The sequence below is a fragment of the Rhodococcus sp. MT28 genome (genome assembly GCF_058792695.1).
This window is the reverse complement of the sequence record NZ_JBXAFD010000003.1, coordinates 84526-142196: the sequence shown is the minus strand read 5'-3', so window position 1 is coordinate 142196 and position 57671 is coordinate 84526. Positions and strand designations below refer to the sequence as shown.

Below are 57671 nucleotides of genomic sequence, written 5' to 3'. Positions count from 1 at the left end.
CCCGATTGAGTCGATGACCGCTCGCCTCGAAGCCGAATAATGCGATGGCCGGTTCCCCGCACACGATGACGCTCGCCGTCACGGTGCGACCGGCAACCAGCATCTTGCTCTTCGTCACGCCGGTGAGCAGAGCGTTGACATCAGCGTTGGACAACTGCGTCCCCGCCGGAAGCTCGACGGGTACCGGCGGCGTTCGGCCGACAGCGGCCGCATCGAGGAACCGCGACGCTGCCTTCTTGCCTTTGTCTCCGACGCCGAAGATGCCGCGCGAGAACCCGAGCGCCCCGCCGATCCCCTGGTTCGAGAGCAACTGCGGCGTCAACTTCGCGGCCGCCTTCACCCCCGCCACACCAGCAGTCGCGAGCTGGCTCAACATCGTCGCCAATTCCCAATGCGCATAGAGGGTTCCGATCCGCAAGGAATCGGGCTCCCCCACCAAGTCGTAGCGCAAGTGCATCGGAACGTCGAGAACGACTCCGGTCGACATCTCGGTAGCGAGGCTCAGATCGCGCCACACCGTCCGGCCGCACACGATGTCGCGCTCGACATGGAAGGTGATCGAATTGGGGGCGATGAACGTGTCGTAGAAACTCTCGATCGCCGCCTGACCGTTGTGCGGACGTGAACCTACAGGGTCGTTGACCTGTCCGTCGCCGGCAAACAGGGCCACCCAGGTCGAGCGGTCATGCGCGCCGACGGCTTTCGGGGATCCCTCCACGACGGCCATCAACTGCTCGCGCGTCACCGGCGCGGTCATGCGCGCATCTCGTATGCACCGTCGTACGCCTTGACCTGCTGCCACACCCGGTCGAAGCGTTCACTGTCGACAACAGGCTTCCGCACCGCGGCCAGGGCCCATTTCTGCTGCTCGGGTGTCGACGACGGCTTTCCGTGCAGCGCGATCGCGTATCCCGAGAAGTCACGAATCTGGAAGTCGAAGATCTGATCGACAACGTCGGCGTCGAGCCCGCTGATCTCGGCCTGTTCGAGAATCAGATGACCGTAGACGACGAGAGAGAACAGGTGCCCGACGTTGAGCATGAAATCGAGGTCCTTCTGCTGCTGCGCGTCCGGCGCTGCAGCAGTGAGCAATTCGGTGAGCGCGATCGCCTGCTCGTAAAAACGGGCGACGTTCGGAATCGAAGAGTGCTTCTCGTAGACGGGCTTCCACTCGTGGAACTGAATCTTCGCAGCGCCGCGGGTAGGCCCCTGGTTCCAGAAGAACTCGTCGTCGGCGGCGTCGTCGCGCGTGACGATCTCCGGGAACTGCGCCGAGTTGAACAGATAGTTCGGCAAGAACTTGAGAATCAGGCCGACGTTGACGTGGACGGTGCCCTCGAGCTTGGGCAGCGTGCCGATCATCTGCGCTGCCTCGCGGAAGTACGTTGACTTCTCGTATCCCTTGGCTGCGATCACATCGTGCAGCAACCCGACCACCTTCTCACCTTCGGAGGTGACCTTGGCCTTGGTCATGGGATTGAACAGCAGGTAGCGACGGTCCTCGAGGCTGGCGCTGCGGAAGTAGTCGACCGCCCGCGCACTGAACTGCTTCATCGCGATCAGACGTGAGTACGCGTCGACGAAGGCGGCGCGAACGTGGGCAAAATCCGTGACGGGATTGCCGTACAGAATTCGATTCTGCGCGTGAGTGATTGCCTCGAAGAACGCATGCTCGGTGATGCCGATGGAGCCGGTGCAGAGGTTGAACTTTCCGACGTTGACCGTGTTGAGCGCGGCCTCGAATGCGGCGACGCCGGTGTGCAGAATGTCTTCCTCGCGCACCGGGTAATCGTCGAGGCGGAAATTGCTGACATACATCTGCCCGCGCAGGACGTTGTCCACGAGCTGATAGTTCGGATGCGCACTGTCGGCGACAAAGAACACGTAGCCTTCGGGGCCCTCGACGTCGGTACGACGCCCGAACACAGACACCATTCCGGCTACGTTGCCGTTTCCGATGTAGTACTTCTCGCCGCTCGCGCGGAAGGCGACGTCGCCGTCGGTGGGAGTGAGGAGCATGTCGGTGGAGTACACGTCGGCGCCGTGGTCGCGCTCGGACAGCCCGAACGCCATGACACCACCGTCGGCAAGTTCCTGCGCTGCACGCTTCTTCGCAGCGTCGTTGTCACTCATCCAGATCGGTCCGAGTCCGAGGATCGTGACCTGCCAGGCGTACCAGTAAGCGAGTCCGTAAAAACCGAAGATCTCACTCAAGGCCGCGTTGCGGGCACCGTCCCAACGACGGTTCTCGTCACCGTCGGCGAATGCCGCCGGAGTCTGGAACGTCGCGAACAACTTCTCCTTGCCGACGAATTCGAGAAAGTCGGCCACCCACACGGCGTCGAGGTCGTCCTGAAGCAGTTGCTTCTTACCGCGGCTCTCGAACCATTCGATGGTGGCTCGCAGCAAACGGCGGGTCTCCGGATCGAACTGAGCGGGGTCGTAAGTATGGGGGTTGAAGAGCAATCCATCGGTGCCAGACACGTCATTACCTTTCGTCGATGACGCTAAACTACCAGCGGGTAACTTTCCGCGGTGCGATTCATGGAAGACCTGCGATTCTTCGCGAATGCCACAGGTCCATCGGATTCCACGTGCCGGCCCGAGCGCGCGTGATCGGGTAGCACGCCAACCCGAGCAACAACGCAGACATGTGGCCGATGGCGGTGAAATTGGTGGCGAAAATCAGAGGTACACCATAGAAGAGCAGCAACCCCGCGAGATAGACGTATCGCCACGGATCGACGATTCGATATACCAGAATCCCCATGACGCCGGCCAGACCGTAACTCACACCCACGTCGAGAGTGTTGACCGCCGACTCCGCCACGTATCCGTGCCGAATACCTTCGTACAGAACACCTTCGCTGATGTACGTGGCTCCGACGTGGGCAATGACGACAACACACAACCACCGCCACGTCCCGAGCCAACGCTCAGCCGTTGCATGAAAGATGGTGAAGAGAACCAGGTATCCCAACCAACCGCCACCTTCGAGCCAGAAGGCACTCGAGAACAGGACTCGTAGCGGGTCTTCGGCCAGGTGATGCAGATTGGTCGAGCGCTTGCCGAGAAAACGCTCCTCGACATTGTCAGGCAGATGCCGCAGGAACAGTGTGGTGAACAGCAGGGCCAGCAACCAGACGTAGGTACCGGGAGCACTGCGCACCCATCGCCATGCCGCCTTTGCTGCCCCCAGCATCCTCACCGCTTCGAGTCTGCGCTCACTCGTTCACTACTGCAACGGCAAACCCGTCCCATCCCTTCGAACCCACGGTTTGAATGGCGGTGCCGTCGAGTTTCGGCTCGGCCGCGATCATCTCCAACACCGCTCGACTCGCTTTGACGCGCTCGTCGTCGATATCCGGGTTGGACACATGTCCCCCACGCACCACGTTGTCCACGATGATGACGGTTCCGGGATGCGAAAGGGCCAACGCCCACCGCACGTACTCGGTGTTGTTCTCCTTGTCGGCGTCGATGAAGACCAAGTCGAAAGGTCCCAACTCTTCCTTCGCGATCGACGGGAGGCTGTCGAGCGCGGCCCCGACGCGGATGTCGACACGGTCAGCCAGTTCGGCGCGATCGATATTTGCCCGAGCGACATCCGCATGGGTGGGATCGAATTCCAGCGTGATGACCTGGCCCGAGGGACCGACCGCGCGAGCGAGCCAGATCGTGCTGTATCCGCCGAGCGTTCCGATCTCGAGAACATTGCGCGCCAAGCACATTCGCGCCAGAAGGTTGAGGAGCTTGCCCTGGTTCGGCGCCACGTCGATGGGCGGGAGACCTGCCTCGGAATTGGCGGCGAGTGCCGCGTCGAGAACCGGATCTTCACCTACCAACGTGGAAACGAGATAGCCGTCGACTTCTGCCCAATCCGGTTCGCGTTCCATAGCCACGATTGTGGCAGAAAAGAAGGGCCGCCGCAGACACCTCGGAAGGTGACTGCGGCGGCCCGGACAGCTATTCGAATCAGCCGCGAACTGCGGCGATGATCTCCTCGATCGCTGAATTGGCGTCGATCTCACGGCTCTCGCCGGTGAAGCGGTCGCGAATCTCGACCTTGCCGTCTGCCCAACCACGGCCGACGACAACGACCAGCGGAACACCGATCAGCTCGGAGTCCTTGAACTTCACGCCCGGCGATGCCTTGCGGTCGTCGAGGATCACTTCGAGTCCCGCGCGGTCGAGCTGCGCGGCGAGGCCTTCGGCGCCTTCGCGAGCGGTCTCGTCCTTGTTCGCAATGACGAGGTAAACGTCGGCCGGTGAGACCTCAGCGGGCCAACGCAGACCCTTCTCGTCATGGTGCTGCTCGGCAATGACGGCCACCAGACGCGAGACGCCGACGCCGTACGAACCCATGGTCGGGCGGACGGGCTTGCCGTTCTCGGCGAGGACGTCGACGGTGAAGACGTCGGTGTACTTGCGGCCGAGTTGGAAGACGTGCCCGATCTCGATACCGCGAGCCGAGACCAGCGTGCCGGCTCCATCGGGAGAGGCGTCGCCGTCACGAACCTCGGCGGCTTCGATGGTTCCGTCAGGGGTGAAGTCGCGACCGGCAACGAGGCCGACCACGTGCTTGCCGTCTTCGTCGGCGCCGGTGATCCAGCTGGTGCCGTCGACGACGCGCGGGTCGACAAGGTAGCGAACTCCGTTGGCCTGCAGCGCCTTCGGGCCGATATAACCCTTGGCCAGGAACGGGTTGTTCTTGAAGTCGGTCTCGGTGATCATCACGAACTCGGCCGGCTCCAGCGAAGCCTCGAGGCGCTTTTCGTCGACCTCACGGTCGCCGGGGATGCCGATACCGAGCAGTTCCCACTCGCCACCGGGCAGGCGGGTCTTGACCATGATGTTCTTGAGTGTGTCGGCGGCGGTGACGGTACGGCCGAGATCAGCGCCGTTCGCCCAGTCCACCAGGGTGTCGATGGTGGGTGTGTTCGCGGTGTCGTACACCTTGGCTTCGGGCAGCCCGTCGAACGGAATCGAATCGGGAACAACAGTCTTGACGGCCTCGACGTTGGCGGCGTAGCCGGATTCGAGGCAGCGGACGTAGGTGTCTTCGCCGATCTCGCTCTCGGCAAGGAACTCCTCGGACGCGCTGCCGCCCATCGCACCGGAAGTGGCCGAGACGATGACGTACTTGACGCCCAGACGCGTGAAGATCTTCTCGTAGGCGCCGCGATGCGCCTGGTACGACTCCGTCAGGCCTTCGTCGGTCAGGTCGAAGGAGTAGGAATCCTTCATCAAGAACTCGCGGCCACGCAGAATGCCGGCACGCGGACGCTCTTCGTCGCGGTACTTGGTCTGCACCTGGTACAGGGTGACCGGGAAGTCCTTGTAGGAGTTGTACTCACCCTTGACCGTCAGAGCAAAGAGCTCCTCGTGGGTCGGGCCGAGCATGTAGTCGTTGCCCTTGCGGTCCTTGAGGCGGAACAGGTTGGGGCCGTACTCGGTCCAGCGGTTCGACGCTTCGTAGGGATCGCGCGGGAGCAGCGCAGGCAGCAGGATTTCCTGTCCGCCAATGGCATTCATTTCTTCGCGGACAACACGCTCTACCTCGCGCAGCACCCGCAATCCCAGTGGCAACCACGAGTAGACGCCTGGAGCGATACGACGCACGTAGCCGGCACGAACCAGCAGTTTGTGGCTGGCAACTTCGGCGTCCGAGGGATCGTCACGCAGGGTACGCAGGAACAGGTGGGACAGACGGGTAATCACGAGGTGTAAGGATAGTCGCCGCAGTCGGCCGAGCGGGCCTCGGTACGGTTACAGCGTGCTTGTACTGCTGCCTCCCTCAGAAACCAAGTCCGACGGCGGCAAGGATGCGCCCCTCGATCTGGCCGAACTGTCGATGCCCCAGTTGACCGAAACGCGCGAATTGCTGGTTCAGACGCTGGTCGATCTGGCCGCTGACGTCGAGGCGTCGTGCGAAGCGCTCGGGCTCGGCCCGACGCAAGCAGACGAAGTGGAGCGCAATGCCAAGCTGTGGGTGTCCGCGACGCGGCCCGCACTACAGCGCTACACCGGCGTGCTCTTCGACGCCCTCGACGCAAAGTCGTTCACCCGCACCCAGAAGGCGAAGGCGCTCGATCGGATCGCCATTGGTTCCGCTCTGTTCGGTGCTGTCCGCGCAGGAGATCTGATCCCCGCCTACCGCCTTTCCGGCGGGTCCAAGCTGCCCGGAATGGGCACGCTCCGCTCCCTGTGGAAGCCGGAACTGCCGAAGGCGTTGGCTGCCGAAGCCGACGGGCTGGTCGTCGATCTGCGATCGGGTACGTACCAAGACCTCGGTCCCGTTCCGGAGGCCTTGATTGCAACGGTCCTCACCGAGAAGCCGGACGGCACCCGGACGGTGGTCAGTCACTTCAACAAGCACCACAAGGGTCTGCTCGCCCGTGCGCTGGTGGTCTCGCGCGCCGAACCGACCGACATCAAGGGTGTCGCGCGGGTGGCGTCGAAGGCCGGCCTGCGGGTGGAAATCGCGTCGGAGCGTGAACTGATCATCCTGACGGATTGATGGCTTCGTCTGTCAAGTGCCGCAGAAGGTTTGGAACGTCTCGCTGAAAGACCGCGGAGCCGCCTCGGTGTAGTCAGCCCACTCGTCGCGTCGGTCGAATGGATGCGTGACAACCTCCAGCAGCTTCTCGAATGGAGCGAGGTCGCCGTCGGTCGCGGCGCGCAGGGCAGCGTCGAGCCGATGATTACGCGGAATGTACAGCGGGTTGACGCGATCCATCGCGCTCGCGGTCTCCGCGGCCCCTTGTCCGTTTTCGGTCAGGGCTCCCTGCCACCGCTGCAACCAGGGCGCGATGTGCTCCCGTGGCACGAGTTGGTCGAGAGGCGCCGAATTTCCGCGCAATTCGTCCGCGAGTGCGCGGAAACTGCCTGTCCAATCAGCTCCGTGTTCCGCCAACAACGTCAGCAGATCGTCGACGAGCGCCCGATCGACAAACGGCTGGGCCAGACCGATCTTTGCCGCGAGACCGGCCGCATAGTGTCCCTCGTAGCGCTCGTCGAAGGTCTCGAGAACTGCCGACGCCGCGGAAATCGCATTGTGGGGTGCGGAATCGATCAGCGGCAACAGTGTTTCTGCCAAGCGCGCCAGATTCCACTTCAGTACAGCGGGCTGATTGCCGAACGCGTAGCGGCCGCCGCTGTCGATCGAGCTGAACACTGCCGCCGGATCGAACGCGTCGAGGAAGGCGCACGGACCGTAATCGATGGTCTCCCCCGAAATTGTCGTGTTGTCGGTGTTCATCACTCCATGTACAAAACCGATGAGCATCCACCGCGCCACCAGTGACGCCTGCGCCTCGACCACCGCCTCGAGGAACCTCAGGTACCGATTGTGTGCACCCGCTGCCGGCACTTCGGTCAGCTCCGGATAGTGCCGGGCGATCGCGTAATCGGCGAGCGACTGCAAGACCTCGCCCTGCCTGGCCGCGAACTCGAAGGTCCCAACGCGTAGGTGACTCGACGCGATCCGTGCAAGCACGGCACCGGGTTCTGCGCCGTTGCGGCGAACGTCTCGGCCCGTCGCCACCACCGACAGCGCGCGCGTAGTGGGGACACCGAGGGCATTCATCGCCTCGCTGACGAGATATTCGCGCAGCATCGGCCCTACGACCGCATACCCGTCGCCGCCCCGAGAGAACGGTGTGCGCCCGGAGCCTTTCAGATGCAAGTCCACTCGCTGCCCGGCACTGCTGACGAGTTCGCCGAGTAACAACGCCCGACCGTCTCCGAGAATTGGTGCATACCCACCGAACTGATGACCCGCATACGCCATCGCCACCGGTGTGGCCCCGTCCGGCACCGTCGACCCGGACAGGACGCCGATCCCGTCCACACTTCGCAGCGCTGCTACGTCCAATCTCAACGACGCAGCCAGCTGCTCGTTCACCACGAGCAACTGCGGGTCAGGGGCGGCAGCACCTTGCCACGGCACCGTCAGAGCGCCGAGTTCGTCGGCGAACGTGCTCTCGAGGCCGGCCACGATGGTGACCGTGTCTGCTGTGGATTCCTGGAATGCGGCCATCACAGGAGAGTAGTCACCGTGCGACAACCTATCGATCAGCCCTGATCGATGTACGACTCGAGCTGATCGCGTTCGCTCTTGAGCTCGTCGATGCGGCTCTTCACCACGTCACCGATACTGACGATGCCGAGGAGGTTGCCGTCCTCGATCACCGGCAGATGCCGGATTCGACGCTCGGTCATGATCGCGGCAATGCTGTCCACTGCGTCTGCCGGAACGCACGTGTACATCAGAGCGGTCATGACCTCGGAAACCTGGATCCCGAGAAGGTCCGGGCCACGCTCGTGCAGGCGTCGAACGACATCGCGTTCGGAAATGATGCCGACCACCGCATCGTCGTCGACCACCACCATGGCTCCGATGTTGTGGCGGGCAAGATCGCACAGCAGCCCGTTGACCGTCGTGTGGGCGTCGATCGTGACGATGCTGTTGCCCTTGTTTCGCAATATGTCCGCGATCCGCATCACGGCACCCCGATCCGTCGAGACTCTCGGCACGTCCTGCAACGATCGTATCGGCTAGCGAAGCGGAAAAACAGGACTGATCAGGCGATTCCCTGAGCTGCCTTCTCCGCAGCCTGTGCCTGGGCCACCTGAGCGGGAGTGAATTTGATGAACAGCGCAGAGATCGCGGCCAGCGCCGCGAAAATCGCGCAACCGAAGAGCGCGAAGACATAGCCTTCGCTCAGCGCTGACAGCTGCGCGGGCGTCATATCTGCAGCGACTCCGCTCACGCCGCCGAGCGAGAGGGTCCGGGACGTCGCCATCGCCCCCACGATCGCCAGTCCGACCGGACCGAAAAGTACCTGAGCAACCTGTGCAATCGCGGTCAATGGCCCGATGTCCTGTGGGCCCACGCCAGCAATAGCACACAGCGGGAGGGGAACGACGGCCAAACCCACACCGAAGCCGATTCCCACGACGAGGACAAACAGGTTGCCCATATAGGTGGTCGTCTCGTCCAAGGTCGACCCGTACAGGAGTCCCACGAACGTCAGCAGCGAACCCGTCACGATCAGCCATCGTGCCTGTACGCGAACTGCAAGTTTGGACGCGACGAATGCTGCCGCTCCCAGCCCGAATGCAAAGGGCACGAACGCGAGACCTGCGTGGAGCGGGCTGTATCCGAGGATGTCCTGGACGAAGAGCGCCACGAACGGCGCCAACGAAAACATCACGGCACCTATCAACGCGAGTGAAATGAACGTGAAGACGCGGTTTTTGTTCTTGAAGAGGCTGAACGGCAGCAGTGGATTCTCGGCGCGCCGTTCGACCAGTAGGAAGACGACGAACAGCGCGACTCCGCCGACGAGAGCACCCAACACTGCAGGGCTGGTCCAACCCATCTCGGGACCTTCGGTGAATCCGAAGACGATTCCGGTACAGCCCACAGTGGCAAGAATTGCCCCTGGCACATCCAACTTCAGTCGCTCGGCTCCAGTTTCGACCAGGGCCTTGAATGCAAAACCGATGATCATCAGTCCAATGGGGACGTTGATCAGGAAGATCCACCGCCATGACACCTCGGTAAGTGCACCGCCGATGATCAATCCCGTCACCGAACCGATTCCGGTCATGGCGGCAAAGATCGCGATAGCCTGATTCCTGACGGGGCCGGGCGCAAACGTCGTCGCCACGAGAGCCAACGCCGTAGGCGAGGCGATTGCTGCACCGACGCCTTGAACTGATCTGGCCGCCACCAACATCGCTTCGTTGGTGGCCAAGCCGCATGCGAGGGAAGCAAGCGTGAACAAGATGACTCCGCTGAGGAACACCTTTTTCCGCCCGAAGGTGTCACCCAACCGGCCACCCAAGAGCATCAGTCCGCCGAAGGTCAATGCATACGAAGTGATGACCCAGTTCCGACCGGAGTCGCTGAGATCGAGATCCTCCTGGATCCGGGCCAAGGCCAACGACGCCACCGTGCCGTCGAGCACCATCATCAATTGCATACCGCTCAAGACGATGATCGCCAGTCCGAATGCCCGTGTCGCCACAGGGTACTTCGTCATGGTGTTTTCGGACCCAGCAGCGTTTTCGGATCTCAGGGAATCAGACACAAGACTTCACGTTACCCAGCGTCGACGGAAAAGCCCGCGACCGGCCCGATCACGATGATCGCCGGAGGCTTGATCTCCTCGTCCTTGACGCGCTGAGCAACGGTCGCCAGATCGGCCCGAAGTTCACGCTGGGTGCGCAGAGTGCCCTCTTGGATCACGGTGACCGGCGTGGTTGACGGGCGTCCACCGTCGACGAGTGCCTTCGCGAACTGATCGATGCGCTCGACCGCCATGAGCAGCACGATCGTGCCGCGCAACTTGGCCAGCGCCGACCAGTCGACCAGCGAATCCGGATGATCCGGAGCCACGTGCCCACTGACGACGACGAACTCGTGGGTGACCCCGCGGTGGGTGACCGGGATGCCTGCGGCCGACGGGACCGAGATCGCGCTCGTGATTCCGGGCACTACGGTCACCGGAACGCCGGCAGCGGCACACGCTTCGAGTTCTTCGTATCCCCGTCCGAAGACGTACGGGTCCCCGCCCTTGAGGCGGACCACGAACTTGCCTGCCTTCGCGTTGTCAATCAGCGCGGCGTTGATGGCCTCCTGAGCCATGGCACGGCCGTACGGGATCTTCGCGGCGTCGATCACCTCTACGTCCGGACCCAGTTCGGCGAGCAACTCCGGCGGAGCCAATCGGTCGGCCACGACGACGTCGGCGCGGGCGAGCAAACGGCGTCCGCGCACGGTGATCAGATCGGGATCACCGGGGCCACCACCGACGAGAGCAACACCCGCAGCGGCAGGCTCGGCCGTATCGGCGAGCACGCCCGACTGAAGACCTTCGACGACGGCGGTGCGGACCGCTGCCGAACGACGGTGATCGCCGCCCGCCAGAATTCCGATGCTCATACCGTCGTACTCGGCGCTGGCGGGAGTGACGGCGGTGCCGTGCTTCGCGTTGTCGGCGCGCACGCAGAAGATGTGGCGACGCTCCGCTTCGGCGACGATCGCCGCATTGGTTTCCGGCTCGTCGGTCGAGGCGATGGCGTACCACGCACCTTCGAGGTCGCCGTCGGCGTACGGACGCTCTTCGACCGTGATCTGACCGGCAGTGGCCATACCTTCGACGGCTGGAGTGAACGCGCGACTGATGACGTGAACGCGGGCACCAGAGGCGACCAGCAGTCCGAGTCGGCGCTGAGCCACAGTGCCGCCACCGAACACGACCACGCGTCGATCGGTCAGGTTGAGGCCGACCAGGTAGTTGGTCTCGTCTGCGGTGGACTCGCTCACTCGCACTCCGTTTCGTTGTCAGAATTGGTCAAGCTGGAGGGAACTTTACGGGCCGCGGCCACGGTCACTCCATCCCTGGCAGTCTTGGCCAGCACAAGTCGGCCGCCCCCGGACGCAAGGATCGCAGCCGCTTCCGCGACGCTTGCCGTTCCGACGGCGTTCTCGACGCGAGGCGATGGTGACGGAACTTGAACTCGCGCAAGTACGTCCGGGGCGAAACTCACAATCGGGACGTTCAGTTCATGGGCCGCTGTCAGAAGAGCCGAAGACTCAGCTTTTGCCGCCACAGTGGCGAGTACCACGATCTTCCCTTGCGCCGCGGGCACAGCCTTCACCGCAGCGACGATGTCCTTCGCGGTGACACTCGTCGTGAATCCCACGCCGATACAGAGGTCATCCCCGTGCGGCATCGACGAACTTCGCGATCGATTCGGGCTGCCCCACCGGATGAGTGTGCAGATACGACGCGTGGACGCCACCGCGAACAAACCCTTCGTGGACACTGCCGCCGTCCCAGGGCCGCCACCCCCACGCACTTCCGCAACCGTCCGCGTCTGCCGAGACGAGAGACGTTCGGTGGAACTCGTGACCGGTGACGCGGGAGCCTGCGTCGAAGAGGCTGGAGTCGCTGATCGCGACTGCTTCGCGATACCCGAGGGTCAGGCGTTTCCCGAACGTCGCATCCACTCCGACCACACCGGCCATGCTGTGACCGTCCAAGCTGCGAGCGAGGTAGAGCAGACCGGCACACTCTGCATGGATCGGTGCACCGCCGTCCGCCAGATCGCGAACCTGCTGCAGCAGTACGGTATTGGCCGCAAGGTCTACCGCGTGTTCTTCCGGGAAGCCACCGGGAAGGACCAGAGCGGCAGTTCCCGCAGGAAGCTCGTCCCGCAACGGGTCGAACACCTGCACGTCCGCGCCGGCAGCAGTCAACAGCTCCCGGTGCTCGGCGTAGCCGAAGGTGAAGGCCGGGCCACCCGCCATGGCAACCACAGGCCGAGACTCTGCGTGTGCGCCGACGTCGGCAACCGGATCCCATACAGCTGCACTCACGTTCGAGGCGGCGAGTGCGCGAACAGCACCCAGATCGACGTGCGAGGCAATCAAATCGGACATCGCGTCCACTGCGGCCACAGCGGCGGCGCCGTGCTCGGCCGCCGGAATCAGGCCGAGATGCCGGGAGGGAACTTCGAGTTCGGTCAACCGTGGCACAACTCCGAGCACTGCGACGCCGACCTTGTCGCACGCATGACGCAACACCTGCTCGTGACGAGCGCTCCCGACGCGATTGAGAATGACGCCGCCGATGCGCACACCTGCGTCGTAGGTCGCGAAGCCGTGGAGTACGGCGGCCAGACTCTGACTGTGCCCACGGGCGTCGATCACGAGGACTACCGGCGAACCGAGGATCGACGCGACCTGCGCCGTCGATCCCTCCGCCGACGGCTGCGAGTTTGCCTCGTCGATCTTCCCGTCGAACAGACCCATGACGCCTTCGACCACGGCAATGTCGCAACCAGCGGTTCCATGCCGGTAGAGCGGTCCGATGCGATCCGGGCCCACCAGAACAGTGTCGAGGTTGCGTCCGGGCCGCCCTGCCGCGAGTCCGTGATAACCCGGGTCGATGTAGTCCGGCCCCACCTTGAAGGGTGCAACGCTGCTACCGGACCGTCGCAGCGCGCCGATCAATCCCGTTGCCACCGTAGTCTTTCCGCTACCCGAGGCAGGAGCGGCGATCACCACGGCCGGAGTGGAAGGACTTACCATTCGATGCCCCGTTGGCCCTTTCGGCCGGCATCCATCGGGTGCTTGATCTTGGTCATCTCGGTCACGAGGTCGGCGGCGTCAATCAACGCCTGCGGGGCGTCGCGTCCCGTGATGACAACGTGCTGGTTGCCCGGACGATCACGCAATGTCTGCACGACCTCGTCGACGTCGACCCAGCCCCACTTGAGCGGATAGGTGAACTCGTCGAGGACATAGAATCGATGTTCCTCGCTCGCAAGCCTTCTCGCGATCTCCTGCCAACCCTCCGCAGCGGCAGCAGCATGATCTTCCTCGCTACCGGCCTTGCGTGTCCATGACCAACCTTCGCCCATCTTGTGCCACTGCACCGGCCCACCGACGCCGGTTTCGTCGTGCAGGTTTCCGAGCGCGCGGAACGCGGCTTCCTCTCCGACCTTCCACTTGGCACTCTTCACGAACTGGAACACGCCGATGTCGAACCCCTGATTCCAGGCACGCAGCGCCATGCCGAAAGCGGCGGTGGACTTACCCTTTCCCGGGCCGGTGTGCACGGCAAGTACCGGCGCGTTACGACGCTGACGCGTGGTCAGACCGTCGTCGGGAACTGTCTCGGGAACACCCTTGGGCATCGTGAACTCCTGAACTGGGATCTAGGCTGCGGCGCGGACGACACCCGCGACCTGCTGCGCTGACAATTCGGCGAGGCGGACGTATCCGCCACGTAGTTCTCGCGCCAACTCGGCCGCCAGCCCCAGACGCACGAGGCCGGTCTCGCAGTCGACGACGATGGACGCGACGGACGCGTCGGCGAGAAGATGCGCGGCGACGCGGGCGCGGTGCAGCGCGTCCTTGCCGCCGGTAGCCCGGCCGTCGGTGAGTGTGACGACGAGGGCGCGACGCTGCGGGTCACGAAGTCGTTCACGCAGAACCACTTCGCGAGCACGCAGGAATCCCTCTGCGAGTGGGGATTTGCCGCCGGTACGCATCGACTGCAAGCGACGGACAGCGATGTCCACCGAAGATGTCGGCGGCAGTACGAGCTCCGCTTCACGACCACGGACGGTGATGACGGCGACCTTGTCGCGGCGCTGATAGGCGTCGCGGAGCAACGAGACAACCGCACCGGTGACCGCGGAGAGGCGGTCGCGTGCTGCCATCGACCCCGACGCGTCGACAACGAAGACGATCAGATTGCCTTCTCGCCCTTCACGTATCGCGCCGCGGAGATCAGCGGGTGCCAGCCGCAACCGTCCAGCGGTGCGACCACGGGCAACTTGAGACTCGGCTGCGGCAAAGACCGTGCTCGTCAGATGCAATCCGTGCCCACGCTCCCGCGTGGACCGCACAACTCGTCCACGGGACGACATGGACCGCGAGCGTCGTCCCGGTGCACCTTCACCGACTCCCGGAACTTCGAGGAGCTTGGCCTTGAATTCGCCGGCCGGTGGAGCCGAGGGGCGATCGGTGGCGCGTACTCCCCCACCAGGTCCGTCAGGGTCGTCCGGGCCGTCGTCGTCAGGCCCGTCGTCGTCCGGCCCTTCGTGTCCGGGACCGCCGTCATCGGAGCCGCCATCTTCCGGGCCACGGTCTTCGTGATTCTCGGGAGGTTCGGGCTCTCCGTCGCGCGCGTCGTCGTCTACCTGCGACTGAGCATCCTGGTCGGCCTGCTCGAGCGCATCGTCCAACTGCTGCTGATCCAAGCCGGGCTCGTCGAACGGATCGCGGCGGCGGCGATGCGGCAGCGTCAGTTCCGCCGCTACTCGTACGTCCTCCGCAGTGACTTCACTGTCGCCACGCCAGGCAGCGTGGGCCGTCGCGGTGCGCGCCAGCACCAAGTCCGCGCGCATACCGTCGACGTCGAACGACGCACACAGCGAGGCGATACGACGCAGTTCGCGGTTACTCAGCTCGACCGAGTCCAATTTCTCACGCGCCGTGAGGATTTCGGACGCCAACTCCTCATCGGCGGATACGTACCGAGCGACAAATGCCTCGGGGTCACGCTCGTAGTCGAGTCGGCGACGCACCACTTCCATGCGAATGTCGACGTCGCGGGACGCGGCGACGTCGACAGCCAGACCGAAACGGTCCAGAAGTTGCGGACGCAGTTCTCCCTCTTCGGGATTCATCGTGCCGACGAGTACGAACTTGGCCGGATGCGAATGTGAGATGCCGTCACGCTCGATGTGAACCCGACCCATCGCCGCGGCGTCGAGAAGCACGTCGACCAGGTGGTCGTGAAGCAGATTCACCTCGTCGACGTACAGAACACCCTGGTGAGCGGCGGCGAGCAGTCCAGGTTGGAATGCGCGCTCACCGTCACGCAGAACCTTCTCCAAGTCGATCGAACCGATCACCCGGTCTTCGGTGGCGCCCACGGGCAGTTCGACCAAGCGGGCCGGTCGTGTCGTTCCGGCGTCGTCGACCGCGGGCAGCAGCGCAGTCAGCGCGCGCACGACCGTCGACTTGGCAGTTCCCTTCTCACCGCGAACCAGGACCCCGCCGATCCCTGGATGCACCGCACACAGGATCAGCGCCAATCGCAATTGATCCTGGCCGACCACAGCACTGAACGGGAAGCCCGCCACTGGTCGATCTTCTTCACTTCGCACGTCGATATCCCTCCACCTCTCGGTTTCCTCGCCGAGAATTTGGCTGCACTCGAATGTCGCGGCAACCTGGCTGAGATCTCCCGGTTTATCGGTAGAGGAGAGATCTTTCACAGTGGCGGGACCGCGCCTGGATCGAACAGGACTTCCCCGCGAACATTCGGTATCGAAAAAACCCTAGTCGGCTCGCTTTCCCACGAGCCGACCAGGGTCAATTCTCCGACAAACTAGCTGACGGCCACGAAAGGCTCTCCCCCACCACGACGCATCGGGGTGTGCGGGATGCCGTCTTCGATGAACTCTTCGCCGTCAGCCTTGAATCCGTGCTTGGCGTACATCTCGACCAAGTAGGTCTGGGCGTTGATCCGACACGGCGCTTCGCCGACCTCGGCCAGTGCGGCCTGCAGGAGGCGGGTCGTGTGGCCCTGGCCGCGAGCCTGACGCGACGTGCACAGGCGTCCGATTCGGAAGCTCTTGTTTCCGTCGTCGTGCTCTTCGAGCAGCCGGAGCGTGCACACCACCTGGCCGTCCTGCTCGAGCCAGAAGTGGCGTGTTTCCGTCAGCAGGTCCCGCCCGTCCAACTCGGGATACGGGCAAGCCTGCTCGACGACAAAGACCTCCACTCGAAGCTTCAACAACTCGTAGAACGTCTTGTTGTCGAGATCGAGTGCCCATGAACGCTTCAAAGCTGCTGTTGCCGTCATGGGTTGGACTATCACACAGTCGCGGCGGTATCCGCGACCGGAGCCGATTCGGAAGCACCGGCGGAATCGAGCTCGAGAACCTTCGAGGACCAATCCCAGACCTGGTTGAACAGGCCTTCGTTGTCGGTGAGCTTGACGCCGATGGACGGAACCATCTCGCGGAGCTTGCCCTTCCAACCCTGGAACTCGGTCGGGAAGCAGCGCTCGAGTACGTCCAGCATCGCCGGGACGGCCGTGGACGCACCGGGCGAAGCACCGAGCAGGCCGGCGATGGAACCGTCCTCAGCGGCGACCACAGCGGTACCGAATTCGAGGACACCACCCTTGCCCTTGGCACGGCGGATCACCTGGACGCGCTGGCCCGCGGTGATGAGTTCCCAGTCCTGGGCCTGCGCCTTGGGCGCGAACTCACGCAGATCCCAGATGCGACCGGCTTCGTTCTTGGCAAGCTCGCTGACCAGGTACTTGACCAGGCCGAGCTCGCTGACACCGACACCGAGCATCGAGAGGATGTTGTTCGGCTTGACCGAGCCGGGCAGGTCCGTGACGCGACCCTGCTTGAGGAACTTCGGCGACCAACCAGCGTAGGGACCGAACAGCAGACCCGGCTTGTTGCCGATGACACGGGTGTCCAGGTGAGGCACCGACATGGGCGGGGCGCCGACGGCAGCCTTGCCGTAGACCTTGGCGCTGTGCTGGTCGATGAGTTCGGGGTTGGTGCATCGCAGGAAGGCACCGCTGACCGGGAAGCCACCGAAGCCCTTGGCTTCCTTGATGCCCGACTTCTGCAGCAGGTGCAGGGCGCCGCCACCGGCACCGACGAACACGAAGCGCGAGCGAACGGTGCGCTTTTCACCGGTGCGACGGTTGGTGACCTTGACGGTCCAGGACTTGTCCGAGTTCTGGGTCAGGTTGGTGACCTCGTGGCCGAAGTACATCTTGCCGCCGGTCTTGCCGATGTAGCCGATGAGCTGCTTGGTGAGCGCTCCGAAATCGACGTCGGTGCCGTCCTGGCTCCAGTTCAGGGCGATGGGATCGGAGAAGTCGCGTCCCTTGGCCATGAGCGGCAAACGCTTGCTGAACTCGGCCGGATCGTCGATGTACTCCATACCGCGGAAGAGCGTGTGGCCGGCAAGTGCGTCGTAACGAGCACGGAGATACTTGGCGTTGGCCTCACCGTGAACGAAGCTCACGTGCGCGATGGGGTTGATGAATTCCTTGGGCTGTGTCAGGACGCCCTGCTCTACCGCGTGTGCCCAGAACTGGCGTGACACCTGGAATTGCTCGTTGACGTTGACGGCCTTCTTGATGTCGACCGTGCCGTCCGAGTTCTCAGGTGTGTAATTGAGCTCACACAGGGCTGAGTGACCGGTTCCCGCGTTGTTCCAGGGGTCGCTGCTCTCGGCTGCGACGGCATCGAGCCGCTCGAAGGTCGAGATCGACCAATCGGGCTGCAGCTGGCGCAGCAATGCACCCAGCGTGGCGCTCATGATGCCTGCGCCCACGAGCACTACATCCGTCTTCGTCTCTACCGCGTTCTGATTCGACACTGGAGAATCGACTTCCTTGTCATTAGCCGTGCGCGCATCCGCCTGCTGTGTTACGCCGAATAGGTTACCCGTGCGTACACGCGCGGTTCACCACCCCCAATTGTGCTCTACAACGCGCACTCGAAACGACGATTAGATTGTGATTTGTGACTACTTGGGTTCCAGACGTCCTCGGTGACGGATATCAGCAGCTGACGATCCCGCTCGGAACGGATCCGGACGGCGAAGGCGAGGTGGACGCAACACTGGTCCGCTACCAACCGCAGAAGGAGGCGGTGAAGACACACCGTGCCGTTTTGTACGTGCACGGCTTCACCGATTACTTCTTCCAGAAGCACCTCGCCGAGCACTTTGCCGAGCAGGGTTACGCCTTCTTCGCACTCGACCTGCGTAAGTGCGGCCGCTCCCTCAAACCGGGGCACACAGCTCATTACGTCTCCGACCTTGCGCTCTACGACGCCGAACTGAACGAAGCGCTGCGCATCGTCCGCAGCGAGACCGAGGGCAGCGAGGTGCTGCTCATGGCGCACTCCACCGGCGGTCTGATCGTTCCGCTCTGGCTGAACCGTTTGCAGCGCAAGCCCGGTGGCAGCGACGGCGCCGGAATCTGCGGGCTGGTACTCAACAGCCCCTGGTTCGACCTTCAGGGTCCCTCAGTGGTGCGCAACGTCGGTACTACGGCGATCGATGCGCTCGGACGGGTATCGGCGAAGACGGTGATCCCGGGAACTGGATTACCGACTTACGGTTCCAGTCTTCATGTTTCGGCCAACGGCGTCTGGGATTACAACCTCGACTGGAAGCCACTGGCCGGCTGCCCCGTTACCTTCGGCTGGATGCGGGCCGTCCGAGCGGGTCACGCAAAACTTCACCGCGGCCTCGACATCGGAGTGCCCGCGCTGATTCTGCGCTCGAAGAAGTCACAGTTCGCGAAGGCGTACAACCCGAGCGTCGACCTCGCCGATTCCGTGCTCGACGTCAAGCAGATCGCACGTTGGGCCGGTTGCCTCGGCGATCGCACCACCATAGTCCCGATCGACGGCGCCCGTCACGACGTGTTCCTTTCGACCGAGAAGCCCTTGGCCACAGCCTTTTCCGAACTCGACCTGTGGTTGGAGTGGCTCGACGGCCACCTCACGCCGGCCGCAGAAAATTCGGCAAGCACAGCAAGCAACACACAGGAGATCGCGCAGTGACGCACTACGACCTTGCAATCATCGGCAGCGGATCCGGAAACTCGCTGCCAGACGCGCGGTTCGACGGCAAGAAGATCGCAATCCTCGAAGAGGGCACCTTCGGCGGAACGTGCCTCAATGTCGGGTGTATCCCGACCAAGATGTTCGTCTACGCCGCCGAGGTGGCACGCACCGTCACCACTGCCGAGAAGTACGGCGTCGACGCCACGCTCGACGGCGTTCGTTGGTCCGACATCGTCAAGCGCGTCTTCGGCCGCATCGATCCCATTTCTGCAGGTGGTGAGCGGTACCGCAGCGAAGACAGTCCCAACACCACCGTCTACCGCGGCCACGCCACGTTCACCGGCGACAAGACGATCGACACCGGAACCGGCGAGACGATCACCGCTGACCAGGTGGTCATCGCAGCCGGTTCGCGTCCGATCGTCCCGGACGAGATCGCGTCGAGTGGTGTGAAGTACTACACCAACGAAGACATCATGCGACTGCCCGAACTTCCCGAGCACCTCGTGATCGTCGGCTCCGGATTCATCGCCACCGAGTTCGCACACGTGTTCTCCGCGTTGGGTTCTCGCGTGTCGATCATCGGTCGCAGCCAGCGGCTGCTGCGGCACCTCGACGACGAGATCTCCGAGCGCTTCACCGAGTTGGCCGAACAGAAGTGGGACGTCCATCTGGGCTCCCCCCTCACGTCGGTACGCGGCGATGGCGACAACATCGCCGTCGAACTGGCAAATGGCACAGTCGTTTCCGGTGACGTTCTCCTCGTCGCGGTGGGTCGTCAGCCGAACGGTGACCTACTCGGTCTCGACAAGGCCGGCGTCGAACTCGACGACAAGGGCTCGATCGTGGTCGACGAATACCAACGCACCACCGCCGAGGGCGTCTTCGCACTCGGTGACGTCTCCTCGCCGTACCAGCTCAAGCACGTCGCCAACCATGAAGCGCGCGTTGTTCAGCACAACCTGCTCCAGGACGCGTGGAAGGACACGTCCGGGCTTCGCAGCACCGATCACCGCTTCGTACCGGCAGCCGTGTTCACCGACCCGCAGATCGCCGACGTCGGAATGACGGAGAAGCAGGCTCGCGACGCCGGGCTCGACATCACCGTCAAGGTGCAGGCTTACGGCGACGTCGCGTACGGCTGGGCGATGGAGGATCAGGAGGGCATCTGCAAGGTGATCGCCGAGCGCGGCACCGGACGCATCCTCGGCGCCCACGTCATGGGTACGCAGGCTCCGACCGTCATCCAGCCGCTCATTCAGGCGATGAGCTTCGGTTTGTCAGCTCAGGACATGGCGCGCGGCCAGTACTGGATCCACCCGGCCCTGGCCGAAGTGGTCGAGAACGCGCTGCTCGGCCTCGACATCTGAGCCCCGCAGCCCTTATGACGCCGAAAAAGCGGGCACTCCTCGCAATGGGAGTGCCCGCCTTTTCGTCGGTCAGAGTTTCACCAGGGGCTGGTACGCAGCACGATCTCGGTTGCGAGTTCGGCCGGTGCCGACTTGACGACGTCGTCGACACCCGGAAGTTCCGTCACGCGGAAGTCGGAGTACACGAAACGACCGCTGGCGTCGGCGATGGCCCGACCTCCACTGCCCACGACTACGGTGGTCGGAACCTCGACCGGCGGTACGCCGGCAATATCGCTGGCCGACGGATGTCCACGGTCCACGGCGATCAAACTCGCGAAGCGGCCGAACTGACGTGCAGCCAACAGCCACGCGAGATCGGCGCCCTCCCGGTGACCGACCAGGTTCACCCAGGCGATGTTCAACTCGTCCAGAAGTACCACTGCCGAGGTCTCGTCGAGATTCTCGATCGATTCCACCGCGACGGTCCGCAGATCCGAATGGTGCAGTCGCTCACACACATCGTCGTACAAGTCGACGGGGTCGCCCTTGCCGGGAAGCAGGAGTACCGCATGCTTGCTGACCGGCCCGTCGATCCGAACGGTGCACGAACCACTGCCCACCGCTACTCGAGTCAATTCCATGTCTGGAAACGGTACGCGATCCACACAGTGGAGGACCCTGGAGTCGACAGAAGTATGACCACTCATACATTCACGCGCCGCTACGAGCCCGAATTGTTCGCTCTGTACCGCCTCCACTCGGAGCGAAAGTGGCTTTCGGCGCATCTGAGGCGACGGGCGTACCGTTCGCTCGAAAGTGGGGGTGGGCCGAACTCCAGTGGGGCGCGGGTCTAGGTACCGGACGGTTTGGGGAGCCTCGTCATTCCGTAGACGTGATCAGCGCGCACCGTGAGGATCTGTCGACGCTCCGCAACCATCGCTTCGCGGTACTCCTCCCAATCGGGATGCTCCTGACCGCTGATGTCCCGGTACAGCTCGACCAGTGCGTCAGACACTTCGTCGTGAGGATCGGCCGCGACGGGTGTCACCTCGGCAAGTCCTTCGATCACGGCGTAGCTCCAGAAGTCGGGCGCGCTGACGTGAAGGGAAACCCGCGGATCGCGGATCGCATTTTTACTCTTGGCGCGATCAGCTGTGATGGACACGGAAGCCGTCTTCGACTCGACGTCCCAGCGGTAAATGATGTTGGACAACTGTGGGCGGCCGTCACGCTTGACGGTTGCCAACACACCTTGTTTTCCCTCGGCCACGAGTGCGAACAACGCGTCGTCGGTGTCTGTGTCATTGCTCATATCTGCACCAACGACGCCGTGCGGCCGGTTTGTTCCGGAGGCAGTCCAGTTCGAAGATCGCGGACCGCAATCGCGCGATGTCTCTTCCCCCGATGGACGACAGCGGACAAAGATGGTCGACATGGCAACTTCTCACGACATCCTCCGACTGACTGCGTTCAGTTCGGATCCGGCCGGCGGTAATCCCGCCGGCGTGCTGCTCGACGCGCGTGGACTCGACGACTCCGAATTACAATCCGTTGCAGCCGAAGTCGGGTATGCCGAGACGGCGTTCCTCATCGAACCGGAACTCGGAGGCAACCCGCGCCACAGCCGGATCCGGTACTTCTCCCCCATCGCCGAAGTACCGTTCTGCGGTCATGCCACTATTGCGACGGCCATCGCTCTCACCGAGCGAGACGGTGACGGAACCTTCACATTCGAAACACCGATCGGACCGGTATCCATCGACACGGCGACCGACGAGGACGGAACGTCCACCGCGACCTTCACCAGCGTCGAACCATCGGTCTCGCCGATCGATCATGCTGTACTGACAGCACTGCTCGGGCTCATCGGCGTCGATTCGTCTGCGCTCGACGCGCGGTATCCCGCAATGCTCTCGTACGCCGGCAACACGCACCCGATCGTCGTACTTCGTGATCAGGCAGCCTTCGACGAGTTCACCTTCGACCCATCCGCAATGCGAACTCTGATGGACGCGCAGGGGTGGGCCGGCACGGTGACGATCCTGCATCCCCTCGACGACAACACCTTCGAAGCCCGAAATCTGTTTCCGGTGGGAAACATCGTCGAGGATCCCGCAACCGGGTCCGCAGCGGCGTCGACCGGCGGTTACCTGCGCAAACTCGAACCCGCGGCCACTCCGCGGCGGATCACCATCCACCAGGGCCGACACGTCGGGCGACCCAGCGTTCTCGCGGTCGAGATCCCGGTCGACGGCGGTATCGCGGTCACCGGCACCGCCGTGCCGACAGACGACCCCCGGTAACCACCAGCGATGAGTTTCTCCCGGCCGGCGGGTCTATTCACCAGAGCGACGTCACAAGACCATCGCATCGAGCCGGGAGAACATCATGTCTGCAATCGCTTCAACCGCACACAACCTCCACCTCACCAAGCCGCGTGCCGTACTCGGGGCCACGGTCATGGCCCTCGTCGCCAACCTGATCCTGTGGCTGATCGGCCTGGCATCGGGCGGATCGTTCGAGATGACAGATCAGGGAAAGGTGGCGAGCGTAGCTCCCGGCGGGGTCATCACACTTACGGTAGTGCCGTTGCTGGTCGGTTTGTCGCTCGCAATGTTGATCTCACTGAAGTGGGAGCCGATCATCCGCATCGCTCAGGTCGTGGGTGCAGTGTTTGCGCTCGGCACCATCGCCCTGACGATCGCCGCGGACTTCGACGCCGCCAGCACGGTCACGCTCGCGCTGATGCACGTGGTTGTCGCCGCGAGCGTGGTCGTCGCGCTCGAGGCCGTACGTCGGTCTCCGTCGAACTAGACCGCGGTAGGCGGCGCGGAATACGTCTCGACGATCTCGGCTGCCACGTCACGCAACTTGGTGTTCGTGGTCTGAGACTGCCTGCGCAGCATGTGAAATGCGGTGTCGGCGTCGATCCGATGGATGGCCATCAGCATGCCTTTGGCCTGTTCTATCGGCGCCCGAGTCTCGAGCGCGCGTTGCAAGGCGTCAGCTACCGCCTTGGCAGATTTGAAACGGGAGAAGTCTCCGATCGCGCGTGAGACTGTTGTCGTGAGAATCTCCATGACTTCCGCGTCGACGCTGTCGAAGGCCGCTGGGGCACGTCCGTACAGGTTGAACGAACCGAGTCGCTGATCCGGCGTGAAGAGCGGCGCCGCGAGAAAGGACTTGATCCCTTCGTCCTTCGCGGCCGCCGCGAACCGCGGCCAGCGTTCCGCGCTGGTCTCGGCATCAACGACTACGGTTTCACCGGTTCGAGCCGCGTGCAGACATGGTCCGTCGCCGGCGTCGTATTGCTCGATGTCGACGCGCAGGGTCCGCGAATCGGTATGAACGGCGGTGTAGGTCTGCCCGGCAAGATCGATGGTGACGCCGATGCTGTCGGCGCCGTCGATGGCGTCGTTCGCGATTTCGACGGCGCGCTGGAGCAGAACCACGAGTTCGTCCTCGTCGCCGATACTTCCCCCGAGCGCTGCCAGCAACTCTCTGACCGCACGTGCCGTCAGCCGAGTTTCCGCAGCCTCGACGGCGACGTCAGCACCCGTTGCCGTCGCATCGTCCGGCAGTACCGACGGCACCGAATCCTCGGTTCTCGGGTCGAAGCCTCTGGGGTCGAAAGCGGTATCCACGACGAAGCATTCTTCCAGTTTCACGGGCACCAAGGAGAGTGAGTTCGGTGACAGAACCCGGCAAACCGCCGAGTCGTCATCGCCATCGATCGAGTGCGACACCGAGATTCCGCCTCGCCCGAGTGTGCTGGCCACGAACCGCGTCCGGACTCAGTTCCAGGACAACAGCGATCTGCGGATACGTCATGCCCTCCACTTCTCGCAAGACCCAGGCAGCACGCTGACGCAGTGGCAGGCGATCGAGTTCGGATTCCAGGGCATCGAGAAATGCTGTGCCGCAGACTTCTTCGCTCGGATCACGCAAACGGGGATCAGCTTCTTCCCGGAGTTCGTCCATATCGGCGGCGCAGGAGCCGACTTTTCGATAGAAATCCGAGATCTTGCGAGAACAGATCGCGAACAACCAGGTCTTGGTGCTCGAGCGCCGCTGAAACCCCGGAAGTTGGCGCCACGCAGCGACGCAGGTTTCCTGGACGATGTCGTCGACGTCACTCTCGCTCGCGAGCAGTCGACGGGCAAATCGATACAAGTGCGGGCCGTATCGGCGGACGATGACGTCGAAGGCCGCGTGATCGCCGAGCATTGCCGAGTCGACCAGCACCTCGTCACTGAAGTCGGTCAGCAAGCCGTCGAATTGATCTGTCACCGCGCACACTCCTACTAGGGAGCCGTCGCGGGAGTGAGGCCTGGCTATTCTACCGCGTCCACGTCGACACCCGCGGGAGCGCTCTCAGGCTTCGAGTGCGGAAGCAATGACGGGGAGCCCGATAGGCGCCCCACCGTTGATCAGTTTCTCGAGTAGATCCTGATCGAGGTGCTGCTCGACGAGATCAGCGAGAAGGTCGAGTTGTTGTTCTCGCACCGCGGCAACCGCGGTGTCGGGTGCAGCAACAAAACCGGGAACCGCGAGCTCACGCAGCAGGCTGCGCCGAAAGTCGTCACTTTCCAGGAGACCGTGCCAGTGTGTCCCTCGAACAGGCCCTCGCACACTGCCTTCCGGCATACCGCTCGAGTCCGCCAGCAATGGGTGGTCCCCGTTGCGCACGACGCGTCCGTGATGAATCTCGTACCCGGACACCGAGATACCGTCTGCCGTACCGGTCATCTGCGCCAGCACCTTGTCCGGAGCGAACTCGACATCGAGGTCCAGCAGACCCAGTCCCGCGGTGGTCCCTGATCCTGATTCGACGTCGTCGACGATGGAATTACCCAGCATCTGGTAACCGCCGCAGATTCCCAGGACTGCTTGCCCGCGACCTGCTCGCGCGACGATCTCGTCGGCCAGGCCGGTACTTCGCAACCACTCGAGGTCACTTACGGTGGACTTACTACCGGGGATCACCACGAGGTCCGCGTCGCGAATTCGCGACGGATCGGTCACCCACGAAACTGCCACGCCCGGTTCACATGCCAGTGCCTCGACGTCCGTGGAGTTGGAGATGCGCGGGAGCCGAACCGCAGCAACGGTGAGCCAGGCCGAACCGACGGGTGGGCCCGGGCGCCCTACCGGGGCATTGCCGGTGACGCCAAGCGAATCCTCGGCGTCGAGCCAAAGATCGTCGGCAAACGGGATCACTCCGAGAGTGGGTCGACCGGTGAGGCTGCGCAGTTGTTCCAGTCCGGGTTCCAACAGTGCAACGTCACCGCGGAATTTGTTGATCACAAATCCCGCGATCAATGCCTGGTCGCTGGGCGAGAGCACAGCAACGGTCCCGAACAGATGGGCCAGGACGCCGCCGCGATCGATGTCACCGACGACGACGACCGGAATCCGCGCAGCCTCAGCCAATCCCATGTTGGCAAGATCCGTTGCGCGCAAGTTGATTTCGGCCGGTGAACCGGCGCCTTCACAGATCACGACGTCGAACTCGGATCGAAGCGATTCGAGATCTTCGGCCACGACGGCGCGAAGCCACTGCCGATGCTGCATGTAGTCGCGAGCACCCACTGTGGTCATCGCCTTGCCCCGAACAACCAATTGCGACGTGCGGTCACTTCCAGGCTTGAGCAGCACCGGATTGAATCGAACACTCGGCTCCAGACCGCATGCACGCGCCTGAAGTGCCTGCGCACGGCCGATCTCTCCGCCGTCCAGCGTGACCACGGAGTTGTTCGACATGTTCTGCGCCTTGAACGGCGCCACTCGGACGCCTCGACGCGCCAACATGCGACACAATCCGGCCACAAGAACGCTCTTGCCTGCGTCGGAAGTAGTGCCGGCTACCAGCAGAGCGCCGCGCATCTCCGAACTCAAGGCAGGGTGAGAATCTCTGCACCGGTCTCGGTGACCACCAAGGTGTGCTCGAACTGCGCCGTCCACTTACGGTCCTTGGTGACGACGGTCCAACCGTCCTCCCAGATCTCGTAGTCGATACCACCGAGGTTGATCATCGGTTCGATCGTGAAGACCATGCCCGGTTCGATGATCGTCTCGACCGCAGGCTCGTCGTAGTGCAGGATCACGAGGCCGTTGTGGAAGGTCTCGCCGATTCCGTGTCCGGTGAAGTCCCGGACGACGCCGTACCCGAACCGATGGGCGTAGGACTCGATGACACGTCCGATCACGTTGAGCGCGCGGCCGGGCTTGACGGCTTTGATGGCCCGCATCGTTGCCTCGTGTGTGCGCTCGACGAGCAAGCGGTTCTCTTCGGACACGTCACCGGCGAGGAATGTCGCATTGGTGTCGCCGTGTACCCCGTTGATGTACGCGGTGACGTCGATATTGACGATGTCGCCGTCCTGGATCACAGTCGAGTCGGGGATTCCGTGGCAGATCACCTCGTTGAGAGACGTGCAGCACGACTTGGGAAAGCTCTTGTAGCCCAACGTCGACGGGTATGCACCGTGGTCGAGCATGAACTCGTGTGCGATGCGGTCGAGTTCGTCGGTCGTGACACCGGGAGCGACAGCCTTGCTGGCTTCCTGCAGCGCGCCTGCAGCGATCTTGCTGGCGATGCGCATCGCCTCGATCGTTTCCGGCGTCTGAACCCAGGGCTCGTTGCCCTCTTTGGCGGTCGGCTTCCACGCGTACTCGGGCCGCTCGATCTTCGAGGGCACAGCGAGGACGGGAGAGACGGTTCCAGGGACCAATGGGGTACGCACAGACATGCAGAACAGCCTAGACCTCGCGTCGCGCGTCAGCCGGATGCACTCCAGTTCCGGAAAACCGGGTCGACGAGAATTCTGACGGGGGTCGACATCGTCTGTCCGAATTCCTCGAAGAGCACGTCGCGAGATTCGAAGGTGCCCAGATCGCGGTCGACGAATTCGGAGAAGTCCAAGCAATCACACGAAACAGACTTGCCCCAACTGATCGGAGCGCGTCCGATCGCGTCGAACAGTGTCTCCTCGCCGGTGTTCGTGAACGGTTCGAGCGCTGAGACCACCGCAGGTGAAACGATCTCGGAGATGTCCTGCCAGCGTCCGTCGACCAGAAATTCCGGCCACGCCAGCAGCACTGACTTCGGAATCACCGCATGTAGACGCCGAAATCTCGGGTACCAGAATTCCCCGCGTAGTACGAGACCGCGTACTCGGGTGGCGATACCTCGGCGGCGAGCCAACGCTTCGACGATAGCCAGTCTCTGACTGCAGGATCCGCGCTCTCGACTCAATGTCACCGAGACGGGTTGCCGGTCGTCGAGGCCGTACACCGGCCGAATATTTGCAGCGACGCTGCGATGCGCCGACACCAGGAACTCCTGCGCCGACTGGATCGCACCTTCTGCAATGTCCTCGTAGAGGCGGGCCACGTCGTCGTGGCCCCAGTCGAGGATCGGAGTTGCGGCCACATCGCCACCCGACGCGTCGTGGCGGATGTCACCTTTGCGGATTCCACCGAGCAGTACGCACGTCATGTCTCAACCGTAGTGCGCGACCGGAATCCGTGGAGCCTGACAGAATCCCAACCGTGAAGAAATGGCTGTTGTTGATCACCGCGATCCTTACCGAGGTGTCTGCGACGCTGTCGTTGCGCGCCGCCCTCGATCACCCGGCTTGGTACATCGTGGTCGTCGGCGGATATCTCGCAGCATTCACCGCCTTGTCGTTCGTCCTGCGGGAGGGCATGGGACTCGGTGTTGCATACGGAATCTGGGGCGCAACCGGAGTTGTCCTGACCGCAGTATTCGCAACGGCCCTTTTCGGAGATCCTCTGACGGCCACCATGGGCGTCGGGATTGCACTGGTCATCGGCGGAGTGCTGTGCGTCGAACTCGGCTCTCAGGCTGCCGCCGACAGCGGGCCGGCGGACCCAGCATGACCTTCGTATTTCTGATCGCTGCAATTATTTCCGAGGTCACCGCGACATTGTCACTACGGATGGCGTCGCAGGACGGCAGCGACAAACGATGGCTCGCGGTTGTCACCGTGGGGTATCTCGCCGCTTTCGCCTTCCTGGCCCTCGCGCTCGACGCGGGCCTCACCATCGGCGTCGCATACGGAATCTGGACCGCATGCGGAGTGGCGTTGACGGCAATCGCATCCCGTATTCTCTTTCGCGAACCGCTGACCAGGCTCATGATGGTCGGGATCGGCCTCATCGCGGCAGGCGTGCTTCTCATCGAACTCGGTGCGAGTCACTGATCGCTGCCCACATCAGTGTAAGGTTTACCTAACTTTGCTCTGGAGGTAGTCCACGGTGCTGATCCCTGCCCTTCGTGAAATCGACGACGGTCCACAGCTGGACGACGATTCCCACTTACGGGAATCCGACCGCCACACTCCGATGGCGCGCGCCGTCCCGGCGCCGTTCCAACTCACGACGTACATCGTCGAGACCGACCACATCACCCGGTGGCCAGAGCACGCTCACATCGAGCACGAACTGATCTGGTCCGACCGCGGTGTCGTCAACATGATCATCGACAATCAACTCTGGACCGTCACGCCCGGCGTCGGCCTATGGATCCCCCGCGGGGTCCTCCACGAAGGTCAGGCAAATCCCCACGTCGCATTCCGCGCCACGCTCTTCACCCCCGAGCTGTGGACCCCCGCCTGGAACGAACCGTGCATCGTGACACTGAGTGAGGCAGCCCGGGCACTGCTGATACACCTCGCCCACACTGGAATGCCTGCAGAACAACGCCTTCGGGCACAGCAGGTTTGTGTCGATCTCCTCACCCCGGCATCAGCACCTCACTTCGACGTACCGATCCCCCGAGATCCGCGGCTACGGATGCTCGTCGACAAAGTGCTGTCGGATCCCGCCGACGATCGATCACTCGATCAGTGGGCTCACGTTCTCAATCTCAGCCGACGTACGGTCACCCGGATTTTTGCCGCGGAACTCGCCTTGAGCTTTGCGCAGTGGCGCACTCTGGTTCGTATGAGCACGGCCCTCGGCATGCTCGGGACTGGAATGAGTGTGAACGCCGTCAGCCGCCGTGTCGGTTACGGGACGTCGAGTTCCTTCATCGCCGCTTTTCGCAAGACGGTCGGCTACACCCCCGGCAATGCGCTCGCCGCTGTCAACTGACTCGAGCCTGACCTGTTGTCGACATCGGCTGGCCCCTTCGCTACACGCACGCGCCCTACATTCACTTAGGTAAGCCTGCTCTCATGCGCGTACTGCGCTGAGTCGTGCAAGCACTTCCCTGATCAATCCCGAGGAGTTTCGCGTGTTCAGATCTGCCCGTCAGAGAATTCGTCCCCAGCGGAGGCGACGAATCGTTGTTGCGCTCATGCTGGCGGCGGCACTGCCTCTGACCGCCTGCACACAGTCGTCATCGGACGCCCAGGAAAACAATTCATCGGCATCCGCCGTCGAGGACGGCGCCTATCCCGTGACGATCAAGCACGCTTTCGGCGGGACCACCATCGACAAGGAGCCGACACGGATCCTCACCCTCGATTCCGCAGCGGCAGACACGGTCATCGCCCTGGGTGTCACTCCGATCGCGATGCAGAAGGACTCTTGGGCCGGCGACGCCGACGGGTTCCTGCCGTGGACCCGCGCCGAACTCGAAAAGTCGGGCCAGACGCTGCCCACGCCTGCGCCGTACTACTCCGACAGCGGCGAGCTACTGTTCGAGCAGATTCTCAATGCCGCGCCTGATCTGATTCTTGCCCCGTACTCGGGCTTCTCCGAGCAGGATTACCAGCGCCTGAGCTCGATCGCCCCGACCCTCCCGTACGACACCAAGCCGTATCAGCCCAGCTCGTGGCAAAACCTCGCCACCGATGTCGGCAAGGCACTCGGGCGTCCCGCTCAAACCGCGGCGCTGATCAAGTCGGTTGAGGAATCGGTCCAGGAATCGAAGGCGAGTCATCCCGAATTCAACGGAGTCACTTTCGCCTTCGGTTCCTACATCCGTGAAGGAGAAACCGAAACCGCCATCTACGGTCCGGACGATCCGCGCGTCAAGTTTGTCGAAAACCTCGGGCTCACAGTCGCTCCCGACGTGGTGAACGGCGCCAAGAACTTTGCCGGCGACTCGTTCCTTTTCGGCATCAGTATGGAAAAGCTCGACACGATCGACACCGACGTGTATCTCGGTTGGGCAAGCGATCAGTCGGAAGTCGACAGCACATTGGCCAACACTCTGTTCTCGCGGTGGCCGGTCATCGCCAACGGCAAGGACCTGTGGATCACCGACAATCGCCTGACTGCAGCGACAATGTACGTCAGCCTTCTGAGTGTTCCGTGGGCGACCGACGAACTCGTGCCACAGTTGACCGAACTGGTCGCAAAATAGCAGCCCGCTCGGTCTGATCAAGCAACTGAAGGCCACTCACCGCGAAGTGTCGCGAAAACCACGGTGTCGGTCCACTCGTTCTTGATCCACGCGTTCTGCCGAAAATGTCCCTCTCGCCTCATACCGATCCGCTGCGCGAGTCGCGCCGAGGATTCGTTTCTCGAATCCATTCGCGCGACCACGCGGCGCAATCGGGGTGTCGCGAACGCGAGGTCGATCAGAGCGGTCACTGCTTCCGTCGCGAATCCTCGGCCGCCGAACTCGGGCGAAAATGCCCACCCGAGTTCGGCGGTGTGCTCGACTTCGGCTGTGCAATCAGATTCTTCGACTCGCCAAGCACTCACGCTTCCGACAACCCGGCCCCCGTACTCGACAACAAGTGCCACCGCGCCCGATGCCAGGTCGCGGCGAGACATTCTGGTCTGCACGGCCTCCCGAGCCTCCGCGAGACTCCAGGGTTCGTTGAGCAAATATCGGCATACGTCGCTGCGCCCGTAGAAGGTGAGAAGATCCCGGTGATCGCCTGGGCGGTAGGTACGGAGCACCAGCCGGTCCGTCCGGATCACACCCGGTGCAGGCCTCATCGCCACACCTACGTCCGCCATATCCATGCCGTCACGGTAGGTTCTTTCGAATTCGTAGGCGAATGAATATCGCAATGCTGTGCAGCGCTCAATGTTTGATTTGCCCTCCGACGGGCTACTTCACCACCGTAAAAGGTCGGGACAGGGAAATATGCCAGGCTATTTCGCGCTTGAAATCTAGGGGCGGTCATGTCCGAGGATTCACTGGTAAAGCAGGGTGTGGCAAAAGGAAGCGCGCTGGGCGGAGCCGTTCTCCTCATCACAGTCGGCGTGCTCGAAATCCTCCAAGGCATCTCGGCGATATCGGAGGACGACGTGACAGTCGTCGGCCCGGAATACACGTACCAATTCGACCTCACTTCGTGGGGATGGATCCACCTCGTACTCGGTGTGCTCGTCACCGCTGTCGGAATCATGCTCTTCACCGGCGCGACGTGGGCACGGGTAGGCGCGATAGTCATCTGTTCTCTGTCGATCCTCGCGAATTTCCTGTGGCTACCCCACTCGCCGTGGTGGTCGATCATCATCATCGCGCTCGACGTATTCGTCATCTGGGCCGTCGCGACCTGGAATACCGAGGTCATCTGAGGTCACCCGCCGAATCATCTTCGCAGTTCAGCATTTCAACTGTGCGCCAGTAGTTTCCGTCCCGGGAGGACCATCATGGCAAACGGCACGAGCGACGGACCACTCCAGGAGGACGAACGTGCCGAACTAGCCCGGTTGCGCGAAGAGGTAGCAACACTTCGCGAGCAGACTCCCAGCGCCCGCGAAACGACCGTCGAGAAAGTCTCCCGACCACCTCGACATGGGCTGCGGTGGACCGCGGTGACAATCCTGCTGGTGCTGGTCGCACTGCTCGCAGTCTTGTCGGTAACCACCCGCTTCGTACGTAGTCAGATCCTCGACACGGACCGCTACGTCAGCACGGTAGCGCCACTGGGTGAGAATCCAGCCGTGCAAGCGGAGATCACGAATCAAGTCACGGACGAGATCTTCGATCGCGTCGACGTCGAAGGGCTCACCACCGAGGCACTCACAGCATTGACGGACGTGTCGAATCTCGAAGCCAACACCCCTCGCGTGGACCAGGCGTTGGTGGGTTTGGCACCGGTGATCGCCGGCCAGGCGAAGAGTTTCGTCCACGACACAGTGGCCTCGCTCGTTCGGACGCAGCAGTTCGAAGACCTTTGGATTCAGGCGAACCGAGCGGCGCACAACTCCCTCGTCGCCGTCATGACCGGAAACTACGGACCCGACTCGGTCGAGGTCGACCAGAGCGGAACGGTCAGCATTTCACTGAGCACGATCATCGACCGGGTGAAAACGGCGCTGACCGACCGCGGCTTCGCTTTCGCAGACAAAATCCCGTCCGTGGACAAGGAGTTTGTTCTCTTCCAGTCCCCCGAGCTGGTGAAGGCGCAGCGAGCCGTCTCGGCACTCGACAAGGTCTCGGCGGTGCTGCCGTGGTTGGGAATCGCTTGCGCAGCAGCCGCTGTCGCCGTTGCGCCAACCGGTCGCAGGCTTCGTACGCTGTCCCTGGTCGGACTGTCGATTGCGTTGGGAATGCTTGTTCTTGCGATCGGAATTCTGATCGGGCGCGCAATCTACCTCGACAGTGTCCCTACCGATATCCTCTCGCCAGACGCCGCCACCGCTGTCATCGACACAGTTCTGGTTCCGCTTCGGACGAGCCTTCGCGCGGTTGCGGTCCTCGGTGTGGTGGTGGGGCTCGGCGCCTACCTGATCGGTGGGTCGTCGTCGGCGATCGCCGTTCGTCGAGGCTACGGGCAGGCGTTGGACTTCGTCCGGCATTCTGCAAGCGGCCGAACGCCGAATCAGGTGGAGCGGTGGGCCAATCAGCTTCGTGTCCCACTGCGCTGTGCCATCATCGGCATCGCCGCCCTGTTGCTGCTCTTCTGGCGCTACCCCACCGGATTGGTCGTTGGTTGGATCGTCGTCATTGCGCTCGTTGCTCTCGTCGCACTGGAAGTATTGGTTCGTCCCGCACGCGCCGCCGCGCAGGACGCCGCGCCTGACGACGGCGGAACCGACGACGCCAGGCCCGGGGCAGAAGATACGAAAACTACGCCAGCGCCTTTGCCTTGATGGCCTGGAATTCCTCTTCGTTGATCGCGCCTGAGTCGAGAAGCTCTCTGGCGTCGGCGATCTGCTGAGTCGGCGATTTCCCGGCGACCTTTCGAATGTAATCACTCTGCGCGTGTATGTGCTCTTGAGCGGCTTCCATCGACCGCCTCGTCATTCCGTCATTCTTGACGACCACGTAGATCATCGCGGACAGGAATGGAATGACGAAGAGGAATATCATCCACAACGCCTTGGCCCAGCCTGAAGTCTCGTGATCACGGAACAAGTCGGTGATGATCGAGAACAACACGCTCAAGTACGCCACAAAGGCAAAGCAGACGAAGATGAACCAGAAGAATTCCCAGAAGCCTTCCATGTCAACGCTCCCTGTACTCGGTTTTACACATCAGGAGTTCGGGAGGCTGACGTTCCGCGCCTGAGCTCCTGCATTCGGCCAGAACTCCCTGGTCCAAGGTCATTTCAGTATGCGCCGACGATCCCCGTTCCGGCTACAGCTCGAGAGAGTTCAGACTCGCCGACCGCTCATCCATTATCGGAATCACGATTCTCCGATCCGAGATCTCTTGTCTGGCCGCCTTTTCGACCAGAAGAGGCACGAAGTCGCGGATCCGACATCCCGCAAAACGCTGGTGAATTGTTCGCACTCTGTTTTCGATCTCCGGTGGAGGAACGGCGGGATAGCGGGAAATCAGGCGTGTGATCACCCGCTCGACGTGGAGCAACTCTTCGTCGCCAGTCATCCATTAATGGTCGTCCGTCCAGCCGAGCACGTCAAGACTCGGAAAGGGTTCGAAAACAACACGATTCGGGTCTCGATTACGAAGAGAATAGGTTCACCGAATATGGGGCATACACATAAGGGCGGACGGTTCCCCGCGCGCTCGCGTTGCGCTCATGATGCCAGGGAGTGGAAGTGGGAAAGAACGCTCGGATTCTTCACGACGACACCCCGTCGACCCTTACCGACGACGCGCCGCCCGTGGCACAAAAGCCGATGAAGAACAAGGTGTACCGCCGCAAACTCAAGCCGTTGCACGGCGAACTCGTGGCTTTGCAGGAGTGGGTCAAATCGTCTGGAGCCAAGGTCTGCATCGTATTCGAAGGTCGAGATACCGCGGGGAAGGGCGGTGTCATCAAAGCCATCACCGAGCGAGTGAGTCCGCGAGTGTTCCGGGTCGTTGCGTTACCCGCCCCGACCGAGCGAGAGCATTCGCAGATGTATGTCCAACGCTACGTCCCGCATCTTCCGGCTGCCGGTGAGATCGTCATCTTCGACCGAAGTTGGTACAACCGTGCCGGTGTAGAACGAGTAATGGGCTTTTGCACCGAAGAACAAGCACATCAATTTCTCCAGCTCATTCCGACCGTCGAACGCGCGATCGTCGAATCGGGAGTCATTCTGCTCAAGTACTGGCTCGAGGTCAGCGAAGAACAGCAGCTCTTACGTCTGCAGAGCCGGATCGACGACCCTCGAAAGATCTGGAAGCTGTCGAATCTCGATCTGAAGTCGTTCAGTCATTGGTACGACTACTCGCGTGCCCGCGACGAGATGTTTCGCTTCACCGACACCGGCTGGGCGCCATGGTATGTCGCAAACAACAATGACAAGAAACGCGGACGACTCAACATCATCAGCCACATTCTGAGTCAGATCCCCTACGAGCCCGTGCAATCCACGGACATCACCCTGCCGAAACGGCAGAAGGCTCACGGCTACCAGACGCCCAAACAACCGCTGCACTGGATTCCGACCCGGTATTGACGATCGCCAAGGAAAGGATGTGCGGTCATGAGCCCCACGCCGTGGCATGCGCAGAGTGGCGAATCAGTCGTGTCCGTACTGCAGTCGGACCCGGAGCGCGGACTGCAGTCGGATGAGGCCGACCAACGGCGACGACGCTACGGGTCGAACGAAATCACCTCGACGCCACCGCCGTCGACGTGGTCGATCGCGCTGTTGCAGCTGAAAGATCCGATGAACTTGATGCTCGTCGCCGTGGCCGCGGTCAGCATCGCCATCGGTGAAGTGCCGACAGCAATCGTGGTGGCGGTGCTCGTCGTGCTCAACATCGTCCTCGGAACTCGACAGGAGTTGAAGGCACGGGCGAGCGTCGACGCCCTCGCCAAGATGCAGACGCCCCAAGCACGGGTCATTCGTGACGGGAACCTGATACAACTCGACGCTACCGAACTGGTGCCGGGTGACATCGTCCAAGTCGAGGCAGGAGACATCATCGCTGCCGACGGACGGTTGCTCGCCACCACCACCCTGGAGACGCAGGAAGCCGCATTGACCGGGGAAAGCGCGCCGATACCGAAGGACCCGAATACGCTGAACAACGAGGATATTCCGCTCGGAGACCGCAGCAATCTGGTCTTCCAGAACACCTCGGTCACCCGCGGCACGGCGACCATGGTGGTCACCGAGACCGGGATGCAGACGCAGATAGGCCAGATCGCGTCGATGTTGTCGGCGGTCGCCCCTGGCAAGTCGCCACTTCAACGTGAATTGGACTCTCTCACCAAACTTCTCGGAATCATCGCGTGGACGGCAGTGATCGTCATCGTCGTCATCGGGCTCCTTCGTGGGCAGGACCTGACTACGCTTCTGCTCCTTGGTATCGCAATGGGAGTGTCCGCGATTCCGACCGGCCTGCCAACATTCGTCCAGGCGATGCTGGCCTACGGTGCCCGTCAACTGGCCGACGCCAAGGCCGTCGTGAAGAACCTGACCGACGTCGAAACACTCGGCGCGACCAGTGCAATCAACTCGGACAAGACCGGCACGCTGACAATGAACCAGATGACCGTCCGATCGCTGTACGTCCACGGCCGTTGGTACACGGTCGACGGCGAAGGCTACGCCAAAGCGGGAAGGATCACGCAGGTTGCCGGCGAGGCACCACCCGACTTCACCCTTCTCGCATACGGACTGTGTCTCGACAGCGATGCAACGGTTTCCGATTCCGGGGAAGTTGTCGGCGACCCGACCGAGGCCGCGCTCGTGGTGCTCGCGGCAAAGATCGGTGCCGACGCCCCACTCACCAGACGGACCTACCCGCGGGTGGCGACGGTTCCGTTCGATTCCGCGTACAAGTTCATGGCCACGTACCACCACCTCGAAGTCGACGGCGTAAGTCAGTTCGTCGGATTGGTCAAAGGCGGACCCGATGTCGTCCTCGCTCGGTGTTCTTCGGCCATTCTCCCCGGCCGTCGGCAGGTCCCGATCGAGGAAGTCCGAGACGAACTCACTTCAGCAAATCAGTCCATGTCCGAAAAGGGTCTTCGGGTGCTGGCATTCGCGGTCAGACGCCTCGACGGACGGGAAGACGCTGTCGTGGCCGACCCCATGTCCTTTGTCGAGGACCTGACGTTTGTCGGTATGGCAGGCATCATCGACCCGCTGCGTCCGGAGGCGGTCGATTCGGTGCGAACCGCACACCGGGCCGGCATCGAGGTCCGCATGATCACCGGCGACCATGCCATCACCGCCGCAGCGATCGGTGCCGAACTCGGACTCGGCCCGGGCTCGGTGGGCGGCGGCGAGTTGCAAGCGATGACCGATGAAGAACTGTCGACCGCGTTGCCGAACCTGCACGTGTTCGGCCGCGTCACTCCGCAGGACAAACTTCGCTTGGTCGATGTCATGCAGAGCGGTGGCGCCGTCGTCGCGATGACCGGAGACGCGGTCAACGACGCCGCCGCGTTGAAGAAGGCAGACATCGGCGTCGCCATGGGCTCGGGCAGTGAGGTGACCAAACAGGCGGGCAAGATGGTGCTCACCGACGACAACTTCGGCACCCTCATCACCGCGATCACTTTGGGCCGCAACATCTACGGAAAAATCGTCTCGTACATCCGCTACCAGATGTCGAAACTCTTCTCCTTGGTTCTCCTCTTCCTCGCTGCGAGCATCTTCAACATCAACGAGGGTGTGGCACTGACGCCACTAATGGTGCTGTTCCAGCACTTCTTCATCACACTGTTCCCCGTCGCCGTGATCATGCTCGACCCGCCGCCACCGGATCTGATGAACAAGCCTCCGCGCGATCCCAAGATGCCGATCGCACATCGAAGCGCAGTCGCTCAGTGGCTCGCGTACGGTGTCCTGCAATTTGCCGTGACACTCGCGGCGATGCTTCTCGCACCCGGTGAAACGAGTACTTCCGAGGCGAATGTTCCCATGACCACAGCATTCGTAGTGCTCTCTCTCGGTTCGATTCTCGCGGGGCTTACCATGCGGCGTGATCCCGAGTCCGGCGTGGTTCCACCGGTTCTCGGTGCCATCAAGATCTTGACGATCCCCACGGTCGTGACCGTATTCGCCGTCGAGGCGGGCGTCCTCCAGGACCTCCTCATGACAACCTCACTGACCGGCGCCCAGTGGCTCGCCTGCCTGGGTTGGTCGCTGATCATCCCGGTTGTCGTCGAGTTGGACAAGGCAATTCGACGCCGCCGCCTCGCACAGGCACCTGCGCCCCTCCCTGCGACCACCGCGGTTGCCCCCGAGCGCGCCCGTTCGCTCCACTGAGGGAGGACAATCAAACGATGATGTGGGCGGAGAGTCTAGGTCGGCTACCGGGCGTCGCGACTGCCCGTGGGTATCGCCGCGAGTGGTTGCGAACAGACGTCACTGCCGGACTCGTCTTGACTGCCCTGCTCATCCCGGCAGGCATGGGCTACGCCGAGGCCGCCGGGTTGCCTGCGTACGCCGGGCTGTACGCCACCATCGTGCCTTTGCTCGCCTACGCGGTAGTCGGGCCCTCGAAAATCCTTGTACTCGGACCTGATTCGTCACTGGCGCCGCTGATTGCCGCCGCGGTCATACCGCTGGCAGTGGTCGGCGATTCGGAGAATGCGCTTGCACTAGCCGGTGTTCTCGCCATTCTTGTCGGACTCATCCTCGTGATCGGCGGATTCCTTCGTCTCGGCTTCGTGACCGAACTCCTCTCGAAACCGATCCGCCTCGGCTACCTCAACGCCATTGCACTCGTCGTCGTAGTTGGTCAGATTCCCAAGCTGCTCGGATTCTCCGTCGACGCGTCCGGTCTACTCGGTGAAATCGGCGGGATCTCAAAGGCCCTGGTGGGTGGCGACGTCGACCCCCTCGCTGCCGCCATCGGTGTCGGTTCGCTAGTCGTCATAGTCGCCTTCCGGCTCTGGGTACCTGTTGTTCCCGGCGTTCTGGTGGCCGTTGTCGCGGCCATAGTCTTGTCCGCTGCCGCCGGTCTCACCGATGACATCGGCATGGTCGGCGCACTGCCGGAAGGACTCCCCCTCCCTTCCGTCGGTGGAGTCACCTGGCAGGACGTCGGCCATCTGATCGGGCCCGCCGCCGGTATCGCATTGATTGCCTTCGCCGACACCGGCGTTCTCTCGCGCACCTTCGCCGCCCGCCACGGCGAGGACGTGAACGGCAGTACCGAAATGAAGGCGATCGGTGTCGCGAACGTGGCCGGCGGGCTGTTCGGCGGGTTTCCGATCTCGGCGAGCGGGTCACGAACTCCGGTAGCCGAACAGAGTGGGGCGCACACACAATTGGCCGGCGTCGTCGGGGCGCTCGCGGTCCTGGTGTTCGTCCTCGTCGCTCCCGGACTCACGGCATATCTGCCCGATGCAACACTGGCCGCCGTCGTCATCGTCGCCGCGTGTGCACTGATCGACGTGGGCGGCATGGTCCGCATGTGGCGCATGAGCACCGTGGAATTCGGCCTCGCCGTCGCGGCGTTTCTGGGCGTCGCCCTGGTCGGTGTGCTACAAGGCATCCTTGTAGCGATCGGACTGTCCTTCGCAGCGGTCATCGCGCAGGTATGGCAGCCACATCGAACCGAACTCGTCGAGACGGGCGAACCCGCCGGATTCCACGACATCGAACGCCATCCAGATGGGCATCGCATCCCCGGCCTGGTGTTGGTGAGGTTTGACGCGCCACTGTTTTTCGCGAACGGCGAGATCTTCGACGAGTACGTTCGCTCCGTCGTCGCCAAGGCGCCAGATCCGGTCGACTGGGTGGTTATAGCCGCCGAACCGATCACCGGACTCGATACAACGGCAGTCGACGAACTCGTCGATCTGGATACATTCCTCGAAGGCAAAGGAATTCGGTTGGCATTCGCAGAGATGAAAGGTCCGATCAAGGATCGACTCATCCGATTCGGAGTCGGGGATCGATTCGATTCGACGCACTTCTACCCGACCGTCGAAGCCGCCGTGAACGCATTCCGCACCCGAACCGGCGACTGACAAACGCCAGGCAGTCGGGAGCCGTGGCTGCATTGGGTACCGTTTGGTATGGGATTCACGACGGACAATGTTCCGGCACGCCGTATCGCTCAGGTCGCCGGCGTGGGCGGTATCGCCGTCGGCGTTGTCTCGCTGATCGCGTTGTACTCCACCAAGCCGATCAACCCGTTGATCGCCGTGGCCTCCTTCGTCCCGATACTGCTTGCGGTCACACTCGCAGCGTCCCTGATATGCCTGGTCTTTCGCCGCTGGATCCTGCTGGCGATCTCGGTGGTACTGATTGCGGTGGGCGCGTCGGTGATCAGTCCACTGTATGTGGCAAACAGTTCCGAAATCGACGGGCCGACTCTGCGCGTAATGCAAGCAAACCTTCTCTTCGGGCAGGCAGATCCCGCCAGTTTGACTGCGACGGTGCGCGAGAAGGCAGTCGACGTCCTGACGGTTCAGGAACTGACCACATCACTCGAAGGCTCTCTCAGAGATCAAGGACTCGAGCAACTGCTGCCGCATCACTACTTGGTACCGGACGAGGCCGGCGGGGGTGGCGCCGGTATTTACAGCCGTTATCCGCTGACGGACACTCGGGAATTGAACGGATTCGGACCGACCAATCTTATTGCCGAAGTGGGCTTCTCAACTTCGTTCACCCTTCTGGCGGTTCACCCCGGACCGGCGTACGTGACCCCGCCCGACGTGTGGACTGCCGAGCTGAGCACTTTGCGAAACGCGCTCGACGCTGCTGCCGCCGAGGAAACCGTCATCGTCAGTGGCGACTTCAACACCACATTCACGCACAAGCAATTCCGTGACCTCCTCGATGTCGGCTACTCCGATGCCGCAGACCAATTGGGAGTAGGCATCGTGCGCACCTATCCGGCGGACAAGAAATTTCCCGCGATCGTCGGCATCGACCATGTACTTCTGCGGGGCGGTCAGGCGAAGTCACTCGAGCGGATCGAGATCGAAGGTTCCGATCACTTCGGCTTGATCGTCGACGTGGCGATCCCCAACTAGTCGGAGAGCACCCGACCCGAGCGAACGCGTTGCGGATCACCCGTGCTTCGGCATGCTTCGACCCGACACATCGATCGTCCGATGCAGGTGATGCGGCGTACGCAGGACGATCGACCGGTCCACCACGGATACGCCCGGAAACTGGTCGGCGAGATAACCTTCCAGACGCTGCACGTCGTCGATCGAGCGCAGCCACACCGCCAATGCGATGTCGTAGCTGCCGATCGTAGAAGCAACAAGCCTCGCCTCACGCAGGTGCGAAAGACGCTGAGCAATTGCCTCCTTTCGCCCGTCGAGACGTAAGAAGTACCAGGCGTAGACCGGCCAGCCGGAGTAGGGCCGAGCAATCTCCGTGCGGACGACCAGTCGCCCCGTCGACAGCTCGTGAGAAAGGAGCGCCCCAGCGCGAGTCGGCGTGACTCCGAGGGCCGCAGCGAGTGCCGAGACGGTGACACGTGGTTCGCGAGAAAGAATGTCGAACAGCTGCGACTGTTCCTCTTCGCCGGCGCGTACACCACGAATCTTTCCCGCCGGGGCCGACTCGAGCGCGGCAATTTCTTCCGCATCGAGAGCACGTAGACGCCAGTTCCTCGCGTCGGAGTTCGCCGAGGACACGATCTGAGTTCGCATCGCGGTGATCATCGGCAGGGATTGTGTTCGCTCCAACACGTACCTGGACAATTGATCGAGGTCAGTGCAGGTGAGCGTGACGAGCAGATCCCGATTGCCGGTTGTGAGATCGACTGTGAGAACTTCGGGATCGTGCGCGATCTGTTCGGCAACGCTCATGGTCTGTGCCGGTGCGCATTCGATCTCGAGAAGTGCGGTCGCCGACACGATGGGTCCACCACGGTACGCAGCGATCCACGCTATTCCTTGCGAGTGCAGACGCTCCCAACGCCTGGTCAGGGTGACCGGGTCGGAACCGATCGCGCGTGAAAGCTCGGACCACGACGCTCGCGGCCTGATCTGCAGTGCGTTCAACAGCCGAAGATCGTCGTCCTTGAGCATCTGATCCTGCACCGAGGACCTCACTTTCAAAAGAATGCTGCACCGAAACAGGATCGAAACGCGTCGATCCTAACTTCATCACATCAATAGTCCACCAAATCCTGAGCCTCGAGAACGCTTACTTCTTGCGTTCGTTCGCCCCCTCGAGAAAGACACCGACATGACCGAAGCATTCCCTGTCTCGCATGACGATTCTCCGGTCAGCGATCAAACCCCGACGCAAAAGATCGTTTTCGCCTTGAGGTCGCCACGGCTGTGGATCGTGGCGATTCTGCTCCTCGCGCTTGCGGCAGGCGCGCAACTGATCGGCCCCGCAGTGATTCCCGTCGGCGCTGCCGCCATCACGATCCTGCCCATGGTGTGGGGACTGATTGCCGGCGGTGTCGTCTCGAGCCAGAAGTGGAAACCACTCGGCCTCGACCTTCAGGCTGCAGCCTCGGCAATCATGGGCCTGGCTGTTCTCTTGCTTTGTGCAAGGTTGTCTTTCACCATCGGCCCGAACATCCAATTGTTGTTCGAGGCGGGCCCCGCACTGCTACTGCAGGAATTGGGGCACTTGTTCGGCACTATCGCTCTCGCACTCCCGCTGGCGGTACTCCTTCGGATGGGGCCGGCCACCGTCGGAGCAACCTTCTCCATAGACCGCGAGGGCTCCTTCGCGATGGTCAGCGAACGCTACGGCCCCGATTCCGACCAGTACCGTGGAGTCCTGTCGATGTACGTCTTCGGCACTCTGTTCGGTGCCGTGCTGATCAGCCTGATTGCGTCACTGGCTACATCCTTCAACATCTTCGACCCCCTCGCATTGGCGATGGGTGCCGGCGTCGGATCCGGCTCGATGATGGCTGCCGCTGCCGCCAGCGTCGTTTCGGCGCACCCCGAGATGGCCGACCAGGTACTCGCCGTGGCGGCCACATCCAACATCATCACCGGCCTCCTCGGCGTGTATGTCGGCATGTATGTCGCACTCCCCCTTGCTGATCGAATCTACGGCGCCCTCACCAAGCGCTCGAAGACGACCAGCGAACGGAAAGCCGACACTGCCCCACGAGCGGTTGCGCCGAGCGTCACCGTGCCGCTGACCACGATCGTTCCGATTCTGTTCGTCGGTGGGGTCATCGTCTCCTCGATCGCAGCGGGTGGCGTATCTCGATCGATCATCGTCGGTTACTTGATCCTCACCGGATTGTTGCTCCTGGGCGTCGGCGTGGCCCGCCTGACCCGCGGCAAGATCGCGGCGATGATCGCAATCATCACCATCGGCGCCTTGGCGACAACACCGTGGTCCCCCATCGGTGATTTCGTCTCGAGCACCGTCGGGACTGTCGACTTTCTCTCGATCTGCACCCTCACCTTGACTGTCGCAGGTCTCAGCCTCGGCAAGGACCTTCCCTTGCTCAAGACGATCGGCTGGAAGATCGTGCCCGTCGGAATCGTCGCGATCCTCGCCTCTTACCTACTTTCCGTGGTCGTCGCGGAGTTCGCGCTGGGCCTCTGGCACTAGAACTGCACCCGAAGACGCTGAGAACCGAAGACACCGCGATCCGAAGACACCGCGATCCGAAGACACAGAGAACCAAAGATGTTGAAAGGAAGCAATACCCATGTCCATCGCTGACACCCGCACCCCCACGGACTCCGTTTCGAGCACGATCGAGAAGTGGGCATCACGCCTCATCGACGTCAGCCACACCATCCATGCTCACCCAGAGTTGGCATTCGAAGAGCATCATGCGTCGGCCCTCTTGGCGGACGCCGCGCAGGAAGCCGGCTTCACGGTTACTCGCGCCGCCTACGGCCTCGAGACGGCATTCGAAGCGGTGCGGGGCTCCGGCCCTTTCCGCGTCGTCGTCTGCGCCGAGTACGACGCCCTTCCCGACATCGGTCATGCGTGTGGACACAATGTCATCGCCGCTGCCGGACTGGGAGCAGCTGTCGCGCTCGGAGAGGTCGCGGAGGAACACGGCCTGACCGTCGTCCTTCTCGGTACGCCGGCCGAAGAACATGGCGGCGGGAAAGTCTTGCTGCTCGAACGTGGCGCATGGGAGGGCGCGGCGATGTCGATCATGGTCCACGGCGCTGCAGGTGAAGACGTCAGTTGCACCGTCACCGGAACGCAGGCAGTCGACCGGTTCGACGTGACCTACACCGGACGAGCCGCACACGCGGCCGCTGCGCCACACAAGGGCATCAACGCAGGCGACGCCGCCACGATCGCCTTGGTCGCCATCGGACTTCTCCGTCAACAACTTCCGTCCGACGTCAGGCTCAACGCCTATGTCGAGCACGGCGGCGAAGCAACAAACATCATTCCGGCCTCGACGTTGGTGCGAGCGGAAGTTCGGGCCGCAGAACTCGACGTGCTGTTGGACGCCAAGCGTCGTATGCTCGCCTGCTTCGAGGGCGCAGCTGTGGCCAGCGACTGCTCCTGGTCGACCGAACGCGCCGAACCGCGCTACGAGGAGCTTGTTCAACATCGCGTGCTGGCGACGATCTGGGACGAGGAGATCGCGAGCCTGGGCCGCACCGCGGCCGCCCGAACTCCCCTGACCGGCGGCTCGACAGACATGGGCAACGTGTCGAAGGTGGTTCCCTCGATCCACCCGATGATCGCGTTACGCGGCGTTACCGGAGTTCCTCACACGATCGAGTTTGCCGCTGATGCCCGCTCCGCAGCGGGCGACGAAGCTGTTTTGCACGGAGCAATTGCAATGGCACGCACTGTGATCCGAGCCGCCACCGGGGACTCGCGCTCCAACCTCCTGACGATTGCGGCCCAGCGCGAGTCAGGAGCGACTACCGTCACGAGCGCCGAATGAGCACCACCGGCGTCTATGTTTCCGCGCTCGAATTCTTCTCCATCGGCATCGGGCCCTCCAGTTCACACACGGTCGGTCCGATGCGAGCCGCCCGCACTTTTGTCGGCGAGCTCTCCGACGCCGGCTTGACCGCGTCGGTCGACCGAATTCGCTGCAATCTGCACGGTTCTCTCGCCGCCACCGGAATAGGGCACTGCACTCCCGACGCGGTGATCGCGGGACTTCGTGGGTTGGATCCTGAAACGTGCGAGCCGAACGACGTTCACGGGCGCTGGGCCGAGCTCTCGGACGGCGGATCGGTGAAGCTCGTCGGCGGCTCACTCGGGCACGTTGTGTTCACTCACGAGGACATGGTGTTCGAGCCGATCGTTCGCCGTCACGGGCACCCCAACTCGATGACACTGACCGCCTTCAGCGGTCGCGAAATCGTCTGTACGAGTACATATCTGTCGATCGGTGGCGGATTCGTACTGCGCGCCGGAACGGAGACGCAAGCAAGCGCGCATTCGATCAACTCACGCTATCGAACCGCGAAAGAGCTACTGGCGGAATGCGGCTCCGGAACTATCGCCGAGTTGGCACTGTCGGACGAAATCGCGATGCACGGCCAGGATCGGGCATTCACCGGCATCGACGCGATCTGGTCCGCGATGCGCGCATGCATCGAACGCGGCACCCAGACCGAAGGTGTATTGCCCGGGCGTCTCGGAGTTCGCCGAAGAGCACGGTCTGCGAACATTCAACTGGAACAACGTAACTGCGCACCCTCCTCACGCGAGTGGCTGACCGTCTACGCCATGGCGGTCAACGAAGAAAATGCAGCAGGTGGCCGCGTGGTAACGGCTCCGACGAACGGTGCCGCAGGCATCGTGCCGGCAGTGCTATACCACCACATACGTGCGGCGGGCGCCGGTGTTCACGACGTTCGAACCTTTCTCCTCACCGCTGCCGCAATCGGATCGATCATCAAGGCGAATGCCTCGATCTCGGGCGCGGAGGCGGGGTGCCAAGGCGAGGTCGGAGCTGCCTGCGCGATGGCGGCAGCCGGCTTGTGCGCTGTCATGGGCGGATCGCCACGACAAATCGAGAATGCAGCTGAGATTGCCATGGAACACCATCTGGGGCTGACCTGCGATCCGGTTGGTGGCCTGGTCCAAATCCCATGCATCGAACGAAATGCCGTAGCCGCCTCGACTGCAGTCACCGCAGCTCAGCTCGCATACCTCGGTGACGGGACGCATGTGGTGAGCCTCGATACCGTCATCGAAACCATGCGCCAAACCGGAAACGACATGTCCGTGCGTTACAAGGAAACCAGTGAAGGCGGGCTCGCCGTCAATGTCGTCGAGTGCTGAGGAGGATGTCGACGGCAGCGGCGAGGGCGGGCGGACGCCGTCGCCGGAAATATCATCCTCTCGAACGATGAAGTCCGGTGTACCGATTTCTACACTCGGTGACATGACTTTGTGGACGGTGACCAGATGATCGCTCATCACGCTGGAGGAATCCCACTGCACAATTCTTCACGGCACAACACTGCGGGGCCGTCGCGCTCGACGCAGTCCTCAGGTCGCAAGATCGCCGCGTTGATCGCGCTGGTCGCCGGTTTCTCCGCTGCCTTCGTTCTCGCCCCGGGCATGCTGACGAGTAGGCCGGGTGATGGGTACGCAGACCAGGGAGAACTCGTCGAGACGGTCCGCGCCGCGTTCGTCGAATACTGGAGTTCCGGTGTCCAAGCCTTCTCGCCGAGCTTGGAGTCCGCTGTCGACTACTGGCTGCGGTACCACGTGGCCAAGGCCGTGATCGCGGTAATCCTGCTGACGGTTCTGCTCGCACTCGGCCGGATGCTCAAGGCGTCGTTCGTGAACGCCGGCCCTCTGACGGCTGGAAAGAAACTCGCATTCGTCTCGGCGGGAGGGCTGGTCACGCTCCTCGCGATGTTTTCCTCGGTACTCGTGATGGCAAATATCCAAGGTGCCGTTGCACCCTTCTCTTCGCTGATCTCGATGTTGCCCGTGGCCCAGGCGGATGGGGCACCTGGCGACACTGTCGGGCAGGTCCGCCAACAGCTCGCTCAGTCGACGGGCACCGGAAACCAGCAAAGCCCTGTCCTCGAACTGATGATCAGCGACTTCGCGCGGTATCACTTGGCCATGGCGGTGATCGCGCTGATCGCGGCAGCAATATCACTGATCGTGACTGTGGTCGTGTGGGCACGCTTCGCGAGAACGGCGCGATCCGAGCGACGGACGAGATTCGTGTCGGGGTCGATCGGTCTTCTCGCTGCACTGTTCACGCTGGGATTGATCGTTGTCGGCGTAGCAAATATGGGCACCGCGGCAGACCCGGCACCCGCGCTGGCGGCGTTCTTCAACGGCGGACTCTGACCCAAGTCAAGGGTTCAGGCCAGGGTTCCGTAGTCCCCCGGTACCGGTTGAGGAGGTACCTGGGGACTGCGTCTGCCGTACCCGGGGTCGATGTGTGAGTGCCCTCGGGCAGGCAGAGTTCGACTCATGAAAACCGGAGCAAGACGCATCCTGCTTGTCGGCCTGTGCAGCGCCATGGTTGGAGCTGTAATCAGCTGCAGCACGGACAAATCCACAGACACATCCGACAAGATCATGGACTCGACCATCACCGACCAGCTCGATTCGATCGTCGACGCAGCGGTGAATTCGACCGGGATTCCCGGTGCGATGGTGGGCATTTGGGGGCCCGACGGCAACTACGTCAAGGTTGCAGGAGTCTCGGATACGGCAACCAAAGCGCCGATGGAAACCGACTTCTACCACCGGATCGGTAGCGTCACCAAAACATTTACCGTGACCGCCCTGCTGCAATTGGTCGACGAGGGAAAGATCGGTCTCGATGATCCGATCTCCAAGTACGTCGACGGCGTCATGGAAGGCGATGCGATCAGCCTGCGCCAGCTGGCGGGGATGCGCAGCGGCCTCGTGGCCTACACGACGTCCGAACAGTTTGTCATGGATGTTCTTTCCGACCCTCGCCGATCATTCACATCCGAAGAGCTCTTCGGATACGTCAAGGACCTCCCACTCCAAATTCGACCAGGAACCACTGTCGACTACTCGAATACCAACACCCTTCTGCTCGGCATGGTCATCGAGAAGGTCACCGGCTCAACGCTGTCGGACGTCATCGACACCAAGATCACCACACCACTCGGAATGGAGCACACCAGCTTTCCCACCACCAACGCGTTCCCGAACCCCCACGCACAGGGATACACCAACCAAACACTCGACGAATCCGTGACCGCAGCAACGGACTGGAACCCGTCGTGGGGAGGCGCCGCGGGCGCAATGATCTCGTCGTTGGACGACATGCGCATCTGGGTTCCGGCCTTGGCCAAGGGCGATCTCCTCGCCGACGACACTCAGAAGCAGCGCCTGCACACCGAGCCCCTGGGCGAAGGGGACGACAACTCCGGGTACGGACTCGGATTGTTCAACAGCGGCGGCTGGATCGGTCACAACGGAAGCCTGCCCGGCTACAAGACAGTCTCGGTCTACTTGCCCGAGAAGGACACAACCCTGGTCGTCTTCATCAACACCGACATCGACGGAGAGACCGACCTGACCAGTGCTTTGATGGTGCCGATCACCAAGTTGATCAGCCCGGGCAACGTCTACGGCTGATCACCTCGGGTCCGATCCACAATTCGGACGAAAGTGACATCTCGGGTTTCGATCTGTCGATAGGCTCGACCGTCGACAGATCGAAACCCGAAAGAGGCACTCATGGGATCGTTGAACGACTGGCTTCTCGACAGCGATAGCCCGCTCGTGGGCATAGTCGGCGGCATCCTGCTGACGATCGCAATGCTCTCCGGCGGTACGGGCATGTAACCCACCGCTCCCGATATGGCTCCGCACAGCGGTGGACGTTCAGTGCGTGATCCAACGAACATGTTCGTTACGAACATGTTCGTGTACGGTAAAAACATGCCCAACCAGCCAGCAAGTCCATCGAGCCGACGCAATCGTCCGGCCAAACCCGCTCTGACACGCGAGGGCATCGTCAGTACCGCGGTGGAAATCTTGCGATCGGAGGGGTTGCAGAAGTTGACCATGCGTCGACTCGCCCTCGAACTCGACACCGGGCCGGCATCGATGTACGTGTACGTGCGCAATACCGCCGAATTGCACGCCGCCGTTCTGGACACACTTCTCGGAGTGGTTGACCTCGCCGAAAATTCCTCCGGCACTTGGCAAGCTCGCCTTGAACGGGTGTTGACCTCGTACACGGCCGTGCTGTTCGATCATCCCGGTCTCGCCCAGTCGGCACTCGTTTCCCGACCCAGCGGAGTTCACTACGTACGCCTGCTCGAGCGCCTGCTGGCATTGCTCGACGAAGGCGAAGTCCCTCCAGGTCAGGCCGCGTGGGGCGTGGACTTGCTACTGCAGTACGCGACGTCCACTGCTGCCGAACACTCGGCGCCGAACAATTCCGCCGACGCGGATGCCCGATGGAGCGCGTTGACCGACGCAATCCAGAACGCAAACCCGCAGACGCACCCACTCGTCGCAAGACATGCAACAGCTCTACTTGCCGGTGAACCCTCGGCGCGCCTCTCCTGGGGATTCCGCACGCTCATCACCGGCATCGAGAACACCCCACTCACTTCTTAGGAACCCACCATGAACCACTACCCCATCGCAATCATCGGCGCCGGCCTCGGCGGCCTCACCCTCGCCCGAGTCCTCCATCTCCGCGGAATCGATTCGGCGGTATTCGATCTCGAATCCGGACCGACAGCCAGAACTCAAGGCGGGATGCTCGACATCCACGAAGACTCGGGTCAGATCGCGCTTCGTGCCGCCGGCCTCTATGAGGAGTTCCGCGCCCTCGTTCATCAAGGCGGGGAAGAGACACGCGTCCTCGATCGAAATGCCGTCGTGCACCTGAGCGAGCAGGACACCGGAGACGGCGACCGCCCGGAAATCGACCGCGGCCAGCTCCGTGACCTACTGCTCAGCTCAATTCCGAAGGAAACAATCCACTGGGGAGCCAAGGTCCGCAGTGCTCATCCGTTGCCGGATGGTCGACACGAAGTTCACCTCGCGGATGGAACCCACTTCACCACCGATCTCCTGGTCGGCGCCGACGGTGCGTGGTCGAAAATCCGTCCATTGGTTTCAAACGACACTCCTGCGTACACCGGAATATCATTCGTGGAGTTCGACCTTCACGACGCCGACAACCAGCACGTGGATGCCGCTGAAACCGTCGGCGGCGGAATGATGTTCGCACTCAGTGCCGACAAGGGCTTCCTTGCCCACCGTGAGACCGACAACAGTCTGCACATCTATGCCGCCCTGCGAGTTCCCGAGAGCTGGGCAGCGAGTGTCGACTTCTCCGACGATCACATCGCGAAGAAGGTTCTGCTGGAACACTTCTCGGACTGGGACGAGTCACTGCGTTCACTGATCGTCGAAGCCGACAGCTCGCTGACCCCTCGCCCCATCCATGCCCTTCCCATCGGCCACAGTTGGAGCCGTACTCCCGGGGTCACTCTGCTCGGGGACGCGGCACACGTCATGTCGCCGTTTGCCGGAGAGGGTGCGAACCTGGCAATGCTCGACGGCGCGGAACTCGGCCAGGCGATCGCGTCGCACAGCAGCACGGAGGAAGGGCTAGCTGTCTACGAAGAGCGCCTATTCCCACGCAGCGCCGCGGCGGCACAACAGTCCGCTGATGGACTGGACATGTGCTTCGGCGAGAACGCACCCCAGGGGCTCGTGGACATGTTCACCTCACACGCGTGACCGGAGCCGTTGCCTGATTGTCAGTTCGCCCGTGCAATGACATGCAACCAATCGGCAGTGGGACCGACCACGGCGTCGATTGACAAAGTTTCCCACCCGCTTCTGCCGAGCACCTGACGAAGTTGGTCCTCCTGCCAAAATGTGAAGTGGCGCGGCAACCCCAATTTCGCTTTGCTCCAACTGGTTCCGTCGCCCCTCTTGACCGTGAACGCGAAAATTCCCTCTGCCCCGACTACACCTCGCGACTTTCTCGCGACGAATTCGAACTCGTCGCGTCGCAAATGAAGCAGGACTGCATTTGCCACCACGGCATCGTACGTTCCGTTGAACTGCCCAGTTCGCATGTCGAGAACCTCAGCTGTAAAACCCTCTGCCCTCATCATTTCCACGAAGGCGAGTGCGCCGTCAGTGCGCGCCACCGATACTCCGAGAGATTCGAGGTACTCGGCATCACGGCCGGGACCACTGCCGAGTTCCAGAATCGTCCCTCCGTCCACCAGCTTGGCGATCCGGGCGAGGTACCGGACCATCGCCTCCCCCATGACATACGGTCTAGCTGCATACAGATTCGCACCGGCCTCATAACTCGCGAGTGTGATGTCGCCTGCGTCGTCCACGGCCATCACTCCCGCAACGTCGTCAAGAAGGCAATGCGGTCGCCGCGGTAGAGCGAGCGAACCCGCTCGATCGGCACACCGTCCGGATCGACGGAGGTCCGGTGCAATAGAAGCATCGGCATCGAGGTGGTGGACTCGACGAGGGTTGCCTCCCGCGGTGAAGCGAGCACCGTCTCGATCCGTTCGGTTGCGGAGGCAAAGACCACGCCGATGGAACGGATAGCCGCGTACAGCGACGTCGTCGCATCGAAAGCGTCGAGCATCTCACCGAACCTGCTGTCCGGCAGGAACGTTGATTCGAGTCCGATCTTCTCTCCGTCGGCGAAGAGAACACGCTCGAGGTGAACGACGCTGTCACCTGGTTCGATACCCAATTCCGTGGCGAGACCGTCGTCGGCCGACATTCGTTCGAAGGTCACAACCTTACGACTGGGTACTCGCCCAGCGCTCAGAGCACCTTCGGTATAGGAACGAATCGATAGCGGCTGAACCAACTTCGGACTCGCGACGACAGTGCCCCGCCCCCGCCGCTCGATTCGCCCTTCGACAAGAAGATCACGAAGCGCTTGACGGACCGTCTCGCGAGCGACTGTGAACCGCGCCGCCAATTCCCGCTCGGACGGGACTGCGTCGCCCTCCTCGAGCCCACTGAGAATGGTCTCGATCTCGGTGCGCACCCGGTAGTACTTCAACTCCGGTTCGATCACGACGCTCGAGGTCCCCGGCCCGGTGGACGTCTGCTGATTCATGGCGCAAGCGTACAAGAATTCGGTCTATACCAATTGTTAACCTGGAGTTCGTCTCGATTCCCCCTATTGGTCTAGACCAAACGTCACTATCTCTACATGCGAATTTTGATTGTGGGCGGAGGGATCCTCGGAACGGCGCACGCCGACGAGGCAATCCGTCGGGGACACGACGTCATCCATCTCGAACGTGAGCCCGAAGCCCGCGGTGCCACGGTACGGAACTTCGGCCTCGTCTGGGTATCCGGGCGAGCCCCGCACGAACTCGAAGCTGCGCTGCGCTCGCGCGAACTGTGGGCAGACCTTGCCGCCCGTGTCCCCGGCGTCGGATACCGCCCAGCCGGCTCCATCACCCTCATGCGCACCGAGGAGGAGGTCGCGGTCGCGCAGGAAGCGTTCTCTCGGCCGGACGCCGACAACCGAGGGTTCGCGCTTCTGGATCCCGACGCCGTTCGCGTCGTCAACCCCGCGCTCCGGGGCAAGTTTCTCGGCGGACTGCACTGCACGCTGGACGCCGCTGTCGAGTCACGGCAAGCGCTCCCCGCCATCCGTTCTTACCTCGAATCCACCGGCCGTTACACCTTCCACGCCGGAACGGAAGCCCGCGAGATCACGACGACCACCTCCGGCGCACACATCCGCGACGACCACGGTCGCAGCTTCGACGCCGATCTCGTGATCGTCTGCCCCGGAGCAACACTCGGCGGATTGGCTCGCGATCTCGCCGGCGATCTCCCGTTGCGCCGTGTGCGCCTGCAGATGATGCAGAGCGCCCCACTCGGCGAAAAGCTCACCACCGCAATCGCTGACGGTGACAGCTTCCGTTACTACCCGGGTTTCGCCGGATCTGCCCTCGATCACCTCCGTACAGTACAGCCGCAGGAACCGACTGCCGAGGAGCACCGCATGCAACTCCTGTGCGTGCAGCGCTTGCACGGCGGGCTGACCATCGGCGACACCCACGAATACGAGGAACCCTTCGACTTCGATGTCGACGAGGCGCCCTATCGCCATCTGTCCGGAGTCGTGGAAACACTTCTGGGACGCGATCTTCCGCCAATCGTCAAGCGTTGGGCGGGCGTCTACAGCCAGTGCATCGACCCCTCACAACTTGTTCACCGCGCACAAGCCGCCGACAACGTCTGGGTGGTTGCCGGCCCCGGTGGCCGCGGTATGACGCTCGGCCCGGCACTGGCGGAACAAACCGCCGACCAGCTCGGTCTCTGAATCTCTCCGACAAGAAAGACTTCTCATGTCTCCGATCACCCTTGCCGTTCTCGACATGGCCGGCACCACCGTCGCCGACGACGGACTGGTTCTTCGCGCCTTCGCTGCCGCCGCTGAAGCCGGCGGACTGCCCGCCGAAGGCCCGGAAGCCGACGCCGCTCGCCAGTACGTCCTCGACACGATGGGCCAGTCGAAGATCGTCGTGTTCCGGGCGATCTTCGGTGACGAAGACCGCGCCCAGGCCGCGAACGCCGCCTTCGAAACCACGTACGACTCCCTCATCGACCAGGGCCTGGCCGAACCGATCCCCGGCGCCGAGAAAGCCATCACCACTTTGCGCGAGGCCGGCATCAAAGTTGCCTTGACCACCGGGTTCAGCCGATCGACCCAGGACAAACTCCTCGTCGCGCTCGGCTGGAAAACCCTCGCCGATCTCACCCTCTCCCCCGCCGAGGCCGGTCGCGGTCGACCGTACCCGGACCTGATTCTGACTGCCCTGCTCAAACTTTCGATCGACGACGTCCACCAGATCGCCGTACTCGGCGACACGTCCAACGACGTGCTCAGCGGCATTCGTTCCGGCGCATCCATCGTCGCCGGAACTCTGACCGGCGCACACGACGAGCAACAGCTTCGCGACGCCGGAGCCACCCACATCGTCCCGTCAGTGAAGGAGTTCGCCGAACTCCTCACCCACTCCTGATCTCACCTCCGAAAAAGGAATCGTCATGCGTCTACGCCCGAGCATCGCTGCGGCCGCTCTCGCCGTGTCCGTCCTTTCGTTCACCACTGCCTGCGGTGGCACCGGCACTGCTGCCGGATCAGATACCGACACCGTCACCGTCTACAGCGCCGACGGTCTGTCCGGTTGGTACAAGGGAAGATTCGACGCCTTCACCGCGCAGACCGGTATCGCCGTCAACCTCGTGGAAGCCGGATCCGGAGAGGTCGTCTCCCGCGTCGAAAAGGAGCAGTCCAACCCACAGGCAGACGTGATCATTACGCTGCCCCCGTTCATCCAGAAGGCCGACGCCCAAGGTCTGCTCGAGCCCAGCGGAATCGACACCTCCGCCGTTCCTGCCGGAGACAAGGACGACGCCGGCAAGTACGTGCCCGTCGTCGAGAATTACCTCTCGTTCATCGCCAATCCGACTGCATCACCCGCCCCACAATCTTGGGACGATCTGCTCACTGACCAGTTCAAGGGCAAGTTGCAGTACTCCACGCCCGGCCAGGCCGGCGACGGCACCGCGGTGCTCTTGCTGCTCCAGCACCTGATGGGTAAGGAAGGAGCACTCGACTACCTCGGAAAGCTCCAGGCCAACAACGTCGGACCCTCGTCTTCCACCGGAAAGCTCCAGCCCAAGGTCAGTAACGGAGAGCTGCTGGTCGCCAACGGTGACGTCCAGATGAACCTCGCCTCCATCGCCGACGACGGATCGAAGTTCGACATCTTCTTCCCCGCTGGAGCCGACGGCACTCGCACCACCATTGCACTGCCCTACGTGATGGGCCTCGCCAAGAGCGCACCGAGCAGCGAACAAGCCAAGAAGTTGATGGAGTTCCTGCTCTCCGAAGAATCCCAGAAGACCGTCGCCACCGATGCACTCGGCGTATCGGTCCGCGAGGACGTCCGAAGCGCTGCCGGTGAATCCACCGACAAGAACACGCCTTCCGGAGTTCTGCAGGGCGTCAACGTGTGGACCCCGAACTGGAACGACGTCCTCAGCTCGCTCGACGCCGACATCGCCGCTTACCAGAAAGCCACCGGGAGCTGATCATGGCAAGAACCAGACTGGGGCGGACGCTCCCCGAGACCGTCGGTGTTCACGGAGCGATCGAACATTCTGCTCCGGCCATCACCTTCGATCGCGTCAACGTCGCCTACGGCCGCGGGAAGACCGCAACCCATGCACTCGTCGATTTCAATCTGCGAGTGGCACCCGGTGAAACTGTGGCACTGCTGGGGCCCAGTGGATCCGGCAAGTCGACCGCCCTGAAGGCCCTCGCGGGATTTGTCCGCCCCACGTCCGGTTCCGTCAAGCTCGGCACCCGAGACATCACCAATCTGCCTCCCGCACAACGCGGTATCGGCGTCGTCGTTCAGTCGTACGCTCTCTTCCCGCACATGCGAGTATCCGAAAACGTAGCCTTCGGACTCCGAGCCCATCGCGTGCCGCGGTCGGAGATCGGCACTCGCGTGGCCGAAGCCCTGGACATGGTCGGGATGTCGGCGTACGGAAAGCGGCTTCCCCGTGAACTTTCCGGCGGTCAACAGCAGCGAATCGCCATTGCCCGAGCGTTGGCAATTCGCCCTGGAGTACTCCTCCTCGACGAACCGTTGGCCGCCCTGGATGCTCAACTTCGCGAGAGCATGCTCGGCGAACTGGCGAGACTGCGCGCAGCACTACCTGACACAGCCATGCTCTACGTGACGCACGATCAGAGTGAAGCCCTGGCGCTCGCAGACCGTATCGCAGTGATGCGCAACGCCAGACTCGCGGACATCGACACCGCTGAGGCCTTGTGGAAACGTCCGCCGTCCAGCTTCACCGCGGCGTTCCTCGGGGGTGCCAACCTGCTGCCCTGCACCGTCACACGCGTCATCGGCACCTCCGCGCTGGTCTCGATCGGTGGCACGCCGTTCACTGCTCACGCCCCGCAGCCCGAGATCGGGCACATCGAATGGGAGTCCGACATGGACGCCTACCTGTGTGTTCGTCCACACGCGGTAGCCGTAACCGGTGTCGGCGCACGAGGATCATTCCCGGCGCGCATCGTCTCGAGCGTCTGGCGCGGTTCCACGACGCGTCTGACGCTGGCTGTACGTGGCCTCGACGATGTCCGCGTCGACGCGGATGTTCCAGGGCACGACGAACGACCGGTCGACACCGAAGTGGGCGTCGTCCTGCCCACGGACGGCAGTGTCCTGGTTCCGGCGGATCGCCACCCATGACGACAACCCTGGAACGCCCCGAAACCGCTGCGCCCCAGCACAAAGACCCGATCCCGTGGCGCCGGATCGGCTGGACGCTGCCACCACTGCTTCTTGTCCTCGTGTTTGCTGTCTATCCCACCGCACGTGTCCTCACGGAATCTCTGAGCACCGCAGATGGCACAGGGTTGTCCACGTGGTCTTCGGTGGTCGGTTCGGAACTGTTCAGAACCGCGCTCTGGCGGACCATCCAAATCGCCGTGGCGTCGACCCTGGGTTGCCTGATCCTGGGCACCTTCCTCGCCTTGGTGCTTGCCTTCGTTCCGTTCGCCGGATCCAAGGTGGTGGGGCGATTGATCGACACGGTGCTCGCCCTGCCGTCTTTCCTGATCACGCTGGCGTTCACGTTCCTGTACGGGACAGCCGGCGCCGTCAACGCCTTGATCGTCCGCATCACCGGCGATGCGAGCGGCCCACTGAATTTCCTCAACACTCCGTTCGGTGTGATCGCGGCCGAAATCACTTTCTTCACACCCTTTGTCGTGCGTCCGCTATTGGCAGCGTTCACCCAGATTCCGCGTGAACAACTCGACGTGGCAGCCAGTCTCGGCGCGTCACCCGTCCGAGTTCTGCGACAGGTGGTGATGCCGGAAGCGTGGCCGGCCCTCCTGGCCGGTGGATCGCTCGTACTTCTGATGACACTGAATGAATTCGGCATCGTGCTCTTCACCGGAGCAAAAGACGTCGTAACTCTTCCGGTCCTCATCTACACCCGCGGCATTGTCACCTTCGACTTGCCCGGCGCAGCAGTGATCGCGACGGTCCAGGTCGCACTCTCACTCGGCCTGTACTGCCTCTACCGATTCACCTTCAACAGATTGATGGGAGGCAGCCGTGCTGCTGTGGACACGAAGCTCTAGGGCCCTCGTACTCGGATTCTTCACCCTGGTCGTCGCGGTGGTTTTTGTCGCGCCCATCGCCACCGTCGTCGCGGCTGCCTTGGCCGGATCGTGGACCGGTCCACTTCCGTCGAATCTCGGCGGCAAGAACTTCTCCACGGCGCTGTCCGACGAGAACTTCGCCAGCCTGATCGTCAGTTTGCAGACTGCATTCATCGCGGGGGCATTGGCATTGATCGTCGGAACGTGGGCCGCGCTGGCCGCGCGTGAGGCACCGATGTGGCTGCGGCGCATCACCGATGCCGTATTCCATTTACCGATTGCGGTTCCGTCGGTCGCGATCGGCTTGGGTCTGCTCATCACTTTCAACGAGCGCCCGCTACTGCTCGGCGGCACCAAGTGGATCGTGATTCTCGCTCACACGGTTTTGGTGCTTGCCTTTGCCTTCAGTTCCGTATCGGCCGCGCTCGAACGGCTCGATCCCGCCTACCGTCAAGCTGCCGAATCACTCGGCGCCGGCCCGGTGCGGGTGCTGACACGGGTAACGCTACCGCTGCTGCTCCCAGCGTTGGGTGCGGCCACCGGGCTTTCCATCGCACTGTCGATGGGTGAGCTGGGCGCAACGGTCATGGTCTACCCGGCGACATGGAAGACCTTGCCGGTCAGCATCTTCGGACTCACCGACCGTGGCCAGGTATTTCTTGCCGCAGCAAATACGACACTGCTGCTTGCAGTCACCCTGGTCGCCCTCATGGTGGTCGGCAGAATTCGTCGGCGCTGACCTTGCTGTGGGGCCTTCCTCCCCACCAGGGGGTGAAGAAGGAGACCAAAAAGGGGT

At 62.5% G+C, this 57671-nt stretch carries 56 protein-coding genes (1 of these 56 running past the window's edge); 28 read left to right on the top strand and 28 right to left on the bottom strand.

The features are described from left to right. The 5 genes from AC1Q6C_RS13400 to AC1Q6C_RS13380 form a co-directional block, all read right to left on the bottom strand. Positions 1-757: the 5' portion of a nuclear transport factor 2 family protein gene (locus tag AC1Q6C_RS13400; RefSeq protein ID WP_030535621.1), read on the bottom strand. Its footprint begins 23 nt before the window's first position; only the first 757 of its 780 coding nucleotides appear in the window; its start codon is at positions 755-757; its stop codon lies beyond the left edge, outside the window. Next, a complete protein-coding gene (locus AC1Q6C_RS13395) occupies positions 754-2484 on the bottom strand; it encodes an acyl-CoA dehydrogenase family protein (protein ID WP_230359777.1) in 1731 nt (576 codons plus the stop codon). Before AC1Q6C_RS13395 ends, AC1Q6C_RS13400 begins: the two co-directional genes overlap by 4 nt. 58 nt (positions 2485-2542) lie before the next feature. Next, positions 2543-3202: a rhomboid-like protein gene (locus tag AC1Q6C_RS13390; RefSeq protein WP_003942804.1), complete on the bottom strand. Its 660-nt coding sequence runs from the start codon at positions 3200-3202 to the stop codon at positions 2543-2545. Between the two features lie 22 nt (positions 3203-3224). After that, a complete protein-coding gene (locus tag AC1Q6C_RS13385) occupies positions 3225-3896 on the bottom strand; it encodes an O-methyltransferase (protein ID WP_030535622.1) in 672 nt (223 codons plus the stop codon). Positions 3897-3975: 79 nt separating this feature from the next. Further along, on the bottom strand, positions 3976-5721 hold the full coding sequence (locus tag AC1Q6C_RS13380) for a proline--tRNA ligase (protein WP_492666651.1): 1746 nt from the start codon (positions 5719-5721) through the stop codon (positions 3976-3978). Positions 5722-5776: 55 nt separating this feature from the next. On the opposite strand from AC1Q6C_RS13380, the gene yaaA reads away from it, so the two are divergent. Then, positions 5777-6520 carry a peroxide stress protein YaaA gene (gene yaaA, locus AC1Q6C_RS13375; protein WP_230359776.1) on the top strand — a complete coding sequence of 248 codons (744 nt, stop codon included), beginning with the start codon at positions 5777-5779 and terminating at the stop codon, positions 6518-6520. Positions 6521-6532: 12 nt separating this feature from the next. Here the strand turns inward: yaaA and AC1Q6C_RS13370 are convergent, their stop codons facing one another. The 10 genes from AC1Q6C_RS13370 to mqo form a co-directional block, all read right to left on the bottom strand. Then, positions 6533-8041, bottom strand: coding sequence for a protein adenylyltransferase SelO (locus AC1Q6C_RS13370; RefSeq protein WP_230359775.1), 1509 nt, complete (start codon positions 8039-8041; stop codon positions 6533-6535). Positions 8042-8076: 35 nt separating this feature from the next. Next, positions 8077-8505 carry a CBS domain-containing protein gene (locus tag AC1Q6C_RS13365; RefSeq protein ID WP_007735005.1) on the bottom strand — a complete coding sequence of 143 codons (429 nt, stop codon included), beginning with the start codon at positions 8503-8505 and terminating at the stop codon, positions 8077-8079. A gap of 80 nt (positions 8506-8585) precedes the next feature. Beyond that, the gene (locus AC1Q6C_RS13360) at positions 8586-10052 is read right to left on the bottom strand and encodes an MFS transporter (RefSeq protein ID WP_042925809.1); all 1467 of its coding nucleotides are present in this window, start codon (positions 10050-10052) and stop codon (positions 8586-8588) included. A gap of 59 nt (positions 10053-10111) precedes the next feature. Then, on the bottom strand, positions 10112-11338 hold the full coding sequence (cobA, locus tag AC1Q6C_RS13355) for a uroporphyrinogen-III C-methyltransferase (protein ID WP_047271356.1): 1227 nt from the start codon (positions 11336-11338) through the stop codon (positions 10112-10114). Further along, on the bottom strand, positions 11335-11748 hold the full coding sequence (locus AC1Q6C_RS13350) for a cobalamin biosynthesis protein (protein ID WP_037130389.1): 414 nt from the start codon (positions 11746-11748) through the stop codon (positions 11335-11337). The genes cobA and AC1Q6C_RS13350 overlap by 4 nt, the downstream gene beginning before the upstream one ends. Then, on the bottom strand, positions 11732-13108 hold the full coding sequence (locus AC1Q6C_RS13345; RefSeq protein ID WP_230359774.1) for a cobyrinic acid a,c-diamide synthase CobB: 1377 nt from the start codon (positions 13106-13108) through the stop codon (positions 11732-11734). Before AC1Q6C_RS13345 ends, AC1Q6C_RS13350 begins: the two co-directional genes overlap by 17 nt. Further along, entirely contained in the window at positions 13102-13716 is a 615-nt protein-coding gene (cobO, locus tag AC1Q6C_RS13340; protein WP_003942784.1) for a cob(I)yrinic acid a,c-diamide adenosyltransferase, read from the bottom strand. The genes AC1Q6C_RS13345 and cobO overlap by 7 nt, the downstream gene beginning before the upstream one ends. A gap of 21 nt (positions 13717-13737) precedes the next feature. Then, entirely contained in the window at positions 13738-15699 is a 1962-nt protein-coding gene (locus AC1Q6C_RS13335; protein ID WP_230359773.1) for a magnesium chelatase subunit D family protein, read from the bottom strand. Positions 15700-15923: 224 nt separating this feature from the next. Further along, positions 15924-16400 (bottom strand): GNAT family N-acetyltransferase, encoded by a 477-nt coding sequence (locus AC1Q6C_RS13330; RefSeq protein ID WP_003942808.1) that lies wholly within the window; start codon positions 16398-16400, stop codon positions 15924-15926. 11 nt (positions 16401-16411) lie between these two features. Then, positions 16412-17950 carry a malate dehydrogenase (quinone) gene (mqo, locus tag AC1Q6C_RS13325; protein ID WP_003942820.1) on the bottom strand — a complete coding sequence of 513 codons (1539 nt, stop codon included), beginning with the start codon at positions 17948-17950 and terminating at the stop codon, positions 16412-16414. Between the two features lie 146 nt (positions 17951-18096). Between mqo and AC1Q6C_RS13320 the strand changes: the two genes are divergently transcribed. Next, positions 18097-19146 carry an alpha/beta hydrolase gene (locus AC1Q6C_RS13320; RefSeq protein WP_030535628.1) on the top strand — a complete coding sequence of 350 codons (1050 nt, stop codon included), beginning with the start codon at positions 18097-18099 and terminating at the stop codon, positions 19144-19146. Further along, on the top strand, positions 19143-20519 hold the full coding sequence (gene mtr / locus AC1Q6C_RS13315; protein WP_230359772.1) for a mycothione reductase: 1377 nt from the start codon (positions 19143-19145) through the stop codon (positions 20517-20519). The genes AC1Q6C_RS13320 and mtr overlap by 4 nt, the downstream gene beginning before the upstream one ends. Positions 20520-20596: 77 nt before the next feature. On the opposite strand, the gene AC1Q6C_RS13310 is transcribed toward mtr, so the two are convergent. Both AC1Q6C_RS13310 and AC1Q6C_RS13305 read right to left on the bottom strand, forming a co-directional pair. Continuing rightward, positions 20597-21142, bottom strand: coding sequence for an alpha/beta fold hydrolase (locus tag AC1Q6C_RS13310; protein ID WP_003942671.1), 546 nt, complete (start codon positions 21140-21142; stop codon positions 20597-20599). Positions 21143-21351: 209 nt separating this feature from the next. Then, on the bottom strand, positions 21352-21813 hold the full coding sequence (locus tag AC1Q6C_RS13305) for a PPOX class F420-dependent oxidoreductase (protein ID WP_030535630.1): 462 nt from the start codon (positions 21811-21813) through the stop codon (positions 21352-21354). 121 nt (positions 21814-21934) lie between these two features. Between AC1Q6C_RS13305 and AC1Q6C_RS13300 the strand changes: the two genes are divergently transcribed. Together AC1Q6C_RS13300 and AC1Q6C_RS13295 are read left to right on the top strand one after the other, a co-directional pair. Continuing rightward, entirely contained in the window at positions 21935-22804 is an 870-nt protein-coding gene (locus AC1Q6C_RS13300) for a PhzF family phenazine biosynthesis protein (protein ID WP_225320352.1), read from the top strand. A gap of 85 nt (positions 22805-22889) precedes the next feature. Further along, positions 22890-23315 (top strand): DUF6069 family protein, encoded by a 426-nt coding sequence (locus tag AC1Q6C_RS13295; RefSeq protein WP_007734977.1) that lies wholly within the window; start codon positions 22890-22892, stop codon positions 23313-23315. Here the strand turns inward: AC1Q6C_RS13295 and AC1Q6C_RS13290 are convergent. The 5 genes from AC1Q6C_RS13290 to AC1Q6C_RS13270 all read right to left on the bottom strand — a co-directional run bounded on the left by AC1Q6C_RS13290 (position 23312) and on the right by AC1Q6C_RS13270 (position 28002). Beyond that, the gene (locus AC1Q6C_RS13290; RefSeq protein ID WP_054188597.1) at positions 23312-24145 is read right to left on the bottom strand and encodes a GAF and ANTAR domain-containing protein; all 834 of its coding nucleotides are present in this window, start codon (positions 24143-24145) and stop codon (positions 23312-23314) included. The genes AC1Q6C_RS13295 and AC1Q6C_RS13290 overlap by 4 nt on opposite strands. A gap of 76 nt (positions 24146-24221) precedes the next feature. After that, a complete protein-coding gene (locus AC1Q6C_RS13285) occupies positions 24222-24791 on the bottom strand; it encodes an RNA polymerase sigma factor (protein WP_007734974.1) in 570 nt (189 codons plus the stop codon). Between the two features lie 84 nt (positions 24792-24875). Beyond that, the gene (locus AC1Q6C_RS13280; protein WP_003942774.1) at positions 24876-26387 is read right to left on the bottom strand and encodes a cobyric acid synthase; all 1512 of its coding nucleotides are present in this window, start codon (positions 26385-26387) and stop codon (positions 24876-24878) included. An 8-nt stretch (positions 26388-26395) separates the two neighbouring features. Continuing rightward, positions 26396-27253 (bottom strand): type I methionyl aminopeptidase, encoded by an 858-nt coding sequence (map, locus tag AC1Q6C_RS13275; RefSeq protein WP_492666650.1) that lies wholly within the window; start codon positions 27251-27253, stop codon positions 26396-26398. 29 nt (positions 27254-27282) lie between these two features. Next, positions 27283-28002 (bottom strand): transglutaminase domain-containing protein, encoded by a 720-nt coding sequence (locus AC1Q6C_RS13270; protein ID WP_007734968.1) that lies wholly within the window; start codon positions 28000-28002, stop codon positions 27283-27285. Between the two features lie 53 nt (positions 28003-28055). Here AC1Q6C_RS13270 and AC1Q6C_RS13265 point away from each other — a divergent pair, with 53 nt between their 5' ends. The 4 genes from AC1Q6C_RS13265 (at position 28056) to AC1Q6C_RS13250 (ending at position 30840) form a co-directional block, all read left to right on the top strand. After that, a complete protein-coding gene (locus AC1Q6C_RS13265) occupies positions 28056-28406 on the top strand; it encodes a DMT family transporter (protein ID WP_003942817.1) in 351 nt (116 codons plus the stop codon). Then, positions 28403-28729 carry a DMT family transporter gene (locus AC1Q6C_RS13260; protein WP_007734966.1) on the top strand — a complete coding sequence of 109 codons (327 nt, stop codon included), beginning with the start codon at positions 28403-28405 and terminating at the stop codon, positions 28727-28729. The genes AC1Q6C_RS13265 and AC1Q6C_RS13260 overlap by 4 nt, the downstream gene beginning before the upstream one ends. A gap of 55 nt (positions 28730-28784) precedes the next feature. Then, complete coding sequence (locus AC1Q6C_RS13255) at positions 28785-29621, top strand: helix-turn-helix transcriptional regulator (protein WP_007734963.1); 837 nt, start codon at positions 28785-28787, stop codon at positions 29619-29621. A 142-nt stretch (positions 29622-29763) separates the two neighbouring features. Next, positions 29764-30840 (top strand): iron-siderophore ABC transporter substrate-binding protein, encoded by a 1077-nt coding sequence (locus tag AC1Q6C_RS13250; RefSeq protein WP_223304443.1) that lies wholly within the window; start codon positions 29764-29766, stop codon positions 30838-30840. 17 nt (positions 30841-30857) lie between these two features. Here AC1Q6C_RS13250 and AC1Q6C_RS13245 read toward each other — a convergent pair whose 3' ends face one another. Next, entirely contained in the window at positions 30858-31451 is a 594-nt protein-coding gene (locus AC1Q6C_RS13245) for a GNAT family N-acetyltransferase (RefSeq protein ID WP_050656477.1), read from the bottom strand. Positions 31452-31613: 162 nt separating this feature from the next. On the opposite strand from AC1Q6C_RS13245, the gene AC1Q6C_RS13240 reads away from it, so the two are divergent. Together AC1Q6C_RS13240 and AC1Q6C_RS13235 are read left to right on the top strand one after the other, a co-directional pair. Continuing rightward, a complete protein-coding gene (locus AC1Q6C_RS13240; RefSeq protein ID WP_064444480.1) occupies positions 31614-32012 on the top strand; it encodes a DUF7144 family membrane protein in 399 nt (132 codons plus the stop codon). Positions 32013-32087: 75 nt separating this feature from the next. Continuing rightward, the gene (locus AC1Q6C_RS13235; RefSeq protein WP_064444479.1) at positions 32088-33533 is read left to right on the top strand and encodes a hypothetical protein; all 1446 of its coding nucleotides are present in this window, start codon (positions 32088-32090) and stop codon (positions 33531-33533) included. Here the strand turns inward: AC1Q6C_RS13235 and AC1Q6C_RS13230 are convergent. Together AC1Q6C_RS13230 and AC1Q6C_RS13225 are read right to left on the bottom strand one after the other, a co-directional pair. After that, the gene (locus AC1Q6C_RS13230) at positions 33511-33888 is read right to left on the bottom strand and encodes an SHOCT domain-containing protein (RefSeq protein WP_007734948.1); all 378 of its coding nucleotides are present in this window, start codon (positions 33886-33888) and stop codon (positions 33511-33513) included. The genes AC1Q6C_RS13235 and AC1Q6C_RS13230 overlap by 23 nt on opposite strands. A 133-nt stretch (positions 33889-34021) precedes the next feature. Beyond that, positions 34022-34273, bottom strand: a complete 252-nt coding sequence (locus AC1Q6C_RS13225) for a three-helix bundle dimerization domain-containing protein (protein WP_007734945.1) — start codon at positions 34271-34273, stop codon at positions 34022-34024. A 191-nt stretch (positions 34274-34464) separates the two neighbouring features. Here AC1Q6C_RS13225 and ppk2 point away from each other — a divergent pair, with 191 nt between their 5' ends. From ppk2 to AC1Q6C_RS13205, 4 genes are read left to right on the top strand one after another with little or no spacing between them, the layout of a single operon-like run. Next, the gene (gene ppk2, locus AC1Q6C_RS13220; protein WP_238592738.1) at positions 34465-35295 is read left to right on the top strand and encodes a polyphosphate kinase 2; all 831 of its coding nucleotides are present in this window, start codon (positions 34465-34467) and stop codon (positions 35293-35295) included. A gap of 27 nt (positions 35296-35322) precedes the next feature. Then, on the top strand, positions 35323-38064 hold the full coding sequence (locus AC1Q6C_RS13215) for a cation-translocating P-type ATPase (protein ID WP_064444478.1): 2742 nt from the start codon (positions 35323-35325) through the stop codon (positions 38062-38064). A 17-nt stretch (positions 38065-38081) separates the two neighbouring features. Then, the gene (locus AC1Q6C_RS13210; protein WP_003942720.1) at positions 38082-39776 is read left to right on the top strand and encodes a SulP family inorganic anion transporter; all 1695 of its coding nucleotides are present in this window, start codon (positions 38082-38084) and stop codon (positions 39774-39776) included. A 48-nt stretch (positions 39777-39824) separates the two neighbouring features. Then, positions 39825-40790 carry an endonuclease/exonuclease/phosphatase family protein gene (locus tag AC1Q6C_RS13205; RefSeq protein WP_064444477.1) on the top strand — a complete coding sequence of 322 codons (966 nt, stop codon included), beginning with the start codon at positions 39825-39827 and terminating at the stop codon, positions 40788-40790. A 36-nt stretch (positions 40791-40826) separates the two neighbouring features. On the opposite strand, the gene AC1Q6C_RS13200 is transcribed toward AC1Q6C_RS13205, so the two are convergent. After that, positions 40827-41825 (bottom strand): Lrp/AsnC family transcriptional regulator, encoded by a 999-nt coding sequence (locus AC1Q6C_RS13200; RefSeq protein WP_238592713.1) that lies wholly within the window; start codon positions 41823-41825, stop codon positions 40827-40829. A gap of 136 nt (positions 41826-41961) precedes the next feature. On the opposite strand from AC1Q6C_RS13200, the gene AC1Q6C_RS13195 reads away from it, so the two are divergent. The 7 genes from AC1Q6C_RS13195 (at position 41962) to AC1Q6C_RS13165 (ending at position 50409) form a co-directional block, all read left to right on the top strand. After that, a complete protein-coding gene (locus AC1Q6C_RS13195; protein WP_064444475.1) occupies positions 41962-43305 on the top strand; it encodes a DUF3100 domain-containing protein in 1344 nt (447 codons plus the stop codon). 100 nt (positions 43306-43405) lie between these two features. Continuing rightward, positions 43406-44620, top strand: a complete 1215-nt coding sequence (locus AC1Q6C_RS13190; RefSeq protein WP_064444474.1) for an amidohydrolase — start codon at positions 43406-43408, stop codon at positions 44618-44620. After that, the gene (locus AC1Q6C_RS13185) at positions 44617-45975 is read left to right on the top strand and encodes an L-serine ammonia-lyase (RefSeq protein ID WP_492666649.1); all 1359 of its coding nucleotides are present in this window, start codon (positions 44617-44619) and stop codon (positions 45973-45975) included. The genes AC1Q6C_RS13190 and AC1Q6C_RS13185 overlap by 4 nt, the downstream gene beginning before the upstream one ends. Positions 45976-46101: 126 nt before the next feature. Next, positions 46102-47007: a hypothetical protein gene (locus AC1Q6C_RS13180; protein ID WP_238592712.1), complete on the top strand. Its 906-nt coding sequence runs from the start codon at positions 46102-46104 to the stop codon at positions 47005-47007. Positions 47008-47133: 126 nt separating this feature from the next. After that, the gene (locus tag AC1Q6C_RS13175; RefSeq protein ID WP_047271320.1) at positions 47134-48279 is read left to right on the top strand and encodes a serine hydrolase domain-containing protein; all 1146 of its coding nucleotides are present in this window, start codon (positions 47134-47136) and stop codon (positions 48277-48279) included. A gap of 306 nt (positions 48280-48585) precedes the next feature. Further along, positions 48586-49272, top strand: coding sequence for a TetR/AcrR family transcriptional regulator C-terminal domain-containing protein (locus AC1Q6C_RS13170; RefSeq protein WP_064688877.1), 687 nt, complete (start codon positions 48586-48588; stop codon positions 49270-49272). Positions 49273-49281: 9 nt separating this feature from the next. Continuing rightward, the gene (locus AC1Q6C_RS13165) at positions 49282-50409 is read left to right on the top strand and encodes an FAD-dependent oxidoreductase (RefSeq protein WP_210378348.1); all 1128 of its coding nucleotides are present in this window, start codon (positions 49282-49284) and stop codon (positions 50407-50409) included. Between the two features lie 20 nt (positions 50410-50429). Here the strand turns inward: AC1Q6C_RS13165 and AC1Q6C_RS13160 are convergent, their stop codons facing one another. Together AC1Q6C_RS13160 and AC1Q6C_RS13155 are read right to left on the bottom strand one after the other, a co-directional pair. Further along, positions 50430-51026 (bottom strand): methyltransferase domain-containing protein, encoded by a 597-nt coding sequence (locus AC1Q6C_RS13160; protein WP_165638306.1) that lies wholly within the window; start codon positions 51024-51026, stop codon positions 50430-50432. Between the two features lie 5 nt (positions 51027-51031). Beyond that, positions 51032-51775 (bottom strand): GntR family transcriptional regulator, encoded by a 744-nt coding sequence (locus AC1Q6C_RS13155; protein ID WP_007734901.1) that lies wholly within the window; start codon positions 51773-51775, stop codon positions 51032-51034. 96 nt (positions 51776-51871) lie between these two features. Here AC1Q6C_RS13155 and AC1Q6C_RS13150 point away from each other — a divergent pair, with 96 nt between their 5' ends. From AC1Q6C_RS13150 to AC1Q6C_RS13125, 6 genes are read left to right on the top strand one after another with little or no spacing between them, the layout of a single operon-like run. Next, complete coding sequence (locus tag AC1Q6C_RS13150) at positions 51872-52999, top strand: TIGR03364 family FAD-dependent oxidoreductase (RefSeq protein ID WP_007734899.1); 1128 nt, start codon at positions 51872-51874, stop codon at positions 52997-52999. Positions 53000-53024: 25 nt separating this feature from the next. Then, on the top strand, positions 53025-53702 hold the full coding sequence (locus AC1Q6C_RS13145) for a phosphonatase-like hydrolase (RefSeq protein ID WP_007734897.1): 678 nt from the start codon (positions 53025-53027) through the stop codon (positions 53700-53702). Positions 53703-53727: 25 nt separating this feature from the next. Then, positions 53728-54777 (top strand): 2-aminoethylphosphonate ABC transporter substrate-binding protein, encoded by a 1050-nt coding sequence (locus AC1Q6C_RS13140; RefSeq protein WP_007734895.1) that lies wholly within the window; start codon positions 53728-53730, stop codon positions 54775-54777. A gap of 2 nt (positions 54778-54779) precedes the next feature. Then, entirely contained in the window at positions 54780-55955 is a 1176-nt protein-coding gene (locus AC1Q6C_RS13135; protein ID WP_007734894.1) for an ABC transporter ATP-binding protein, read from the top strand. Then, positions 55952-56854, top strand: a complete 903-nt coding sequence (locus AC1Q6C_RS13130; protein ID WP_007734893.1) for a 2-aminoethylphosphonate ABC transporter permease subunit — start codon at positions 55952-55954, stop codon at positions 56852-56854. The genes AC1Q6C_RS13135 and AC1Q6C_RS13130 overlap by 4 nt, the downstream gene beginning before the upstream one ends. Beyond that, on the top strand, positions 56829-57614 hold the full coding sequence (locus AC1Q6C_RS13125) for an ABC transporter permease (RefSeq protein ID WP_007734892.1): 786 nt from the start codon (positions 56829-56831) through the stop codon (positions 57612-57614). The genes AC1Q6C_RS13130 and AC1Q6C_RS13125 overlap by 26 nt, the downstream gene beginning before the upstream one ends. Positions 57615-57671 lie beyond the last annotated feature (57 nt).

Excerpts from the sequence above, each read along its gene's own strand:
- AC1Q6C_RS13145 (WP_007734897.1), top strand. The coding sequence starts at position 53,025 with ATGTCTCCGATCACCCTTGCCGTTCTCGACATGGCCGGCACCACCGTC.
- AC1Q6C_RS13310 (WP_003942671.1), bottom strand. The coding sequence starts at position 21,142 with ATGGAATTGACTCGAGTAGCGGTGGGCAGTGGTTCGTGCACCGTTCGG.
- AC1Q6C_RS13280 (WP_003942774.1), bottom strand. The coding sequence starts at position 26,387 with ATGCGCGGCGCTCTGCTGGTAGCCGGCACTACTTCCGACGCAGGCAAG.
- AC1Q6C_RS13195 (WP_064444475.1), top strand. The coding sequence starts at position 41,962 with ATGACCGAAGCATTCCCTGTCTCGCATGACGATTCTCCGGTCAGCGAT.
- AC1Q6C_RS13130 (WP_007734893.1), top strand. The coding sequence starts at position 55,952 with ATGACGACAACCCTGGAACGCCCCGAAACCGCTGCGCCCCAGCACAAA.
- AC1Q6C_RS13135 (WP_007734894.1), top strand. The coding sequence starts at position 54,780 with ATGGCAAGAACCAGACTGGGGCGGACGCTCCCCGAGACCGTCGGTGTT.
- AC1Q6C_RS13215 (WP_064444478.1), top strand. The coding sequence starts at position 35,323 with ATGAGCCCCACGCCGTGGCATGCGCAGAGTGGCGAATCAGTCGTGTCC.
- AC1Q6C_RS13240 (WP_064444480.1), top strand. The coding sequence starts at position 31,614 with ATGTCCGAGGATTCACTGGTAAAGCAGGGTGTGGCAAAAGGAAGCGCG.
- AC1Q6C_RS13245 (WP_050656477.1), bottom strand. The coding sequence starts at position 31,451 with ATGGATATGGCGGACGTAGGTGTGGCGATGAGGCCTGCACCGGGTGTG.
- AC1Q6C_RS13295 (WP_007734977.1), top strand. The coding sequence starts at position 22,890 with ATGTCTGCAATCGCTTCAACCGCACACAACCTCCACCTCACCAAGCCG.
- AC1Q6C_RS13300 (WP_225320352.1), top strand. The coding sequence starts at position 21,935 with ATGGCAACTTCTCACGACATCCTCCGACTGACTGCGTTCAGTTCGGAT.
- cobO (WP_003942784.1), bottom strand. The coding sequence starts at position 13,716 with ATGCCCAAGGGTGTTCCCGAGACAGTTCCCGACGACGGTCTGACCACG.
- AC1Q6C_RS13140 (WP_007734895.1), top strand. The coding sequence starts at position 53,728 with ATGCGTCTACGCCCGAGCATCGCTGCGGCCGCTCTCGCCGTGTCCGTC.
- AC1Q6C_RS13190 (WP_064444474.1), top strand. The coding sequence starts at position 43,406 with ATGTCCATCGCTGACACCCGCACCCCCACGGACTCCGTTTCGAGCACG.
- AC1Q6C_RS13210 (WP_003942720.1), top strand. The coding sequence starts at position 38,082 with ATGATGTGGGCGGAGAGTCTAGGTCGGCTACCGGGCGTCGCGACTGCC.
- AC1Q6C_RS13305 (WP_030535630.1), bottom strand. The coding sequence starts at position 21,813 with ATGAGCAATGACACAGACACCGACGACGCGTTGTTCGCACTCGTGGCC.
- AC1Q6C_RS13390 (WP_003942804.1), bottom strand. The coding sequence starts at position 3,202 with ATGCTGGGGGCAGCAAAGGCGGCATGGCGATGGGTGCGCAGTGCTCCC.
- AC1Q6C_RS13185 (WP_492666649.1), top strand. The coding sequence starts at position 44,617 with ATGAGCACCACCGGCGTCTATGTTTCCGCGCTCGAATTCTTCTCCATC.
- AC1Q6C_RS13365 (WP_007735005.1), bottom strand. The coding sequence starts at position 8,505 with ATGCGGATCGCGGACATATTGCGAAACAAGGGCAACAGCATCGTCACG.
- AC1Q6C_RS13230 (WP_007734948.1), bottom strand. The coding sequence starts at position 33,888 with ATGGAAGGCTTCTGGGAATTCTTCTGGTTCATCTTCGTCTGCTTTGCC.
- AC1Q6C_RS13205 (WP_064444477.1), top strand. The coding sequence starts at position 39,825 with ATGGGATTCACGACGGACAATGTTCCGGCACGCCGTATCGCTCAGGTC.
- AC1Q6C_RS13260 (WP_007734966.1), top strand. The coding sequence starts at position 28,403 with ATGACCTTCGTATTTCTGATCGCTGCAATTATTTCCGAGGTCACCGCG.
- AC1Q6C_RS13270 (WP_007734968.1), bottom strand. The coding sequence starts at position 28,002 with ATGACGTGCGTACTGCTCGGTGGAATCCGCAAAGGTGACATCCGCCAC.
- map (WP_492666650.1), bottom strand. The coding sequence starts at position 27,253 with ATGTCTGTGCGTACCCCATTGGTCCCTGGAACCGTCTCTCCCGTCCTC.
- AC1Q6C_RS13170 (WP_064688877.1), top strand. The coding sequence starts at position 48,586 with ATGCCCAACCAGCCAGCAAGTCCATCGAGCCGACGCAATCGTCCGGCC.
- AC1Q6C_RS13150 (WP_007734899.1), top strand. The coding sequence starts at position 51,872 with ATGCGAATTTTGATTGTGGGCGGAGGGATCCTCGGAACGGCGCACGCC.
- AC1Q6C_RS13155 (WP_007734901.1), bottom strand. The coding sequence starts at position 51,775 with ATGAATCAGCAGACGTCCACCGGGCCGGGGACCTCGAGCGTCGTGATC.
- AC1Q6C_RS13225 (WP_007734945.1), bottom strand. The coding sequence starts at position 34,273 with ATGACTGGCGACGAAGAGTTGCTCCACGTCGAGCGGGTGATCACACGC.
- AC1Q6C_RS13175 (WP_047271320.1), top strand. The coding sequence starts at position 47,134 with ATGAAAACCGGAGCAAGACGCATCCTGCTTGTCGGCCTGTGCAGCGCC.
- AC1Q6C_RS13385 (WP_030535622.1), bottom strand. The coding sequence starts at position 3,896 with ATGGAACGCGAACCGGATTGGGCAGAAGTCGACGGCTATCTCGTTTCC.
- AC1Q6C_RS13180 (WP_238592712.1), top strand. The coding sequence starts at position 46,102 with ATGATCGCTCATCACGCTGGAGGAATCCCACTGCACAATTCTTCACGG.
- AC1Q6C_RS13360 (WP_042925809.1), bottom strand. The coding sequence starts at position 10,052 with ATGACGAAGTACCCTGTGGCGACACGGGCATTCGGACTGGCGATCATC.
- AC1Q6C_RS13165 (WP_210378348.1), top strand. The coding sequence starts at position 49,282 with ATGAACCACTACCCCATCGCAATCATCGGCGCCGGCCTCGGCGGCCTC.
- AC1Q6C_RS13350 (WP_037130389.1), bottom strand. The coding sequence starts at position 11,748 with ATGCCGCACGGGGATGACCTCTGTATCGGCGTGGGATTCACGACGAGT.
- AC1Q6C_RS13235 (WP_064444479.1), top strand. The coding sequence starts at position 32,088 with ATGGCAAACGGCACGAGCGACGGACCACTCCAGGAGGACGAACGTGCC.
- AC1Q6C_RS13330 (WP_003942808.1), bottom strand. The coding sequence starts at position 16,400 with ATGACGGCAACAGCAGCTTTGAAGCGTTCATGGGCACTCGATCTCGAC.
- AC1Q6C_RS13345 (WP_230359774.1), bottom strand. The coding sequence starts at position 13,108 with ATGGTAAGTCCTTCCACTCCGGCCGTGGTGATCGCCGCTCCTGCCTCG.
- AC1Q6C_RS13370 (WP_230359775.1), bottom strand. The coding sequence starts at position 8,041 with ATGGCCGCATTCCAGGAATCCACAGCAGACACGGTCACCATCGTGGCC.